The organism is Streptomyces sp. NBC_01497, assembly GCF_036250695.1.
Lineage (GTDB): Bacteria > Actinomycetota > Actinomycetes > Streptomycetales > Streptomycetaceae > Streptomyces.
In genome coordinates, this window is record NZ_CP109427.1 from 7,132,613 (window position 1) to 7,190,283 (window position 57,671).

Consider the following 57,671-nt stretch of genomic DNA (forward strand, 5'->3'; position numbering starts at 1 on the left):
GGCCCGCCACTTCGAGGCGGACCGCGAGGTCCAGCTTCCGGTCGCCGAGGACGAAGATCGGATGCCCCCCGAGACGGGTGTAGTCCACGTCCCACAGCCAGGACGTGTCCGTGCCGTCCGCGCCGCGCGCGTTGACCGAGAGGATGACCGGGGTCGGCGGCGGGTCGATCAGCGAGAAGGTCTCCAGCCAGCCGGCCGGGTTCTTCGCGAGCAGGAGCCGCAGGTCACGGCCCTGGAAGGACACCACGTCGTAGCGTCCGGCGACCGCCTGCACCTGGTACATGCGCTGGAGGGCGACTCCCGGCGGCACGCCGAACGTCGCGGCGACCGCCGCGGACGTCGTGGCGTTGGCCTTGTTGGCCCGGCCGGGCAGCTGGAGGTGGATGGGCCAGGCGGAGCCGTGCGGGTCGAGTACGTGATCGTCGCGCAGGGCCCAGCTGGGGGCGGGGCGGCGGAAGCCGCACTGCGCGCAGAACCAGTCGTCGCCCGGGCGTTGCATCACGCCGCCGCACGACGGACACGACCAGGCGTCGTCCTTCCACTCCTGTCCCGCCGCGACCCAGACCACGTTCGGCGAGGAGGAGGCCGCCCACACGATCAGCGGGTCGTCGGCGTTGGCGATCACGACCGCCTTGGTGCCGGCCAGTCCCTCCCGCCACTTCTCGGCGAGCATCCGGGTCTCGGCCGCGCGGTCGAGCTGGTCGCGGGAGAGGTTCAGCAGGGCGATCGCCTTGGGCGTGGTGTCGCGCGCCACACCGGCCAGGTACTTCTCGTCGACCTCGATCACGCCGAACTGGGCATCCGAGCCCCCCGCGAGCGCCGAGGTGATGCCCGCGGGCATGTTGGCGCCCAGCGCGTTGGAGACCACGGGCCCGGCGGCGCGCAGGGCCTCCGCGATCAGGCGGGTGGTGGTGGTCTTGCCGTTCGTCGCGGACACGAGGATGACGTCCAGGTGCTGCGCGAGCCTGCGCAGCAGGTCGGGGTCGAGCCGGAGCGCTACCTTCCCGCCGATCACCGATCCGCTGCCGCGTCCGGCGGCGCGCGACACCGCTGCTGCGGCCTTCCCCGCCGTCACGGCCAGCTTGGCCCGCGAAGGCAGCGGCTCCGTGTTGCCTGCCATCGTCCCTGATCCTCCTCGCGTCGGTCGTGGGTCAGCCTATCGAGATCCGGCCACGGCCCAGAACCGCGGCACGAAGCCGCCACCGCGCTGAACACGGCGATCATGCGGACCGTACCCTGACGGTCATGCGAAAGCGTCCGATCCCCGGCAGCGGTGGGCGCGTACGAGCCATGCGGACGCTCGGCGATCCCGTGCTGCACGCGCCCTGCGCGCCGGTCACCGGCTTCGGCCCCGGACTCGCGGAACTGGTCGAGGACCTGTTCGCGACGATGTACGCGGCCCGGGGCGTCGGCCTCGCGGCCAATCAGATCGGCGTGGCACGGCAGGTCTTCGTCTACGACTGCCCGGACGATGATGATGTCCGGCATGTCGGCCATCTGGTGAATCCGCGCCTGATCGTGGCCGACGGGATCGTCGTGCGCGGCCCGGAGGGCTGTCTGTCGCTGCCGGGCCTGGAGGCGGGCACCGAGCGCTTCGACCGCGCCGTGGTGGAGGGGCGGAACCAGGTGGGTGAGCCCGTACGCGTCGAGGGGGAGGGCTTCTTCGCCCGCTGCCTGCAGCACGAGACGGACCATCTGGCGGGCGGCGTGTATCCGGACCGGCTGTCCGGGCGCCGCAGGTCGAGGGTGCTGCGGGCGGCCGCCCGCGCGCCCTGGGGCGCCGCTCGGGCGGCAACCGGTCCCGAGCCGTCCGCCCGGTAGGGCATGTACGTGTCCCCCGCGGCGCACGGCGCGGGGGCGCGGCCCTTCGGGGACCGGGGGGTCCGGGATGCGGCGTGCGGGGCGCGTACGCGGCCCGCACGGGGGTTTCGCGGGCCACGGACGCCGCCTGTCGCGCAGGCGCCGCAATCCGCGAAGGCCATCCGCGGGGGCCCGGCGCGACGTGGCCCGGTGGGTGCGAGAGGTGACGGGGAGTGAGCGCGCGAGGGGCCGCGACGAGTCCCGTCCCCGAGGGCTTTCCGCGGCGGGCCCCGGCGTTCCCGCCCGTTCCGTGTGCAGGTCTCGTGCGGGTCCCGGCCGGCTCCGGAGGCTCAGAAGCCCGGACCGCCCGCCTTGTCCGCCACTCCCGCGAGACGGCCCCACAGCAGGTCCGCCATCGTCGTGACGAGTTCCTGCCGGGAGCAGGGCCGCTCGCCCAGCCACCAGTCGCCCGCCGCGTGCATCATGCCGACTATCCCGTGGCCCCAGATCCTGGCCAGTTGCTGGCCGTTCTCGCCCAGGTCGATGCGCTCCTCGATCACGGTCGCCAACTCCTCGCCGAGGCGGCGCAGCAGCGGCGCCGAGTGGCGGCCGACGTCGAAGCCCTGATCGAGCGGCGGAGCGTCCTCGGCCGGGTGCATCAGGAAGCGGTAGACCTGCGGGTTCGCCTCGATCGCCGCCAGATACGTGTCGAGCGTGGCCTCCACCCGTCTGCGGCGTTCGGCCGGCGCGTCGAGCGCCGCCCGCAGGGCGCCCAGCAGAGCGTCCGTGTGGCGTTTGGCGAGTGCCCGGTACAGCCCGCCCTTGTCGCCGAAGTGCCGGTACAGGATCGGCTTCGTGATCCCGGCCTCCGCCGCGATCGCGTTCATCGAGGCCCGGGGGCCGTCCCTGAGCACCACCCGGTCGGCGGCCTCCAGCAGTTGCCGCCGACGCTGTCCGGCAGCCTGACGCTGCTCCGACGGCTGTGGTGTCGTCTCCATCGTTTCTCCCCGCCCTTACCGAATCCTTGACGCCCGCGCAACGTAACACCCCTGGCCGAGAGGGTGCTGATCAGGCGTGATCGGTTGACAGGGACTACTCGTCAGTAACAGACTGTGGTTACCAGCGGTAACCAAGGAGGGAAGATGGCCGAGTTCACACTCGAACCCAGTGACGAACAGAAGCAGGTCCGTGACTGGCTGCACGGATTCGCGGCGGATGTGATCCGCCCGGCGGCCGCCGAGTGGGACGAGCGCGAGGAGACCCCCTGGCCCGTCATCCAGGAGGCGGCCAAACTCGGGATCTACTCCCTCGACTTCTACGCGCAGCAGTACTTCGACCCGTCCGGCCTCGGCATCCCCATCGCGATGGAGGAGCTCTTCTGGGGCGACGCGGGCATCGCCCTGTCCATCGTCGGAACGGGCCTCGCCGCCGTCGGCGTCCTCGCCAACGGCACCGACGAGCAGATCGGCACCTGGATACCCCAGATGTACGGCGAGCCCGACGACGTGAAGCTCGCCGCTTTCTGCTCCTCCGAGCCGGACGCCGGCTCCGACGTCGCCGCGATGCGCACCCGCGCCGTCTACGACGAGGCGAAGGACGAGTGGGTGCTGAACGGCACCAAGACCTGGGCCACCAACGGCGGAATCGCTGGCGTCCACGTCGTGGTCGCTGTCGTCGACCCTGACCTCGGCTCCAAGGGGCATGCCTCGTTCATCGTGCCGCCGGGCACCCCGGGCCTGTCCCAGGGCCAGAAGTTCAAGAAGCACGGCATCCGCGCGTCCCACACCGCCGAGGTCGTCCTCGACGGTGTCCGCGTACCCGGCGCGTGCCTCCTCGGGGGCAAGGACAAGCTCGACGAACGCCTCGCCCGGGCCCGCGAGAGGGCCGCGGGCGGCGGGCAGGGCAGCGTGAAGAACGCGGCGATGGCGACCTTCGAGGCGTCCCGCCCGGCCGTCGGCGCGATGGCGGTGGGGACCGCGCGCGCCGCCTACGAGGTCGCTCTCGACTACGCCACCACCCGGAGCCAGTTCGGCCGCCCCATCATCGACAACCAGGGAATCGCCTTCCAGTTGGCCGACATGCGCACCCGGATCGACGCCGCCCGGCTGCTCGTGTGGCGCGCCTCCTGGATGGCCACGTCGGGCAAGAAGTTCGAGTCGGCCGAGGGCTCCATGTCGAAGCTGTTCGCCAGCGAGACGGCCAAGGAGGTCACGGCGCAGGCCGTCCAGATCCTCGGGGGCAACGGCTTCACCCGGGAGTACCCGGTGGAGCGCATGCACCGGGACGCGGCCATCTACACGATCTTCGAGGGCACGAGCGAGATCCAGCGACTCGTGATCGCGCGCACCCTCTCGGGCGTGCCGATCCGCTGACCCCCCACGGGCGCGGCTCCGCTCCCGCCGGTGCGGGAGCGGAGCCGCTGTGCGTGGTGCCGGGCAGCCGGGCGCCGCGCTCAGACGGGCAGTTGGGCCTCGACCGCGGAGATCACCGCGGGGTCCTCGGGAGCCGTCCTGGTACGGAAGCGGGCCACGGTCTCGCCCGCGGGGGAGATGAGGAACTTCTCGAAGTTCCACCCGACGTCCCCGGCCTCGCCCTGGTCGTCCGCGGTCCGCGTCAGCTCCGCGTAGAGCGGGTGCCGGGCGTCCCCGTTGACGTCGGTCTTCTCCAGCAGCGGGAACGTGACCCCGTAGGTGGTCGTGCAGAACGTCTGGATCTCTTCTGCCGTGCCGGGCTCCTGGCCGGCGAACTGGTTGCACGGCACCCCGACGACGGTGAAGCCGCGGTCGCCGTACGTCTTCTGCAGTTCCTCCAGCGCCGTGTACTGCGGGGTCGCACCGCATTTGGAGGCGACGTTGACGACCAGCACGGCCTTGCCGCGGTAGTCGGCCAGCGACGTGGGCTCACCGGTCAGTGTGCGCAGCGGAATGTCGTAGAGACTCATGAACCAGACCCTCCTCGATCTCCTCGGTGGAGATACGTGCCCGTCCATTGTGGACCCGACGGTTGCCTCGCGGACCGGCGCCCCGCCCCGCCCGGGGAGAGTGGTGGAGCCGGGGCGCACGGCGCACGCGACCCCCGCGGGCCCGCCGCTGCGCGCCGGTGGGCGCCCCGGACGGCGCTCCCGTGCTGCCCGACGGCCCGGACGTCCCCCGTGGCCCTCACGGCGGTCCCCGCCGTCAGCGCGTTCCCACGCCGTCACCGAGCCGGGCGGAACCGGGGCCGCCCGCCTCGAAAGCCCGCCTCGAAATCCCGGGCCGGGCCGTCGCGCGCTGCCGCGGGGCGGGCTCCGCACGTCCCCGCGCCGTCAGAGCTGGCCCACCGACGTCACCCGGATGACGGCCAGCCCCTGCTCGTCCGAGGCGGCGAGGTCGACCTCGGCACTGATGCCCCAGTCGTGGTCGCCGTTCGGGTCCGCGAAGGTCTGCCGCACGCGCCACAGGCCGTGCGGCGCGTCCTCCTCGATCGACAGCAGCTTGGGGCCGCGCGCGTCCGGGCCGGTCCCCAGGTCCTCGTACTCGTCCCAGTACGCGTCCATCGCCTCGCCCCAGGCGTCCTCGTCGAAGCCCGAATCGGCGTCCATCGCGCCGAGTTGGCCGACCTTGTCCAGCGCGGCCAGTTCGACCCTGCGGAACATCGCGTTGCGCACGAGGACCCGGAACGCGCGGGCGTTCGCCGTGACCGGCCGCACCTGGTCGGCCTTCTCCTGGGCCTGCTCGGCCGTCTCCTCCGCCGGGTTGGCGAGTTGTTCCCACTCGTCCAGCAGGCTGGAGTCGACCTGGCGCACCAGCTCACCCAGCCAGGCCGTGAGGTCTTCCAGGTCCTCCGACTTCAGGTGCTCCGGAATGGTGTGCTCCAGCGCCTTGTAGGCGCCCGCCAGGTAGCGCAGCACGATCCCCTCCGTCCGGGCCAGCTCGTAGAACGAAGTGAACTCGGCGAAGGACATGGCCCGTTCGTACATGTCCCGGATCACCGACTTGGGCGAGACCGGGTGGTCGCCGACCCACGGGTGACTCCTGCGGTACACGTCGTATCCGTGCCACAGCAGCTCCTCCAGCGGCTTGGGGTACGAGACCTCCTGCAGGCGCTCCATGCGCTCCTCGTACTCGACGCCGTCCGCCTTCATCTCCGCGACGGCCTCGCCACGCGCCTTGTTCTGCTGCGCGCCGAGGATCTGCCGGGGGTCGTCCAGCGTCGACTCCACCACCGACACCATGTCCAGGGCGTACGACGGTGATTCGGGGTCGAGGAGTTCGAACGCGGCGAGCGCGAACGTCGAAAGCGGCTGGTTCAGCGCGAAGTTCTGCTGGAGGTCCACGGTCAGCCGGACGATCCTGCCCTCCGCGTCCGGCGTCGCGAGCCGCTCCACGACCCCGCCGTCCAGCAGGGAACGGTAGATCGCGATGGCGCGCCGGATGTGCCGCAACTGCTGCTTGCGCGGCTCGTGGTTGTCCTCCAGCAGGTGCCGCATCGCGTCGAACGCGTTGCCCGGCCGGGCGATCACCGAGAGCAGCATCGTGTGCGTCACCCGGAAACGCGAGGTCAGCGGCTCCGGGTCGGCCGCGATCAGCTTCTCGAACGACTGCTCCGACCAGGCGATGAACCCCTCGGGCGCCTTCTTGCGCACCACCTTGCGGCGCTTCTTCGGATCGTCCCCGGCCTTGGCCAGCGCCTTCTCGTTCTCGACCACGTGCTCCGGGGCCTGTGCCACGACGAGGCCCGCGGTGTCGAACCCCGCGCGGCCCGCGCGGCCCGCGATCTGGTGGAACTCCCGCGCGCGCAGGGTCCGCACGCGGGTGCCGTCGTACTTGGTGAGCGCGGTGAACAGCACGGTGCGGATGGGCACGTTGACGCCCACGCCCAGGGTGTCCGTGCCGCAGATCACCTTCAGCAGGCCGGCCTGCGCGAGCTTCTCCACCAGACGCCGGTACTTGGGCAGCATGCCCGCGTGGTGGACGCCGATACCGTGCCTGACGTAGCGCGACAGGTTGCGGCCGAAGGTGGTGGTGAAGCGGAAGTTGCCGATCAGGTCGGCGATCCTGTCCTTCTCCTCGCGGCTGGACATGTTGATGCTCATGAGCGACTGCGCCCGCTCGACGGCGGCCGCCTGGGTGAAGTGCACGATGTAGACGGGCGCCTGGTGCGTCTCCAGCAGCTCCGTCAGCGTCTCCGTGATGGGTGTCGTCCGGTACTCGTACGACAGCGGGACGGGCCGCGTCGCCGAGCGTACGACGGTCGTCTCACGGCCCGTGCGGCGCTTGAGGTCCTCCTCGAAGCGCTGCATGTCGCCGAGCGTCGCCGACATCAGGACGAACTGCGCCTGCGGCAGCTCCAGCAGCGGGATCTGCCAGGCCCAGCCGCGGTCCGGCTCCGCGTAGAAGTGGAACTCGTCCATGACGACCTGGCCGATGTCGGCGTGCTTGCCGTCGCGCAGCGCGATGGCCGCGAGCACCTCGGCCGTGCAGCAGATCACCGGGGCGTCGGCGTTGACGGAGGCGTCGCCGGTCAGCATGCCGACGTTCTCCGTGCCGAAGAGCTTGCACAGGTCGAAGAACTTCTCCGACACCAGCGCCTTGATCGGCGCGGTGTAGAAGGTGACCTCGTCGCGGGCCAGGGCCGCGAAGTGCGCGCCCGCGGCCACCAGGCTCTTGCCGGAGCCGGTCGGTGTGGACAGGATCACGTTGTTCCCGGACACCACCTCGATCAGGGCTTCCTCCTGCGCCGGGTAGAGGGAGATCCCCTGTCCCTCGGCCCAGGTCGAGAAGGCCTCGAAGAGGGCATCGGGGTCGGCGTCCTTTGGCAGCTGATCGATAAGGGTCACGTCACCATCTTGCCTGCTCCCGGTCCCGATCCGGGAACCGGACGGTCCGAGGAAGATCGCGGACGGTACGCTGCGGTCCCGACCGGCATGATCGTCGGCGCCGCGGCAGCGGCACCGCACGGCGCGTCACACCGGTCCGCCATGTCCGGCCCGAGGGCCGGCGACGACCGACGACAACTCCACAGGGAGACGGGTACGACCATGATGGGACCTGCACACTCACTCTCGGGGGCGGCCGCTTGGCTCGGGGTGGGTGCCGCCGCGTCGGCGCTCGGACACGGCATGCCCTGGCCCGTCCTCGTGGTGGGGGCCCTGATCTCCTCGGGGGCGGCGCTCGCCCCCGACCTCGACCACCAGGCCGCCACGATCTCCCGCGCCTTCGGTCCCGTCTCGCGGGGACTGTGCGAGATCGTGGACGTGCTCTCCCATTTCGCCTACCGGCACACCCGGCTCAAGGGCGACCCGAGCAGCCGCAGCGGCGGCCACCGTACGCTCACCCACACCTGGCTGTGGGCCGTCCTGATCGGCGCGGGCGCCTCGGCGCTCGCGGTGTTCGGGGGCCGCTGGGCGGTGCTCGGCATCCTCTTCGTCCACATGGTGCTGGCCGTGGAGGGGCTGCTGTGGCGGGCCGCGCGCGTCTCCAGCGACGTCCTCGTCTGGCTCCTCGGCGCGTTCGCGGCCTGGACGCTGGCCGGGATCCTGGACGAGCCGGGCAACGGCGCCGGATGGCTGTTCACGCAGCCGGGCCACCAGTACATGTGGCTGGGCCTGCCCATCGTCCTCGGCGCGCTCGTCCACGACCTGGGGGACGCGATCACCATCTCGGGCTGCCCGATCCTGTGGCCCATCCCGATCGGCCGCAAGCGCTGGTACGCGGTCGGGACGCCGAAGCCGATGCGGTTCCGTGCGGGCAGCTGGGTGGAGCTGAAGATACTGATGCCGGCGTTCATGATTCTCGGAGGGCTCGGCGGGATCGTGGCGCTCGGCGTCATCTGACCGTCCGAGCGGCTGAGCGGCTGAGCGGCTGAGCGTCGGGCGTCGGGCGCGGGGGTCCTCCGTCCCTCCGTCCCTCCGTCCCTCCGGCGGGACGGACCCCGGCCCTCCGGCTGGACCGGGGGCGCGGTACCTGCGTGTGCTCGCGCCGTGTCCGTGCGTCCCGCGGTGCGGCGCGGGCCGTTCACCGCGCCCGTCGGCTCCGCTCGGCCATCGGCAACGTACATGTCACCGGAAGTTCGGCCCCCGCAGTGGTACGTGCCGTTAACGTCGGTGGCATGGCACCCACCGACAGCGAAGAATGGACCGTGGAACGCCACCTCTGCGCCCGGCCTCCGGCGGTCGTCGCGCTCTACCACCGGTTCGTCGAACTCGCCGAGGACTGCGGCCCCTTCACCTACGCCGTCGCGAGGACGGCGATCACCTTCAAGGGCCCCCGGCGCGGTTTCGCGGGCCTCTCGCCCGGTCCCCGGCACCTGGCCGGCCACCTGGACCTGCGGCACCGGGCCGCCCACGACCGCACCCCGCGGTCCGCGCCGTACCCGAACAGGCTCCGCGTGCACCACTTCAGGATCACCGAACTGGCTCAGCTCGACGACGCGTTCGCCGCTCTCCTGCGTGCGGCGTACGAGGTGGGGAGCGGGGCCCACCTGGGCGCTGCGGGCGGGGCGCCCGCGCGAGGGCCCCTCGGACAGCCCGCTGCGCGGGCTTCGCTCGAGGACTGACCGCTCGGTCCGCACGGGCCGGGACCCGTGCGGACCTCCTCGGGCAGCCCGGCCAGGGCGGGGCCCGTCAGCCGTGCCAGGAGCGCCAGAGCGCCGCGTACGCCCCGCCGGCCGCCACCAGGTCCTCGTGCGGCCCCAGTTCGGTGATCCGGCCGTCCTCCACCACCGCGATCACATCGGCGTCGTGCGCCGTGTGCAGCCGGTGCGCGATCGCGATCACGGTCCTGCCGTCCAGCACCCGGGCCAGTGACCGTTCCAGGTGGCGGGCCGCTCGCGGGTCGAGCAGCGAGGTCGCCTCGTCCAGGACCAGGGTGTGCGGGTCGGCGAGGACCAGGCGGGCCAGCGCGATCTGCTGTGCCTGCGCCGGTGTCAGCGCGGTGGCGCCCGATCCGACCCGGGTGTCCAGGCCCTCGGCCAGGGAACGCGCCCAGGTGTCGGCGTCGACCGCCCCGAGCGCCGCCCACAGCTCCGCGTCCGCGGCGTCCGTCCGCGCGAGCCGGAGGTTGTCACGCAGCGAGCCCACGAAGACGTGGTGCTCCTGGTTGACCAGCGCCACGTGCCGCCGCACCGACTCGGCAGGCATCCGCGACAGTTCGGCGCCGCCGAGGGTGACCGTTCCGCGCCGGGGCCCGTAGATCCCGGCGAGCAGCCGGCCCAGCGTCGACTTGCCGGCCCCTGACGGGCCGACCAGTGCGAGCCGGGTGCCCGGTGCGACGGCCAGCGACACCCGGTGCAGGACGTCGACACCGTCCACATAGCCGAAGTGGACGTCGTCGGCGCCGACATCGCGTCCGACGGGGGACAGGGCCGCGTCCCCGCCGTCCGGCTCGATGTCCCGCACCCCGACGAGACGGGCGATCGAGACCTGGGCCACCTGGAGTTCGTCGTACCAGCGCAGGATCATCCCCACCGGGTCCACCAGCATCTGGGCGAACAGCGCGCCCGTCGTGAGCTGGCCCACGTCCATCCAGCCCCGGAGCACGAACACACCACCGAGCATCAGGGTGGCCAGGAACACGATGGAGGTCGCCGCGTTGATCACCGGGAAGAGCACCGTACGCAGCCACAGCGTGTAGCGCTCCCACGCCGTCCAGCGCGCCACCCGCTGGTCGGAGAGGTCCACGCGGCGCTGACCGAGCCGGTAGGACTCGATCGTGCGTCCGGCGTCCACCGTTTCCGTCAGGGACGCGGCGACCGCCGCGTACCCGGCGGCCTCGGACCGGTACGCGGACGGCGCACGCCGGAAGTACCAGCGGCACCCCACGACGAGCACCGGCACCGCGAGCAGCACCGCGAGCCCGAGGGGTGGCGCGGTCACCGTGATCGCGCCCACCAGCAGCGCCACCCACACGACACCGATGGCCAGTTGAGGCACGGCCTCACGCATCGCGTCGGCCAGCCGGTCGATGTCGGTGGTGATCCGGGACAGCAGGTCGCCGGTGCCCGCCCGTTCCAGAACGCCGGGCGGCAGCCCCACCGACCGCACGAGGAAGTCCTCGCGCAGGTCCGCGAGCATCTCCTCGCCGAGGACGGCCCCGCGCAGCCGCACGGTCCTGGTGAACACGGTCTGCAGGACGAGCGCGCACGCGAACACCGCGGTGATCAGCGGCAGATGGAGCTCGCCTGCGGTCTTCGCACCGTCCGCGAGCCGCTGGACGACGGTGCCCAGCAGGTACGGACCGACCATCGACGCCACCACCGAGCCCGCGTTGACGCAGATCAGCACCGTGAAGGCGCGGCGGTGCGCCCGCAACAGGCCGCTCACGTAGGCGCGTACGGTCGCGGACGAGCCCACGGGCAGGATGGTCGCCGACTCGGGGGCGGCCGGATCGTGCTCCGGCCTGGCCACGCCGATCATGCCGGTTCCTCGCTCTCGTTGATGTGGTGGTGCCCTGCGCCCGCCGCCGCACGTTCGGGCGCGGGACGGTCGCCCCCGGCGCGGGCGGCCGGGGTGTCCGCTGCGGCGTGGTCCGTCGCGGTGACGAGCCCGGATCCGGGTCCGCGTCCGCTCACGGCTCCGGGAAGGCGGCCGGGTCCTGTGCCGGGGTGCGGCCGGGGCGCGGCGTCCGCCTCGCGGGTGACCACGGCGCGGTAGCGGGCGTCCGTGCGGAGCAGGTCGCGGTGCGTCCCCTCGGCGACGGCCTTCCCCTCGTGCACGAAGACCACCCGGTCCGCGCGGTCGAGCAGGAGCGGTGACGACGCGAACACCACGGTCGTACGACCGGCCCGCAGCCGTTGCACCCCGTCCGCGATCCGTGCCTCGGTGTGCGAGTCGACCGCGGACGTCGGCTCGTCGAGCACCAGGACCTCCGGGTCGGCGACCAGCGAACGCGCCAGGGCGAGCCGCTGGCGCTGACCGCCGGACAGCGACCTGCCGCGCTCGGTGATGCGGGCCCCCATCGCGGCGTCACCGCCGGAGGCCGGGCCCGGCACCTGCGAGGACCGCGGGTCCTGTGGCGGCGGGGCCGACCTCACCAGCGCCTCCAGTACGTCCTCGCACTGGGCGGCGGCCAGCGCGCGACGCGGGTCGACGGCGCCGGACGAGGGGACGTCGAGCAGTTCGGCGAGGGTCCCCGACAGCAGCACCGGGTCCTTGTCCTGGACCAGGACGCGGGCGCGGGCCGTCGCGAGCGGTACGTCGTCCAGCGCGAGGCCGCCGAGAAGGACGGACGACACCTCGTCCGTACCCGGCGCGTCCGCACGCCCGTCGGCCTCCCGATCGGCGCGGGAGTCCGCCCGGTCGTGCGCGGAGCCCGGGCCGTGCCCGCCCAGGCGCTCCGCGAGCCGTCCCGCGGCGTCGGGGTCACCGCACACCACGGCGGTCAGCAGCCCGGCGGGCGCGATCAGCGCGCTGACCGGGTCGTACAGGTCGCCGGCGGGCGGCGTGCCCCGCTGCGACCGGACGCCGATATCCCCGGTGTCCGTCCGTACGAGCGCCATGACCCGCGCCGCGCGCTTCGCCGACGGGCGCGAGACCGAGTACGCGACGGCGATCTCCTCGAACCGCTGGAGCGGTACGAGCAGGAGCGTCACCGCGCTGTACACCGTCACCAGTTGACCCGGGGTGATGTGGCCGTCGAGCGCCTGCCGCGCGCCGTACCAGACCACCGAGATCAGCATCAGCCCCGGCAGCAGCACCTGGACGGCCGCGATGAGCGACCACATGCGTGCGCTGCGCACCGCCGCCCGGCGCACCTCCTGGGAGACCTCGCGGTAGCGCCTGAGGAACAGCTCCTCGCCGCCGATGCCCCGCAGCACGCGCAGCCCGGCGACCGTGTCCGAGGCCAGTTCCGTCGCCAGGCCCGCCTTCTCCCGCTGCACGTCCACGCGGCGCGTGGCCGGTGCCAGCAGCGGCAGCACGGCGAGCGCCAGCACGGGCACGCCGATGACGACGAGCATCCCGAGCGACGGCACGTACAGCAGCAGACCCACCGCGATCGCGACCACGGCGAAGGCCGCGGCGAGGAACCGCGACAGTGCCTCGACGAACCACCCGATCTTCTCGATGTCACCGGTCGAAACAGTGACGATTTCCCCTGCGGCGACACGGTGCGACAGGGCGGATCCGAGCTCGACGGCCTTGCGCGCGAGGATCTGCTGGAGGCGCGACGCCGCCGTGATCCAGTTGGTCACGGAGACCCGGTGGAGCATGGTGTCGCCGACGGCGAGCGTGACGGCGCACAGGGCGACGAGCGCGCCCGCCAGCGCGAGGTGGCTGCCCGATCGGTCCACGACGGCCTGCACCGCGATACCGGAACCCACCGGCAGCGCGGCGATGCCCGCCTGCAGGAACAGCCCCCAGCCCAGAGCCTTCGCCTGGCCGCCGAGCTGGCTCCGGAACAGCCACCACAGGAATCTGCCGCCCGAGCTCGCGTCGGGGACACCTGGGTCTGCGTACGGAAGATCGCGAATCTGCATGATGTCCCAGGACTCGTGGGCGGCCAAGGCGTGCAAGCTTGGCTTTCCGGGCGAGTGGGGTGCAATCGCTTTTCCGCTCCCGGGACGACTTCCGGCCGTGCGGTGCGGGACCGCAGGGGCGGGGGTGAGCGCGGGACGAAGGAGCGTTGCCGCCGACCGGACCGGCGCGACCGGATGCGCGATGGGGGCGCAGGCCCGGCCGGGTAGGGCCTTCGCCCGGGTCGGGGAAGCGGGGGACTGTTCGGGCGGACCGTCCTCCGGGCGGGTGATGCGGCGCGGGCGGGTGGTGCGGACGGATCAGGCGGCGCCGCCGGGGCGGGCGGGACGCGCCGGCCCTTCCGTGGGCGCCACGGGATCGACCGCCGGGTCCGCGTGGTGCGGCACATCCCCGGACGGCACATCCCCGGATGGCGCCGCCCCGGACGGCATGTGCCCGGCGTGTGCGGCCGGCGCCGGCCCGCCGCCCGCGTCGGGCGTCCCCATCAGGGCCGACAGCAGTTCGCCGAGCGTCTCGCGCTGCTCACCGCTCAACGGCGCGAGCACTTCCTCGGCCGCCGAACGGCGCGCCGTACGCAGGGCGCGGAGCGTGTCGTGGCCTGAGTCCGTGAGTACGATCCTTCTCACGCGGCGGTTGGCCGGGTCGGGGGCGCGGCGCACCCAGCCGTTCGCCTCCAGGCCGTCGACCAGCGTCGTCACCGCGCGCGGCACCACTTCCAGGCGCGCCGCGAGGTCCGCCATCCGGGGCGGGCCGCCCTGATAGGCCACGCAGTAGGCGACGGTGCGCAGCAGCCGCCCCTGCGCGGGAGTGATCCCGACCGGTCCCAGCTGGTGCTTCTGGATGCGGTGGATGCGGCGGGTGAGCCGCAGCAGCTGCTCGGCGACCTGGCCGTCACGGTCCGCGCCCTCGCCCTCCGCGCCTTCGCCCTCCGCGCCTTCGCGGTCCGTACCGTCGAGGCCCCTGCCCTCGTGGTCCGCTCCGTCACGGCCGGTCCCTCTGCTCGTTCCGTTCGTTCCGTCGGGACCGGTCCCTTCGCGAGCCGTGCCGCCGTGCCCGGCGCCGGGGCCCGTGAGGGAGCCCGGTCCGGTCTCCCGCGCGCCTGCGTCGCCGGGGCCGGGGTTGTCGTGGCGCCGGTCGGCGGGATCGGGGTTGTCCATGCGGGAACAATATCAGGACTATGTTCATTGTGAGCCTAGGTAAGAGTGAGTTACGCTCCCCACGACCCTCCGGGCCGTGACCGCCCTCCGGGCCGCCCGCCCGCCGCCCCCCGAAGGAGCCCATGAACCGCCTTCTCTCCACCAGAACCTCCTCGGCCCGCCGCGACGCGGCCGAGCCGACGGAACGACCCGCACAGATGCGCCGCATCTTCGGCCTCTTCCGTCCCTACCGGGCCAAGCTCTCCGTGGTCGGCCTGCTGGTCGCCGCCTCGTCGCTGGTCTCGGTCGCCTCGCCGTTCCTGCTCCGGCAGATCCTCGACGTGGCGATCCCGCAGGGCCGTACGGGCCTGCTGAGCCTGCTCGCGCTGGGGATGATCCTCACCGCCGTCGTCAACAGCGTCTTCGGCGTGCTCCAGACGCTCATCTCGACCACGGTCGGCCAGCGCGTCATGCACGACCTGCGCACGGGCGTCTACGCGCAGTTGCAGCGGATGCCGCTCGCCTTCTTCACCCGGACGAGGACGGGTGAGGTGCAGTCGAGGATCGCCAACGACATCGGGGGCATGCAGGCCACCGTGACGTCCACGGCCACCTCGCTGGTGTCCAACCTGACCTCTGTGATCGCCACGGTCGTCGCCATGATCGCCCTCGACTGGCGGCTGACGATCGTCTCGATGGTGCTGCTGCCGGTGTTCGTCTGGATCAGCCGCAGGGTCGGCCGGGAGCGCAAGAAGATCACCACGCAGCGGCAGAAGCAGATGGCCACCATGGCCGCCACCGTCACGGAGTCGCTGTCCGTCAGCGGCATCCTGCTCGGCCGCACCATGGGCAGGGCCGACTCGCTCACCAAGGCGTTCTCCGACGAGTCCGAGCAACTGGTCGACCTCGAAGTGCGCTCCAACATGGCCGGCCGCTGGCGCATGTCCGTCATCGGGATCGTGATGGCCGCGATGCCCGCCGTCATCTACTGGGTCGCCGGGCTCGTCCTGCACGGCGGCAGTGTGGTGATCTCCATCGGCACCCTGGTCGCCTTCGTCTCGCTGCAGCAGGGCCTGTTCCGGCCCGCCGTGAGCCTGCTGGCCACGGGCGTGCAGATGCAGACGTCGCTGGCCTTGTTCGCCCGTATCTTCGAATACCTGGACCTCCCGGTGGAGATCACCGATCCGGAGCGGCCCGTGGCGCTCTCCCCGGACGGAGTGCGGGGCGAAGTCCGCTTCGAGAACGTCGACTTCAGCTACGCGGACCCCACGCGTCAGGTGTCCCTCACGAAGGGCGCCGGTGAGCCGGCGCGCACGACGCTCTCCGGGATCGACCTGAGCGTGCCGGCGGGCGGCAGCCTCGCCGTCGTCGGCCCCACGGGATCGGGCAAGTCCACCCTCAGCTACCTGGTGCCCCGGCTGTACGACGTGACCGGCGGACGCGTCACGCTCGACGGCGTGGACGTGCGCGAGCTGAGTTTCGACACCCTGGCCCGCGCGGTCGGCGTGGTCTCCCAGGAGACGTACCTCTTCCACGCGTCGGTCGCGGAGAACCTGCGCTTCGCCAAGCCCGACGCCACCGACGAGGAGATCGAGGCCGCCGCCAGGGCCGCGCAGATCCACGACCACATCGCGTCGCTGCCCGACGGGTACGACACGCTGGTGGGGGAGCGGGGCTACCGCTTCTCCGGCGGCGAGAAGCAGCGCCTGGCCATCGCCCGCACCATCCTGCGCGACCCGCCCGTCCTCATCCTGGACGAGGCGACGAGCGCCCTCGACACCCGTACCGAGCACATGGTGCAGCAGGCCATCGACGGGCTGTCGGCCGGCCGGACCACGATCACCATCGCGCATCGGCTCTCGACGGTCCGGGACGCGGACGAGATCGTCGTCCTGGACGGCGGGCACATCGTGGAACGCGGCACGCACGGCGAACTGGTGGCCCTGGACGGCCGGTACGCGGCGCTCGTACGCCGCGACAGCGGTGCGCCGGGCCCCGAGGGCGACGCCGCGGACACCACGGCGCCCGGCGCCCGCGGTTCCGGGCACGGAGCCGCGGTGGGCACGACGGTGACGACCGCCGCGGCGGCGGCCGGGACCACGGATCACGGCGCTCAGGCGCCGGCGCCGGTCGCGGGCTGACGGACACCGGGCCGGCCCGCACCGCGACCGCCCCGGGCCAGGGGACGGGCCTTCTCCGGAACGCGACGGACCGTCGGGACGGGCGGGCGGCCGGGTCGGTCCCGCCGCCGGGTGGCCGTCCGCCGGGCGAGACGCCGGGGGCGACCCTCCGCCGTGCGAACAGCGAAGGTGCGCCCGTGGCAGCGCGGCCGGGCCTCCCGCCTCCCGTGATCGCACCGCGCGGCACGTTACGGTGCCGATATGACAAACAGGTCATACCGGCCAGGTGGGAGGCCCCGGCGGCCGAGGCCGGGACGTGCGGCGGGACCGCGCCTGACCCGGAGGGGCCGCCTGGCCCTGTTCGCGACGGCCGTTGTGGTGCTGGGCGCGGCCGTGCTCGTACCCGTCCTGCTGCTGATGGGCGGTGGCGGGAAGGGCCCCGGGCCGACCGCCTCGCTCGTCGTGCCGGAGGGGCGGCGGGCCGTGGAGGTCTACGCCTCCATCGACAAGGTGCTCGCCGTGCCGCCCGGCACGACGCGGAGGGCCGCGGCCTCGGCGCATCTCGAACTGGCCGGCCCGGCGCACGGCAACCCCGAGGGATACCTGTTCCCGGCCACGTATCCGGTGGACGGGCACACCACCCCGGCCGGTCTGCTCGCCTTCATGGTCGACACCGCGAACAAGAAGCTCGGTGCCGACCACATCCGGGCGGCCGCCGCACACGGCGGCATGAGCACCTACCAGGCCGTCACGGTGGCCAGTATCGTCCAGGCCGAGGCGGCGACCCCCTCCGACATGGGCAGGGTGGCGCGGGTCGTGCTCAACAGGCTCGCCAGGAACATGCCGTTGCAGATGGACTCGACACTGAACTACGCCCTCCACCGCTCGACCCTGGACACCACCGACGGCGACACGAAGGTGCGCAGCCCGTACAACACATACGCGCACAAGGGCCTGCCGCCCACACCGATCGGCAACCCGGGGGACACGGCGCTGAAGGCCGTGAGCGCGCCACCGCGGGGCAACTGGCTGTACTTCGTGACGGTCAAGGACGGCGACACCCGGTTCGCCACGAGTTATGCCCAACAGCAGGAGAACGTCAAGGAGTTCAACGCCAACCAGCGCGGTTGACGGTCCGAGGCGGCGGGCGCCGTGACGATCCGTACGCGCGGTGTGTCCCGGGTGTCAGGCGGCGAGTTCGCCCTCCGGCGTCCGGCCCGCGCCCAGCAGCTTCCTGATGCCGTTCACGGCCTCGCGGCCGGCTCGGTTCGCGCCGATAGTCGAGGCGGACGGCCCGTACCCGACGAGATGCACCCGCTCGTCACGTACCGCCCGGGTGCCCTCCACCCGGATGCCGCCGCCCGGCTCGCGCAGCCCGAGCGGTGCGAGGTGGGCCACGGCGGGACGGAAGCCCGTCGCCCAGAGGATGACGTCCGCCTCCACACCGCGGCCGTCATCCCATGCCACGCCGGTCGGTGTGACGCGGTCGAACATGGGCTGCCGGTCCAGTACGCCGTCGGCCAGGGCGCGGCGCACGGCGTCGTTGAGCGGCAGACCCGTCACGGACACCACGCTGCGCGGCGGCAGTCCCTGGCGCACCCGCTCCTCGACGAGCGCCACGGCCGCCCTTCCCTGCTCCTGCCCGAATCCCTCGCGAAAGACGGGCGGGGTGCGGGTGACCCAGGTCGTCGACGCGGCGAACGGGGCGATCTCCATCAGGTGCTGCGTACCGGAGGCGCCGCCCCCGACGACGACCACGCGCAGCCCGGCGAACTCCTCAGGGCCGCGATATCGCGCGGTGTGCAACTGCCTCCCGCGAAAGGAGTCCTGGCCGGGGTAGTGGGGCAGGAACGGCCGGTCCCAGGTGCCCGTGGCGTTGATGAGAGCGCGTGTCAGCAGCACCCCGGCCGAGGTCTCCACGCGCAGGCGCCCCGCAGGTCCCTCCCGGACGGCCGGCACGTCCACGGGCCGGTGCACACGGATACCGAAGCGGTGCTCGTAGTCGGCGAAGTAGCCGGACACCACCTCCGAGGACGGCCGTGCCGCGTCGGTGCCCGTCGTCTCCAGCTCCAGCCCCGGCAGCGAGTGCATGCCGTGGACCTTGCCGTACGTCAGCGACGGCCAGCGGAACTGCCAGGCGCCGCCGGGGCCGGGGGCATGGTCCAGGACCACGGTGTCACGCTCCGGCACGAAGCCGGTACGTCCCAGGTGATAGGCGCTCGACAGGCCGGCCTGACCGGCCCCCACCACGACGACGTCCACCGGGCGCCCACCGAATTCGTCCACGCCACGAGAACGTCCCGGGCGGCATCGAACTTCCCCGCGGGGAAAGATGGGCAGCATGGCGGACTCCTTCACGACCAAGACCCTGCACATCTCCAGCGGCGGCGACGAGAGCGTGAGCGATCTCACGGCCGACTGCGAACGGTTCCTGCGCGAGGCGGCCGCGGGCCGCAGCGGCCTGCTCAACGTCTTCGTCCCGCACGCGACGGCGGGCATCGCCCTGATCGAGACGGGCGCCGGCAGCGACACCGACCTCCTGGCGGCCCTGCGCGACCTGCTCCCGGCGGACAGCCGCTGGCAGCACCGCCACGGCTCCCCCGGCCACGGCCGCGACCACGTCCTGCCGGCGTTCGTCCCCCCACACGCGACCCTCCCGGTGATCGACGGCCATCTGGCACTGGGCACCTGGCAGTCGGTCTGCCTCGTCGACACGAACGTCGACAACCCGGACCGCCAGGTGCGGTTGAGCTTCCTGGGCTGAGCCCGGCCCTGCCGGGCACCCTGGAGGGCCGGTCTCAGGTGCCGAGGGTCCTCCAGGGCTTCGGCCGGGGGATCCCGCCCGGGACCAGGGAGGCCGGGCAGTCACATCCCCGGCGGCCGATGAGCGCACGCGTCGGGGCGGTGCACCGCGGGATGATCCTCGGCGAGAGGACGAGGCTGCTCCCGTGACCGCCCCGGGGTCTTCCCACGACCGTGACGTTTCTCCTGAAGGAGACCGCCCGCAGGGCCCGGCGCATCGGCCCCAGGGGTCGCGAAATCCATACGGTCCGTCCCGAGCTCGGCGCCGACGGCTCGGGGTGTTGACGGCTCGGGGCGCCGACGGCACGGGGAATCACGCCTTCATCGACCTGCTCGTCGCCGGAGGACAATCGCCGTCACTCTCGGCAAGGGCGACAACTGCCCCCATTCGACTCCGTGTTGCTTTGCCGACAGACTGCCACGCAATGCAGTGAAACCACACCAAAACAACTTTGCACAGCCATTGCACAGGGGTAGACGGCCGCTTTACCGCCCTGGTTTCATTTTCCCCGTCCAGCATTTCCAACGTTGGAAAGATGGTGGAGGCATGCACCTCTGCCGTTTCTGGACGCTGGGTTCTCCCACGGAGAGGTGTATCCGCAGTGAGATCAGGCAGATTCCGCTCACCTGACCGACGCCGACTGGCAGCCCTGGTGACGCTGCTGCTGGGCGCGGCGCTGCTCGTGCCGTCCACGGCCAGTGCCGTGCAGGCGCCGCCGTCCACCGGGTCCGCGGCCGACACCCCGCAGGGACTGCGCGCGGACTACTACCTCAGTTCCGACGCCACGTCACTGGACTTCGCCCAGTACAGCAGCACCGGCGTCGAGAAGTCCCTGAACGTGCCCGACCTGCTGCCGACGCTGCGCGACAACGCGGGTTCCACCCTGAACGTCGCCGCGCACTTCACAGGCCGGCTCGACGTCCCGGCCGGCGGGACGTACACGTTCTACATCAAGGGCGACAACGGCTTTCGGATGTCGCTCGACGGTGCGAGCGTGATCGACCACTGGACGAGCGACTGGGACGTGCAGACGCAGTCCGAGCCGATCACGCTGACCGCCGGCCCACACACCCTGGCGTACGACTACAACCAGGGCAACGGCGGCGCGTACATCACGACCGAGTGGTCGGGCCCCGGGATCAGCCGGCAGGCGATCCCCGACTCCGCGCTGCACCTGCCGGAGGGCTTCACCCCGCCCGGCGTCGACGCCGCGGTCACCGCGTCGGGCAAGGCCGCGACCGTACAGCTGCCCGGCCAGGTCACCTCGCTGCCGTCCGACATCGGCAAGCACCTGGCGGTCATCGCCGGCAGCAGCCGGTGGACGCCCGACGTCGCGGTCAACCCCGCCGACGCGTCGCAACTCCTGCTGACCGCGGGGAAGTCCGACATCCCGGCCGCGCTGAAGGCCAAGGTGCGGATCAGCTACGACGGGCAGGGCGGCCTGACCACCGCCGCGGGGCCCGTGCCGCTGTTCTCCGGCCTGGCGACCAACAACTCCACCTGGTACTTCGCCACCAAGTGGGCCAAGGACGTCAGTCCCAAGAACGCGCTCCCGGACTACCCCCGGCCGCAGTTGACCCGCGACACGTGGCAGAACCTCAACGGGACCTGGCAGTTCCAGGCCACCGACGAGAAGGCCCCGCTGCCGAAGGGCAAGCTCAGCGGATCGATCCTGGTGCCGTACCCGATGGAGGCGCCGCTGTCCGGCGTCGCCGAGCACCACGACTGGTCGCTGTACCAGCGCGCGTTCAGCGTCCCGCAGAACTGGAAGCTCGGTTCGGGCAACCGGCTGAACCTCAACTTCGGTGCGGTGGACTACGAGACATGGGTCTACGTCAACGGCAAGCAGGTCGCCCACCATGTCGGCGGCTACGAGGCGTTCACCGCCGACGTCACCGACGCGCTGGCCGGCCGCGGGCCGCAGACCCTCACGCTGAAGGTCAAGGACACCATCGACGACGACACGCCGACCGGCAAGCAGTCGAGCGACCCCAGCGGAATCTGGTACACCCCGTCCTCCGGTATCTGGCAGACCGTCTGGATGGAGCCGGTGGCCAAGGCGAGCGTCGACTCGCTGGTCCTGACGCCGAACCTGTCCGACGACACCCTCGCCGTCACCGTGCGCCCGTCGGCCGGCACCCCCGCCTGGTCCCTGGTGAACGCCACCGCGTACGCGGGGAACAAGCCCGTGGGCACGGTGACCGGCACCGTGGGCACCAAGCTCACGCTGCGCGTTCCGCACCCGGAGCTGTGGAGCCCCGACCACCCCTACCTGTACCACCTCAAGGTCAGGCTCACCGACGGCCGTTCGTACGACTCGGTGGGCTCGTACTTCGGTATGCGGTCGGTCTCCGTCGCCAAGGCAGGCGGCGCGAACAAGATCGAGCTGAACGGCAAGCCGACCTACCTGCTGGCCAACCTGGACCAGGGCTTCTGGCCGGACGGCATCTACACCGCGCCGACCGACGCGGCCCTCAGGTCGGACCTGGAGCTGGACAAGCAGCTCGGCTTCAACACGGTGCGCAAGCACATCAAGGTGGAGCCCGCGCGCTGGTACTACTGGGCCGACAAGCTCGGCCTGATGGTCTGGCAGGACATGCCGAGCCGCAACGTCGGGCCCGGCGCGAGCGAGGCCAGCGACAAGGCGTTCACCGACCAGGCCCACGAGATCGTGGACCAGCACCTCAGCAGCCCGTCGATCGTCGTCTGGACGATGATGAACGAGGGCTGGGGCGAGCAGTCCAAGGAAGCCACCGGCGCGCTGGCCGACTCGATCAAGCAGCAGGACCCGAGCCGGCTCGTCGACGCGGCATCCGGTGTCAACTGCTGTGCCTCGCAGGGTGACTCAGGGCAGGGAGACCTCATCGACTACCACCTGTACCACGGTCCCGCGTCACCGTCCCCGGACGCGACCCGGGCAGCCGTGGACGGCGAGCACGGCGGGTACTCGCTGAACATCCCCGGCCACATCCTGGGCGTGGCCGGCGGCCAGAACTACGGTGGTGACGCCTCGACCGTCGCGGAGCTGACCAAGGACTACGTGGACAACACCGGCCAGTTGCTGTCCGGCGCGGCCGGAAGCCTGTCCGGCTCGGTGTACACGCAGATCAGCGACGTCGAGGGCGAGCTGAACGGGTTGATCACCTACGACCGCAAGGTCCTCAAGGTCGAACCCGGTCCGGTCCGTGACATCAACCGCAAGCTCATCGCGGCCGGCTCCACGGCGGGCGGGGCGTAGCCCCTTGCGGCAGCCGACGCCGACCGGCCACCCGGGACGGCGCCGGCCGGGCCCGGCGGCACGTGACGTGCCGCCGGGCCCGGCGCACGCTCGGGCACCGCACGCCCACCGTCGGTGCCTCTTCGTGTCGTCACCGACGTTCACCACTCCCCATCACGTGACGCGTGAGCCGGGCAGGTCCGGCATCGCCGGGATCGTCGTCGGCGTCGGTGAACGCCGTCGGGCGACGGCCGGTGTCCATGGGGCGCGCGCGGGACCCGGGCGTCCGGCGGTGCGCCGGACGGGCGGTGCGGGCGTACGGGAGTGCTCCGGACGGGCCCTCCCGTACTGCCTCATCCCCGCTCGGGAACCCACCGCACCGTCAGGATCTGGAACGGGCGCAGCCGCAGCCGCACCCCGTCATCCGTGAGTTCGCAGCTCGACTCGTCGGCGACGCGCGGACGCTCCAGCAGGTCGGTGGCGATGGCCGGCGCGATGCGGAAGCCCGGGGTGAGCAGCGCCGTGGCGCTCGCCCGGGACCTGCCGGACGTCCACGTCGAGCTGCACGGACACGGCGTGGACGGCGGGCCTGTTGCGTTCGTCGAGTACGTGCCGCAGGCGCCGCTCGACGATGTCGCGGTCGCCACGCACAGAGCACCTTCCTCAGGACGTACGTGAACAGCAAGAGTACGTCGGTGAGTTCACCCCTTCAGGGCGCCGCCGAGCGCGAACCCGCCGCCCAGCTTGCGGGTGAGCAGGAGGTAGAGCATCACGACGGGCAGTGTGTAGACGAGGGAGAACGCGGCCAGCTGCCCGTACTGCGTCTGGTCGTGGGCGCTGAGGAAGGTGAACACACTCACCGACGCCGGCAGCTTCTCCGGCGACAGCAGCAGCACGAAGGGGACGAAGAAGTTTCCCCACATGCTGATGAAGGTGAACACGGTGACGACGATGACTCCGGGCCACATCAGGGGCAGCACCACCCGTGCCAGGCACTGCATGGCGTTGGCGCCGTCGATCCTGGCCGCCTCCTCCAGGACGATGGGCACACCGTCCATGAAGTTCTTCATCAGCCAGATCGCGATCGGCAGTGCGGACGCCGTGAGGAACAGCATGGTCGCGGCCATCGAGTCGATCAGATCGACCTGGACGAACATGCTGTAGACGGGGATCATCACCGCGGTGATGGGCAGCCCGGTGGTGAACAGGACGGTGTACAGGAAGGGGCGGCGCAGCCGGGAGCGGTAGCGCGACAGCGGGTAGGCCGCCAGGATCGAGACGATCACGCACAGCAGGGTCGCGCCGCCGCACAGCAACAGGCCGTTGAGCAGCGGCCGGAAGGTGGTGTCGGTGTTGAGGATCGCGTGGAAGTTGTCCCACGTCGGCGGCGAGGGCAGGCTCAGTTCGAAACTGGCCGTGGAGCTGACGGACGCGAGCACCATCCACACCAGTGGCAGCACGAACAGCAGGCAGATCACCAGCAGGACGAGGTTGACCGCGATGCGCGCGGGCCGGATGCGGCGCGCGGTTCCCGCGGCGGGCGCGGGGCGGGCGCCCCGGCCGTCGCGGCCCGCCGTGGCCGCCGGCCTCAGGTCGGTGGTGGCCATCAGTCCTCCTCCACCTTGAGCAGCTTGAGGTACACAACGGAGAACAGGGCGCCCACGACCAGCAGGACGAGCGCGATCGCCGTGCCGTAGCCGATCAGGCTGTTCTGGAACGCCTGCTGGTACATGAAGACCGGCAGCGTCTGGCTCTTGTTGCCGGGGCCGCCGCGTGTCATGGCGTAGATCAGTCCGAAGACGGAGAGCGTCTGCAGGGTGATCAGCATCAGATTGGTCATGATGGAGCGTCGGATGACCGGGAGTGTGACGTGCCACAGCCTGTGCCACACGCCCGCGCCGTCCATCTCGGCGGCCTCCACCAGTTCGCGCGGCACCTCGGCGAGCGCGGCGGAGTAGACCATCATCGAGAACGCGGTGCCGCGCCACACGTTGGCCAGGCACACGGCGAGGATCGGCAAGGTGTACAGCCAGTTCTGCCGCGGCAGGCCGAGCACGCCGAGCACCTCGTTGAGCGCACCCTGCTGGTAGAAGAACGCGTACATCAGGTACCCGGCGACGATCTCGGGCAGCACCCAGGCGGCGATGACCACGGCGTTGGTGAGCGAGCGCACCGGACGGGTGGCCTTCTCGGCGAGGACCGCCAGGCTCAGGCCGAGAGTGTTCTGCCCGACGACGGCGGAGCCGACGACGAACACCAGCGTCAACCAGAGCGCGTTGAGGAAGTCCGGATCGGCGAACGCGCGCGTGAAGTTGGCCAGCCCCACGAAGTGCGTCTCTGCCGCGCCGGTCAACTGGGCGTCGGTGAAGGCGTCGTAGACGCAGTAGAGGATCGGCCCGGCCAGGAACACGGCCAGCAGGACGAGGGACGGCACCAGCGGGAGACCACGCAGGAACGACGAGCCGGCCACGCGGCCGCCTGCCGCACGGCCCGGGGGGCCTGCGCCGTCGGCGGGTGCGGCGGCGGATTTCACCGGGTGCCCTTGGCAGTGCTGTCGGAGCCGACGGCCGTGGCCAGGTCCTGGTCGTACGTCTTCGCGGCATCCGAAACCGAACTCTGGCCGGTGGTCACGGACTCCATGGCCTTGGTGATGGCGTTGGAGACCTGCGGGTACTTCGGCAGCGCCGGACGGAAGTGGGTGTACTTGACCAGGCCGGTGAAGAACTTGTTGGTCGGCGTGGCGTCGAGGTACTTCGGGTCGGCGGCGACGTCCGTGCGCACAGCGGTGGTCGACTCGATGATGTTCCAGTTCGTCGAGTTGGCCTTGTCCTTGATCGCCTTCGTGAACTGCCATGCCAGATCAGGGTTCTTGGCCTTGGCCGGGATGGACCAGGCCCAGCCTCCCGACATGCTGACCTGGCCGGGTGCCTGACCGTGCTGGGTCGGCATGGCGGCGGAGGCCATCGTCCTGCTCCACCCGGGCCACGGACGCGGCCCTGTCGTGAGCCAGTTGTTCGCCATCCATGAGCCGTCGATGTTGATGGCGAGCTTGTTCTCGGGGAGCAGCTTCGTGCCGACCTCGGTGCCCGCGTTCGGACCGAGCGCGGTGGACTTGGACAGGCCCAGGTTCTCGCTGTACACGTCGTGGACGAACGTCAGCGCGTCCTTGAAGCCCTGGGAGCCGACGATCCACTTCTTGGTCTTGGCGTCGTACAGGGAGTCGCCGGCGGCGCCGGTCCCGTACAGCAGCATCTCGAAGCCCTGCATGGTGGACTGCTCGCCGCCGGCCTGCCCGGTGTAGAGGTTCATCGGCGTCACACCCGGCAGTTTCTTCTTGATCGTCCGAGCGACGTCAAGGATGTCCTGCCATGTTTTGGGCTGCCAGGGGGTGGCGATCCCGGCCTTCTTGAGCAGGTTCTGGTTGTACCAGATGCCTCGGGTGTCGGTGTCGTCCGGAACGCCGTACGTCTTGCCGTCGGCGGGCGAGGAGACGGCGCCCTTGGCGGCGTCGGCGAAGGAGTCCCAGTCCGCCCACTTGGCCACGTACGCGTCGATCGGTTTGAGGTATCCGCTGGCTATGTCGGAGTTGATCAGCGCGGTGTCCTCGTAGACCAGGTCGGGAGCGGTCGAAGGCGAGCGCATCATCAGCTGGATCTTCGTGTAGTAGTCGTTCTCGGACGCCGTGACCGGAATGATGTCGATCTTCTTGCCCGGGTGGGCCTTCTCGAAGGACCGCTTCATGGTGGTGAGGAACGTCTGCTGCTTGTGGTCGTTCTGATCAAGGTGCTGCCAGTAGACGACCTTGATCGAGTTGCCGCCGCTACCGGAGGCGGAGCCGCCGCAGCCTGCGGCGGACAACGTTGTTGCGACCGTGATCGCGAAGGCGGCGAGAAGTTTCTTGCGCAAGGGATCCTCCGAAGGGTGCGGCGCGTGCGCCTTACTCCGGCGCGCGACTGCGGGTGGCACGGGTCGTAGCTGTGGGGAGATACGGGACGTACGGGAGGGATGTGCTGCTCGCGAACACGGACAGGCGCGGACGGTGCCGGGACGCGGCAGGTGCTGGTGGGGTGCGTGCTGCGCCTGGCGCATTACCTAAATCCAATGGATGGACTAAGTCAACGTCTCTTGCATAATCAGGGTGCCCAAGTTCCGCGGGCAGGAGTCGCGTTCGTGGCCGCCGGCCGCACGCACCCGCACGAGGGAGGAGCGCCCCACCATGCGAAGCGGTACCAACCTGCCCCGGGTGGGTGGTTACAACCAGGCCGTCGTCCTGGACGCCATCCGCACGAGAGGTCCCGTCAGCCGCGTCGAGTTGGGGCCGCTCACCGGGCTCACCAATCAGACGGTGTCCAATGTCGTGCGACGGCTGCTCGACGCGGGCCTGATCACCGAATCGGGGCACGCCCCCTCCAGCGGCGGCAAACGCCGCACCCTGCTGATGCCACGCGCCGACGGCGCCTACGCCCTCGGTGTGCACCTCGACCCCGACGCGGCCGTGATCGTCCTCGTCGACCTCGCGGGATCGGTACTGCGCAGCCGCCGGTTCGCGCTGCCTCGGCCCAGTGTCCCCGAGGAGGTGGTCGACGCGGTGGCGCGCGCCGCACTGCGGCTGCCCGAGCACGCCGCCATCGACCGCGGTCGCCTGCTCGGCCTCGGCATCGCCGCGCCCGGACCCCTCGACGGTGAGACCGGGACGGTGGTGGAGCCGCCCAACTTCGACGGCTGGAGACGGGTTCCGCTGCTCGACATGTTCGCGAAGGCGACCGGCATGCCGGTCGCGCTGGACAACGACGCGACGGCCGCGGCGATCGGTGAGCGCTGGATCGGCGGAAAGCAGCGCGCAGACGGCTTCCTGTTCCTGTACATGGGCGCGGGTATCGGCGCCGGCATCATGCTCAACAACCAGGTCCTGCGCGGCGGCACGGGCAACGCGGGCGAGATCGGGCATGCCCGGATCGACGCCGGGAACCGCCTCTGCGATTGCGGGAGCAACGCTTGCCTCGGCCCCCACTGCAACCCTGCCGCACTGGTCGACGACCTGTTCACCCGGCACGGCCGGAGCGCCGCGGAGCGCATCGGGCTCAGCGGCGAGCCCGACGCGGTGCGCGCCGACTGGAAGCTGCTGCGGCGTGCGACGCGCGCCGGTGATCCGGCGGCCCGCGAGGTGGTGCGCCTGGCGGGCCGCCGCATGGGGCAAGCGGTGCACGGGGCCGTGGCACTGCTCGACGTGAGCCGGGTGGTGCTGGGCGGCGAGGCACTCGCAGGCGTCGAGCACGTCCTGGGCGAGGAGATCGACGCCGCCGTCAACACCACCTCGGTGACCCGCGTCCTGGGCGGCGTCACGGTGGAACCCAGCCTGATCGGCGAGACGGCAGGAGCGGTGGGCGCCGCGTCGCTGGTCCTCCATGGGCACTACGCGCCAGGCTGGCGCATGCTGACGGAGGCGTCGGGGTGAGGCGCCCGGCCGGGGTGAGGGGTGGAAGAGGCCGGCTCGCCGGCGCCACCCGGGCGAGCCGCGAGCCGGCCACGAGGTGATCCGGGGGCAGCGGCCGGAGCCGAGCGGTTTCCTGTCCGCGGGCGCCCCGCCGCCCCCCAGCTGATCATGAACGTGGCGGGCGGCACGGCCCGCTGCCGTTGAACGCCGCGCCCACCGGATCCGGTGCTTCCGCAGGAGGACCCGCCGGCAGGCCACGCCGACCTCCGTGAGACCGGGGGAGTGATGAGGGACGGCTCCCGGTGGTCCCGAGCCGAGCGCGACGCCGCTGGGGAGCGCGTCGCCGTCCGGCCCGGCTCGTACGGCGGCGGCCCGCGTACAGGAGGGACTCGTACACGGGTGCGGACGTTGCGGCGATCGAGCGGCCGGGGACCGACGCCCACGCCGTCCACGATCGGCGTTGCCCGCAGGATCGTGGGGCGGGGGCCCGGAGGAGCACACCCGCTGGGCGGCCGGCGGTGCGAGCCCCATGAGCCGGCGGCGATCAGGCCCGGGTACTGTCGACGGGTGCTGCGAACGTTGCTGACCCGCCGGTGGGTGATCCTGACCCTGGTGCTGGCTGCCCTTGTCCCGACCTTCTACCGGTTGGGTCTGTGGCAGTACCACAGGTACCAGCAGGCCAACGAGCTCAATCAGATGATCGACCGCAATCAGAGCGCCAAGCCCGTGCCGGTCACCTCGCTGTCCGAGCCCGGCGGCACGGTGCCGTTCTCCCGGACGTACCGCACCGTGTCGGCGACCGGCCACTACGACGCCGCGCACCAGTTCGTCGTCCGCCAGCGCACCAACGCCTCCGGCGACGTCGGCTTCCAGGTCGTCACACCGCTGGTCACGTCCACCGGCGAGGCGGTTCTCGTCAACCGGGGCTGGGTGGCGCCCGCGTCACAGAGCGGTACGGCCTTCCCGCACGTTCCCGGGGTTCCCACGGGCACCGTCACGGTGACCGGCCGGCTGCGCCCGGACGAGACCTACGCCTCCACCGGCATCCACAAGCGTCCCAGCCTGCCGCCGCGCCAGTCCGTGATCATCAACAGCGCGGAGCAGGCGGGGGACGTCTCCGTACCGCTGGTGTCGGGGTACATGGAACTGACCGCCACCACCCCGGCGCTCCCCGCCGCGGACGAGGCCGAACTCACGCCCGGCCCGCAGGAGGACTCCAACTCGATGGCCGTCATCGGCCAGGGCGTGCACCTGCCGTACGCGATCCAGTGGTGGATCTTCGCCGCCGCCGTGCCGGTGGGGTGGTGGATCCTGCTCCGCCGCGACACCGAGATCGACGAGGAGGCACGGGCCGCGGAAGGCACCGCCGGGGAGCCTCCCCGTCCGGGAGCGGAGAACGCCGATCCGGTGGACGGGACGCCCGGGGAGGACGCGCCCTCGCAGGCGGGTGACGCGGATCAGCCCGCCGCAACCCCGGCGCCCGTACCGGCCGTCGGCACCGGCGTCTCGCCCGCCGCCGACCTGTACGCCCTCATCGGCCGGGACCAGCGGCGCCGCTACCCGCGGGGCTGAACCGGACCGGACCACGCCGCGCCTTCGCCGCGAGAGCCCTGCTTCACGAGTTCCGCCGCGCGTTCCGCGATGGCGTACGTCGTCGCGTTGGTGTTCGCGGAGACGATGGCAGGCATCACCGAGGCGTCGGCCACGCGCAGTCCGGCCAGGCCCCGTACCCGCAGTCCGGTGTCGACCACGGCCATGGCGTCGTCGCCGATCGCGCATGTGCCGCAGTAGTGGAAGTAGCACATGAGGCTCTGCCGCAGGTACGCACGGACGGCTTGCCCGTCCCGGACGTCCGGGCCCGGGAGAGCTTCCTCGCCCCGCCAGCCTGCCAGTGCCCCGGCCTGCCCGATCTCCCGGGCCACGCGCAGTCCGGCGCCCATCGTGGCGATGTCGCGTTCGTCGCCGAGGTAGTCAGGATCGACCAGCGGTGTGTCCCGTACGTCAGGCCCGGCGAGGCGCACGGTGCCGCTGCTGTACGGGTTCATCGCCGAGAAGGCGATCGCGTAACCGTCGTCGGGCCCGGGCAGCGTGGGCGCCCTCAAGGGCATGCTCGCGAAGAGGATCTGGAGGTCGGGTGCGTCGGCGGTGCCGTCCGTCCGCACCAGACCGAGCGCTTCCCCAGGCGGGTTGCCCGGCGTGACGGGCACGGGGCGTCGGGACGCGTAGGTGAGCGTCGACAGGGGATGGTCCTGGAGGTTGGCTCCCACACCCGGCAGGTCCAGCGCGGTCTCCACTCCCGCCTCCCGCAGGTGCTCCGGCGGCCCGACACCGGACACCATCAGCAACTGCGGCGAACCGATCGCGCCGGCACAGAGTACGACCTCCCGGTCGCACTCCACCGGGACCGACCGGTCGCCCGCCGTGTACACGACCCCGACGCAGCGGCCGTCGACGATGCGCAGCCGCCGTACCAGTACGTCGGAGAGCACCCGCAGGTTGGGCCGGTCGAGGACCGGGCGCAGGTAGGCGTCCGCGGCACTCTGCCGGACGCCACTGACGATGTTGTTGTCACACCAGCCGAAACCGACTTCCAGCCCGGCGCTGACGTCCGTCGCCCGGTGGTGCCCGGCCTCCAGGGCGGCCCCGACGCATGCTTCCACCACGGGGTTGGGTTCCGTGGCGGGAGCCACCGTCAGCGGCCCGCCCACCCCGCGCGCGGAACTGCCGTGCCCCGGAGCGTTCTCGCTGCGCCTGAAGAACGGCAGGAGGTCGTCGTACCCCCAGCCGGCGGCCCCCCGCCCCGGCCAGCTGTCGTAGCTCGACCGGTGACCCCTCAGGAAGTTCATGCCGTTGATGCTCGACGACCCCCCGAGCCCCCGTCCGCGCGGTAGGGGTATCTCCGTACCGGTGAACGCCTGCTCGGTGGTCGTGCCGCCCCAGTCGGCGCTGCCTCCCACCAGGGCGGGCCACGCCCGCGGCACCGCCATCATGTCCAGCGGGCGTTCGGCGCCCGCCTCAAGGAGCAGGACCCGCACACTCGCATCCTCGGAGAGCCGCGACGCCAGCACACATCCCGCCGTGCCCGCGCCGACGACAACGTAGTCGTAGTTCGCAGATTCCATGATGACGTCCTTCGCGGTGACGACCCGTGGGAGGCGCCGGAACGCGGTCCGTCGTGGTGACCCGCGCCGTGTTCGCGGCCCCCGACGCGGCCGCCCGCCCGGCACAACGGCGCCCCGGTGAGCGGAACACGGCTTGCGCGAGAGGCGGGGCGCGCCCGCGCGCCGTCCACCGGGAAGGGCAGCCGTCCTTGGCGGGCGGCCGGCGGCCGGCGCTCGCTCAGGGCCGGGGCGTGAGCAGATCCGAGAGCCGGATGCGTTCGTAGAAGTCCTCGCGGACGTGGTCCGCGACGTCGCTCGCCTCTTCGGAGCCGTCGTGCGCGGGGTCCACGGTGACACGGAACGGCCGCCGGCCCTTGGGTGTGTCGACGACCCGCACGATGGTCCTGGCCACCTCGGTGGGATCGGCGTCCGGCGGCGCGAGTTCGGCCAGCCGCTCGGCGACGTCGTCCATGAGCCCCGGGTAGAGCTCGTCGTAAACCTGCGCGGTCTCCTTGTCGTCCGGGGACATGGCGTGGGCGAAGTGGTTCGTCCCGGAGGTGAAGGAGCCGGGAATGACCATCGCCGAGTCGATGCCGAACCGGGAGAGTTCGACCGCGTAGCTCTTGGCCACGTGGTCCTCCGCCGCCTTGGAGGCGAAGTACGGGCTCAGATAGGGCGGCGTCCCTCCGTAGGTGCTGGAGGACCCCACCCACAGCAGCAGACCGTCGTGGCGCTCGCGCATCTGCGGCAGGACCGCCCGGTTGATGCGCTGGGTCGAGATGACGTTGGTGTCGTAGATCTCCTCCAGCTGTTCCGGTGTGAACGCCTCGGTCGGACCCAGCACCATGTGGCCGGCGTTGTGTACGACGACGTCGACGCCGTCGCCCTCCTCGGTGACCGTACGGACGGCGGTGTCCACGGAAGCCTGGTCGGAGACGTCGAGTTCGACCGTGCGCAGGTCCACCGAGTTCTCCTCGGCGTACTGGGCCGCGTCGGCCGCCGCGTGAGCGTTGTGGCCTGCGACGTCGCGCATACCGGCGTACACGGTGTGCCCGTCGTCGGCCAGGGCCTGCGCTGTCATGGCGCCGAATCCGCTCGACGCTCCGCTGATGAGAATGGTCTGGGACATCCTGTGCTCCTGCGCTGTGGAGAGGGTGGAGTGGCCTGGTGTGATCGGTGTGCCCGTCGTCGGCCGCGGGACAAGCCGTGGCCGACGGGCGATGGTGGGACCTCGCCCATCCCGCCCCGGACGGCGCCCGGTTCCGCGGGTGTTACCTGTGGCGGGACGCGGCGCCGAAAGGAGCGGCCACGCGTGGCGCGAGACGGTCGCGGGTGCACCGGGAGGGTGCGGGTGCGCGTTTGCGGACGCCCCGGCCGGTCGTGGTGGCCGGGGCGTCCCAGGCGCCCTGTGCGGGCGGGCCACGCCCCCTCGTCAGCAGAGTCCGTCGTGCACCGGTCGCGCCCGCGGCACGCGTCACGTCTCCTGGCGGAGTCCAGCGCCCCGCCGCACCCGGCCCGCTCTCACGAGCCCTCGGCCCACGCCCGCGGTCCCCTGTGCCGGAAGCCCGCTGACGCGTGCCATCCGGTCCCGACGATTCGCGTCATCGATAGCAGATGAGGCGAAACGGAGCAATATGTGTTTTTCAGTCTGGTGGGTACGAGCTGCCGGCGCAACCCGGTCGGCGCCAACGTTCAGGGGGCAGTTGCCCGGTCGTCGGGGCCTCGCCGCTCCCCGGCGAGTTTGTACGTGAGCGGTACGTGCGTGTCGAAGCGGCGGACGAGCAGATGGTGGACGGAAGCGCCGAGCGCGGCGCCGAGGACGGGTGCGAGGAGGTAGACCCACAGGTCGGTGGTGTGCCCGGAGATCACGGCCGGGCCGAACTGGCGGACGGGATTGATCGCGCCTCCGCTGTACGGGCCGAGCGAGGCGACCACACCGGCGACGAACGCGCCCACGGCGTAGGGCACGTAGCGGGCGAATGCCGGGTGGGCCAGGGAGAATCCGATGACCAGCGTGAGAGCGATGAGACAACCGGTCTCGGCCTGGAAGACCTCGTCGGGATGCCAGGAGGGCGAGGGCCGGATCACGCCGTAGGACACGACAGGCAGGCCCACTTCGGCCCCCCACACCGCCCGCGCCAGGGCGGCCCCGGCGACGGAACCGCCGAGCTGCGCGAGGACGTAGGGCGGGACGCTGCGCCCGGGGAAGACGTCCATCAGCCACAGGGCGGCGGTCACCGCGGGATTCATGTGTCCCCCGCTGCGGCGGCCCGGCGGGGAGAGGATCAGTGCGGTCAGGACCCCTCCGGCCAGCACTCCGACGACGGCGATCGCCACGTGGATCCTGGCAATGAAGAGGGGTGAGGACGGATCCAGCACCCAGCGCACGACACTCACCCCCACGAACAGCAGGACGGTGGTGAGGACGAACTCGTCGGCGGCCCGTGCCAGCGGGAGCGGCGCCGGGCGGTTCGGTGCCTTGTCGCTCATCACGCTCTCCAGGAAGGGGCCTGCTCGGCACGGCCGTCCGCCCGTTCACGGCGGGGCGATCCGCGCCATTATGACCAGTTCGTGCCCTGAAGGGACGGCCCGGCGCCCCCTCGGTGAGTCGCCGCGTTCCTGCGGCGGTGCCCCGCACGGCATGGCCGACGTCTGCCGCCCGGCCGCGCCGCCGCCCTGCGCCCGGCGCCCGCGAGCTGACCGTGACCCCATGGACGCTGAGACCAGGCGGCCTGCCTGACCCGGGCGTCACACTGGTGCCGCGTGGCCCGTCCGGAGCAGCAGGAGCGCGATGTCGTCGCTCTTCTCCTGCGTCATCGTCGCCTCGGCGCCGCTGATGAGCCGGTCGCACAGGGCGCTCAACGGGCCCGGCGGCGCCTCACCGACGCGACGGGCGAGGTCGTCGATGGCGTCACCCAGGTCGGTACCCGAGCGTTCGACGAGGCCGTCGGTGTAGAGCGCGAGGACACTGCCGGGCGCCAGCGGGATCTCGGTCGTGGGGAACGAGGCCTCGGGTTCCACGCCGAGGAGCAGCCCGGGCGGCACGTCCAGCACCTCCGCCCTGCCGTCCGGCCCGCGCAGGACCGGTGGCAGGTGACCCGCGCTCGCCAGCAGGGCCCTCCGGCGCCGGAGGTCCAGATGGGCGTAGAGACAACTGGCGAACAGTTCCGTGTTGAGGTCCTCCAGCAGGCGGTTGGTGCGCGCGAGGACTTCACCGGGCGGGGCGCCGACCTGGGCGTGGGTGTGCACGGCGGTTCGGACCTGTCCCATCAGGGCCGCCGCCTGGACGCTGTGCCCCTGCACGTCACCGACGACGGCGACGGCGACGGCGTCGTCGAGCGCGATCAGGTCGTAGAAGTCGCCCCCCACATCCAGGGCGCTCATGGCGGGCCGGTAGCGGGCCGCCGTTTGCAGGCCGTCGATTCGCGGGAGACGGCTGGGCAGCAGGCCCTCCTGCAGGCCGCGGGCCGCCTGGGCATTGAGGTCGTACAGGCGTGCCCGCTCCAGTGCCTGCGCGATCAGCCCGGCCAGGGATACGAGTTCGGCACGCTCGTTGGGTACGAACGGCTGGGGGCGCTCGTAGCCGAGGACGCAGCAGCCGATCGTCCGGCCGGAAACGGTCAACGGCAGGTACGCGAAGGCGGTGACACGCCCGTAGCGTTCGATGGCCGGTTCGGTGTCCGGCAGTCGGGAGGCGTCGGAATGGAACGAGGGGACCCCGCTCTCCACGGCGCGCACCCCCTCGACGGGGGAGGTCAGCAGGATGCCGTCGAAGAACTCGGCCATCTCCGCGGGGAATCCCTCGCAGGTCACGACCCGCAGCCGGCCGTCCTCCGCCGTGAGCAACGCGAACGCCTGGACCGCGAGGACGGGCATCATCTGCTCGGTGAGCGCGTTGTCGATCTCCTGCACGGTCTTGGCCTCGGCGAGCGCCGACGCCAGATGCAGCAGGTGGAACAGGGTTCCCGCATGGGCAGGGGTGTCGGAGGGCGAAGCCGTCACGCCCCGGGCACGGTCGGCGGGAAGGCCGGCCTGCTCCACCGAGAACGTGACCCCGAAGTCGTCGGCGTACAGGGTGAACGAGAGCCAGTGGCCGCTCGGATGGCGGACCCGCAAAGCGGAGGGGAGACGGCTGAAGACCGCCGCTAGGTAGGCGTTCTCGAAGGCCGGATCGTGCAGCCAGGGAATCACCTCGAAAGGATCGTGGTGCAGCAGTTCACCGCGATCCCGGTCGAGGAGTTCCAACGCCCGGGCATTGATGAACGTCAGCCGCCCGTCCAGGTCGAGTTCGCACATGCCGCCGGGAAGACGGTCGGTGAGGCGGGCCCGGGGTTCGGCGCTTTCCGGTGGGGGATCGAGTGCGAGCGGGTCGGGCCGGGGGAGCACCGGGTCTCCCGCCTCCGCGGCCATCCGCAGCGCCTTCGCGGCGCGACGGCAGGCCGCGCCCACCTCGCGTTCCTCCGCGAGGGAGAGCTCCGGGGAGCGCGTGCCCGGCCACAGGAGCAGCAGGGCGCCCCAGGACACGCCCGCGTCGACCAGCGGTGCCACATACATGGCGACCCGGTACGGGAAGGACAGGGCGGTGCGGGGGAAGCGGCGCGCCAGTTCCTGCTGGCCGGACAGCCACACCGGCCGGCCGGAGCGTACCGCCTGGGCCACGGGCACCTGCGCCACGCGCGCCACCCGGGACCAGGACCGGGCGAGCCGCGCGGGCACGCCCCGCACGACGGTCATACGGACCAGCCGCTCCTCCGGGACGTCCAGGTACCCCGCCACGATGTGCGCGCCGGTCGAGCGGCCGACCCGGCCCACCTCCGCGTCGAGGACGCGACGCGCGTCCTCCTGCGGCAGGTCGACCTGATCGTCGCGCACCGGCCCACTGCCTTCCATCGCGGGAACGTCTCGCCCACCCGCCCGCCCGCCGCAACCGGCTTCTCGCCCGGACGTGCCCGGCTCGGCGTGAGCGAACGACCACAAGGCGAAGTGAACGGCGCGCGCCCGGTGACCGGGGGACCGTTCCGCCTCCTTTTCGAGGATGCCACGTGGCTCCCCGCGGCGCAGGCCGCCCCGGGTCGTCGGGCGCCGGGAGCGCCGTCCGCGGCGGGAACGCCCCGCGGCACCCGTCCCGTCCTCGCTCGCGAACGCCGACTCGGTGCCAACGGTCGGGTACAGCACGTGACGATCGACGGCCGGTGCCACCCGGGCGGCTCGGTGCGGGACGGCCGCCGGGCGACGGCGCCGCCGGGGCCCTGACGCGTGTACGCCGGGTCCCGCGCGGCGCGCACGGCTACGCAGGGGGCCCCTCGGCCGGTTCCGTACGGTAGATGTCGGCCGCGTCGGGCACCGTGGACACACCCAGTTCCGCCGCGACGGCGCGCACCGCGGCGGCCGCGACGGACGGATCGTGGCGGCCGTCGGTGGTGAAGTACGGCGCGACGTAGCGCTCGTAGTGCCGACGGGCCTCCGCCTCGGTGAGGCTCGGGATGAGCTCGCGCACGTACCGGGCCGCGAGGTCCGGCTCGTCGTGGAGCGTGCTCAAGGCGTGGCGGTTGGCCCGTACGACGGCCAGTACCGCAGGATCGTCCGGCGCGACGTAGGTGGGATCCACCGCGACGCCCACCGTCGGGACGCTGAAGTGGTCCCCGACGAAGGCCAGTACCCGCAGGCCGTTCTCCTCGGCCGTGACCTCGGGCGCCAGAGTGCTGCCGACGAACGCGGCGTCCAGCGAGCCGTCCGCGAGGAGGCGCAGGTGGCGGCCGTAGTCCCCGGGCGTCATGACGACCGGCTCGATGTCGTGGTCCGGGTCGAGTCCGTGCTTGCGCAGCACGATGCGGGAGAAGCACCCGGGCGCGGTCCCCGCCCCGTGCAGGGCGACACGGCGGCCCTTGAGCTCCTCGACCGACGTGAAGGAATCGCGGGCCAGCAGCCAGAACATCGGCCGATGGGTGTTGACGGACAGAACCGTCCACGGGATGCCGTCGGTCACCCGCGAGAGCACCGCGCGGCCCAGGCCGATCGTCGCGGTCCGCCGGACCCGTTCGGTCTCCCAGGCGCATCCGTCGCGCAGGGCGACGTGGACCCCCTCCTGCTCGTAGTAGTTCTGCTGGTCGGCGACGTAGGCGACCAGTTCCTCGTGGATTCCAAGACCGACATGGGTCAGGTCGATGGTGTGCACTGCGAGAGCTCCTTGTCCGGACGCGTCAGTCCATGGCCATTCCGCCGTTGACCGGCGCGATCGTGCCCGTGATGAATGCGCTGTCGTCACCCGCGTAGAAGGCGACGGCCCGGGCCACGTCGTCGGGTGAGGCCATGCGGCCCAGCACGGTCTGCGCCGCCTGGCGCTGCTTGTGTTCCTGGCCGAAGACGTCGGCGAGGCTGGTCTCGTCCACCGGTCCCGGGGAGACCACGTTGGCGGTGATCCCGCGAGGCCCCATCTCCTGGGCGACGTAGCGGGCGAACTGGTTCAGGGCCGCTTTGGAGGTGCCGAGCGCGATCATGCGCTCACGCGGCTGCCGGCTCAGTCCGGTCCCCAGGTAGACGATCCGTCCGTAGCCGCGCGCGGTCATGCCGGGGATGACGGCCTTCGTCACGAGGAAGGCGGATCGCATCTCCTCTTCGAGCTTGCCGCCGAGCTCCTCCCACGACATCTCGTCGAACGACTTGATGGCGTACGGGATCAGGGCGTTGTGGACCAGCACCTCCACCTCTCCCATGGTGGTCCTGACCTGCTCGACCATGGCGGACACGGCGGACTCGTCGCGCACGTCGGCCTGGACGGCGATCGCGTGGCCGCCGGCGGACTTGATGGACGCGACCACGGCGTCCGCCTCGTCGCTGCTGCTGCGGTAGTTGACGACGACGCGCATGCCCCGGGACGCCAGCAGCCGGGCGACAGCCGCGCCGATGCCCCTGCTCGCGCCCGTGATGATGGCGAGCCTGCCGCTCTGCTGACCGTCCGTCATGCCGACCTCCGGGGAGTGGTGGATGTGTCCGGTGTGGACGACCTGCCACCCGGTCTGGAGGTCCCGCCGTCGGGGACCAGCGCCCCGCGCAGCACCACGTCGACGGTCTCGCGCAGGAGGTCGGCCGCGCTCCGGCCGAGTGACTGCGGCAGCTGCGAGGTGAGGAGTTGCTCCAGGGCGCCGCGCGTGATGACACTGAGCAGTTCGGGCGGTGTGCTGAGCACACCGAGCCGGTGGCCGGTGCGGAAGAGCTCGTCGATCCGCCGGTACACCACCGCTTCGACGCGTTGCTCCACATACGGGCTGAGCATCGGATCGCCGCGCCCCCAGAGCAGTTGGGGGGCGCCGATCCGCGACAGCTCACTCCCCGCCGCGATCAGGAATTCCTCGACCTGGTGCTCGAACGGCTTGCCTTCGGAGGATGCGACGGCCTCGGCGAGAGCCTTCTCGATCCGGGCGAACTGCCGGTCCAGCACGGCCGCGAGAACACTGCGTTTCCCTGGGAAGTGCCGGTAGATGGTCTTTTTGCTGATATGGAGTTGGTGTGCGATGTCGTCCATGCTGGTGCGGCTGAAGCCGGTGGTGAAGAAGAGCCGCTCGGCGGCGTCCAGGACCAACTCGGTCACATCCGGGTTGACCAGCTTGGAAACTTCGGAACCTGTTTGGGTTTCCACGGTGTAGACCGTACACGCCGCGACGCGGGGATGTCACTGGTTCCGGCCACGCCAGGAAGACGCGCCCGCCCGTGCCCGCCGGTCCGGTGCTCGCCCCGGACCCACGGAAGGCCGCTCCGGGGAGGAGGGTTGGGGGTCATGCCCGAACAGGCCGGTGGGGGCGCGTGCTCGAACGGGCCCTTGGGAGCGGCGGCTTGAACGCGCCGGGCCGGCGGGTGCGAGGGCTGTCCGTGGTGGGGCGGACGAGCCGCGGGCCGTGTTCACGAAGGGGCGGTCGCGGGGCGAGTCCTGTGGCGGCCTCTCGCGGCTCGGCGGAAAGGTGCGATGGTGACGGAGAAGCGGCAGGTCGGGGGCGCCCTGTGGGGGCGCGCCCTGCGGGAGGGCGTGCAGGGCGGGGCTTTGTGGCTGCCGAGCCCGGTCCCGGGCTTCGCCGTCAGGGACCGGTCGTGACCGGCGCTGTGCTACGCGGGGCCTGCGGGGTCAGGGGTGGTGCAACGCCTGCGAGAGCGCGCTCACGCTGATGTCGATGATCGTGTGGAGCTGCTTGTCACTCGCCCCGGCCCTGCTCATCACGGCGAGCGACTGGTTGACCGCCGCGATGTGCACGGCGAAGTCCTCGGCGTCGCCTCCCGTCAACTTCGAGGCGGTCAGGGCGGTCCGCAGCCGAGCACGCTGGAGGCCCAGGGCTTCGACCGCGCGCGCGGCGATGCCGGGGCTCAGGGTCGGTATCACCATCGCGGTCTGGGCGATCAGGCATCCGTCCGGCAGGCCGGGGTCGGCGATGCGCTTCAGTGTGACGTCGAAGAACGCCCGCACCGCCCGCAGCGGGTCTTCGGAGGCGCCGGAAAGGGCCTGTTCGTACCGGTCTCCGTACCGGGTGGTGTAGCGGTCCAGGCAGCGCAGATAGAGCGCGTCCTTGTCGCCCAGTGAGGAGTAGATGGAGCTGCGGTTCAGCCCCGTCGCCCTGGAGAGGTCGTCGAGGGAGGTGCCGGCGTACCCGGCCCGCCAGAACTGGACCATCGCCGCCTCCAGCGCGTCGTCCACGTCGAACTGCTTCTTCCCGGCCATCGCGCGTGCACCTCGTTGGTGAGTCTGAGTCTGAGCCGAGCCGTCGCGGCCCGGCCCAGCATATCTTGAACTGAATGGTTCAAGATGCGTTACGCTCCCGGCATGACAGATGCCGCGGCCGTCGCGAACCGCTCCTTTGGCCAGAACCCGGTCCCCGGGCTGCCCCTGCACGACCTCACTGGCTTCACCCACCACTGGGTCGAGGCGGAAGGCATCCGGCTTCACGCCGTGGAAGGCGGGCGGCCGAGCGGCCCCGCCGTCGTCCTGCTCGCCGGATTCCCGCAGACGTGGTGGGCTTGGCGCGCGGTGATGCCGGGCCTCGCCGAGCGATTCCACGTGATCGCGGTCGACCTGCCAGGACAAGGCCACTCCGAGCGCCCTCGGGACGGGTACGACACGCACACCGTCGCGTCCCGCGTCCAGGCCGCGTTGACCGCCCTCAACGTGCCGAAGTACTGGCTCATCGGCCACGACATCGGAGCCTGGGTCGCCTTCTCGCTGGCTCTGAGGTACGAAGAGCGCCTGCACGGCGTCGCCCTGCTCGACGCCGGCATTCCGGGCATCAGCCTCCCGGACGCCGTCCCCACGGATCCCGACCGGGCCTGGAAGACCTGGCACTTCGCGTTCCACCTGGTGCCCGAGCTTCCCGAGACCCTGCTCGCCGGCCGCGAGCGCGACTACGTCGGGTGGTTCCTGAAGGCCAAAGCGCTGGCCCCGAACACGTTCGACAGCGCCGAGATCGACCATTACGCCGCCGCCGTCGCCGCGGAGGGCGGGCTTCGGGCGTCCCTCGCCTACTATCGCGACGCCGCCCAATCAGCGCGCGGGAACCATGACGCCCTGGCCCGAGCGCACCTGAGCGTCCCGGTCCTCGGAATCTCCAGCTCCCACGGCTCGATCCCCGACATGGCCGCTTCCCTCAGCCCCTGGGCGGACACCGTGAGCGGTGCTGTCATCCCGGGAGCGGGACACTTCATTCCTGACGAGCAGCCCGACGCGGTGGCGGACGCGTTGACCGCGTTCATCGATCGCGAGCGTGTCCGGTAGTACGGACGTCAACGGCCTGCGGGGCGGGGAGCCAGGGGGCGAGGGACGCCCGGAGTGCTCCGCCCGCGGCTGACGATTCCTCGTGCCAAGGTCAGCCGGTGCCGGTGCCGGTGCCGGTGCCGGTGCCGGTGCGATGTGTTGTGCTGAACCGCCGCTGATAGGCGGCTGGGCTCATCGACACCTGTCTCGTGAAGACGCGCCGCATGCTCTCGTAACTCGGGAAGCCGGCGAGCTCCGCGGCCTGCGTCGTGGCATGCCCCTGGTCGAGCAGCGCCTTCGCCATGTCGAAACGAATCATCTCCACGTACCGGGCGGGCGTGGTGGACAGTTCCTCACGAAAAAGCCGCGTGAGATGCCGGGGGCTCACACTGAGGTGCCTGGCAAGTTCGGTGAGTGAGTACGTGCCTTGCGGATTCCCCGTCACCATGTCGGTGATTCTGCGCAGGGAGGGAGAGCGGGGCGGCGGCCCCTGCAGCGGGGCGGAGAACTGCGACTGGCCGCCCGCACGCTGCAGATAGACCACCAGGGACCGGGCGACATCGCGCGCGAGCGCCGGTCCGTGGTCCTCCTCGACGAGCGCCAGCGCCACGTCGATGCCGGCGGTCACCCCCGCTGACGTGTACGTGGAGCCGTCGCGGACGTAGATGGCGTCGGAGTCGACGCTGCTCGCCCGGGACGCGGCGGCGAGCTCGTGCGCCGCCTTCCAGTGGGTGGTCGCCCGCTTGCCCTCCAGGAGCCCGGCGGCGGCCAGGACGAAGGCACCGGTGCAGACGGCCACGATCCTGTCGGCGTCCGCCGCCATCACGCTCGCGGCCTCGATCACATCCCGGGCGACGGGACCGCGCGGGTGGAGGTCCGTGCCGGCCACCAGGAACGTGTGGGCGGCGGACGGGGCCGCGGCACCGTCGACCCCGATCCGGATGCCGAGGGAGGAGGTGACGTCGGCCCCGGTCGGCGACAGCAGCACCGCGCGGTAGTCGGCGCCGAACCGGTTCGCCTCCGCGAACACCTCGGCGGGCCCCGCGACATCCAGCAGGGTGACGCCGTCGTAGACCAGCATCGCGACCTTGTGCGGGGACGGGGTCATCAAACCCTTGCCTCCTGTCCTGATTCGAGTGGTTCATGGCCGGAGCGGGGCGGCGGCGAACGCCGGGCGGTGGGATTCTGGAAAAGAAGGCCCATTCATTCCTAGCACACCGAAAGAACGCAGATTATGACCGAGTTGATCGCAGGAATAGAGATCCCTGAAACAGAGGCCGTCGCCGAGGCCACCCGGCTTGTCCAGGTGACAACAAGCCCCCTCATTTATCATCACTCCCGGCGCGTCTTCCTGTTCGGGGTGATGCATGCCCGCAGACTCGGCCTGGAGCCCGACCCGGAGTTGCTCTACCTCGCCGCGATGTTCCACGACACCGGTCTCCTGCGGCCTTTCTCCGAAGCGGAGCAGCGTTTCGAGGTCGATGGAGCCGACCACGCGCGCAGCTTCCTGCTGGAGCACGGCTTCACGGCCCCCGCCGCCGACGCGGTCTGGTCGGCGATCGCCCTCCACACCACGCCCGGAATTCCGGGCCGTATGGGTCCTGAGATCGCCGTCACGCATTTCGGTGTGCTGACCGACGCGGTCGGTTTCGCACTGGGCGAACTGGATCGTGGCCAGGTCGAGGAGGTCACCGCGACGCATCCCCGGGGCGATTTCAAGCACGAGTTCCTGCAAGCCTTCCTCGAAGGACTCAAGTACCGCCCCGACACCACGAACGGCACCGTGAATTCGGACGTGCTGGAGCACTTCGTCCCCGGATTCCAGCGCACCACGATGATCGAACGCGTCACCGAATCGCCGTGGCTGACCTGAGCTGACCTGAGCTGACCGACGGTGGCCGCGCGTGTGCGCGCGGGCACCGGTCAGGTGTACGCCGGTGGCATCGCCGCCTCGGGCGGTCCCTGCCGCTGCTGCTGGATGGCCAGCCGGGTCAGCTCCACCCGCGTGTTGATGCCCAGCTTGGTGAAGACGTGCTTGAGATGGGTGTTGACCGTGTGGACGGACAGGCAGAGCCGGTCGGCGACAGCGCGGTTGGTCAGGCCGTCCGCGACGAGCGGGACGACCTTCAGCTCCGACTCCGTCAGGCTCTCCCAGCCCGAGGTCGCGGCGGGACGGCGCAGGACGGCGGTCGAGCGCACGCCCGCCTCCCGCAGGCGGTGCCGGATCCTTTCCTGATCGCGGACGGCCGCGGCGGGCGTCAGGTGGACCGCCTCCTCCAGGCAGGGTGCCGCGGCGCCGGTGTCGCCCGAGGCGATCATCGAGGCTCCGAGATCCTCGCAGGCCGTGGCGAGCGCCAGACGCCGGCTGCCCTGCCGGTAGCCCGCGACGGCCCTCGACAGGTCGGCTTGTCCGCCGTGCAGTAGGCCGTCGACGTGGGCGCAGACGCTACGGATGACGTGCTGGCTGTCGTCCCGCGCGACGAGCGTGCGTACGGCGGTGGCCACCAGCTCGGCTGTCGACGGGTCGTCGCCCCGCTGGGCCACGCGGACGAGGTGCGGCCACTGGGTGGGGGTCAGCACGAGGAGCCGCGCGGGGTCGTCGGACCCGAGGACGTCCCTGATCGCGGCGGCGGCCCCGTCGTGGTGGCCCTCGGCCTCGGCCAGCCGGGCGCGGGCGAGCGCCACCCACGGACCGTAGGGTGATCCGCCCGGGCTGAAGTCCCCCTCTGCGGCGCGGAGATGCTCCTGCGCTCTGGCGAGCTCCCCCCGGTGGACGCTGATGTGCGCGAGCAACGAGCGCGCCAGCGGGATGGCCCGGGTGATCTCCAGCGCGTCCGAGACCGTGAGACAGGCCTCCGCCTCCACCGCGGCGTCATCCAGTGCTCCGCGTTCGAGCAGGACCGTGGAACGGCAGGCGTGCCAGTAGGGCAGCGACCACCCGAGACCGAGTGCCTCGGCCTCGCGCTGCCCCTCGCGCAGTACGTGTTCGGCGTCCTGAAGCCGGTCGGTGGAGGCGAGCACGGTGGCGAGCCACAGCGCGGGGATGCGTGGGGGGCGCAGCCGCAGGGCGTGCGGCTCGGCGTCGGCGCGGCCCGCGGCCCGCTCCGCGAGGTCCAGGGCTTCGGCCAGCCGGCCGCGGTAGAACAGGGTCTGCGACTGGAAGACCATGGCGCTGACCACGAGGGACGGGTCCCCGCTGCGGTAGGAGGCGTCGATCAGGTCGGTGTGCTGCTCCGCCGCGGCGATGTCACCGAGGTAGACGTGCCCTGTCGCCTTGGTCTTCAGCAGCCGGGTCCACAGCTGCGACGGCAGGTCCGGCAGGTCCAGGGCGCGGCTGAGGTGTGTCATCGCGGCCGCGTCGTCGCCCGCCGCCTGATGGATCTCGGCGGCCACCAGCCGCAGTGCGGCCTCCTGCGCCGTCCGCAGGCCGCCCGAGATCGTGGCGTCGACCAGTTCGAGGGCTTCGTGGACACGCCGGGTCCAGCCGAGCTGTTCGGCGGCCTCCGTGAGCAGTTCGACGCGGCGCGCGTCGTGCCGGGGCAGCAGTTCCGCCGCCTTCTGGGCCAGGTCCGCGGCGGCCTCGGGGGCGGCCGGGGCCAGTTCGCGCACCGTGTCCTGCAACGTACGCACGGAGGCGTCGTCGACGGGGCCTCCGGCCAGGACGACGTGCCAGGCCACATCGGCCGCGCGTCCCCCGGCCTCCCGCAGGATGTCCCCGGCCTCGCGGTGGAGGGCGGAGCGGACCGCCGGCGGCAGGTCGTCGTAGACGGCCTGCCGCATGAGGTCGTGCCGGAAGGCGAGCCGGCCGCCGGCCGACAGGAGGTCCGCCGCGAGCAGGCTCTCGACTGCGGACAGGAGGGCGCCGACCGGTCTGCCGAGCATCCGCGCGGCGGTGGCGAGGTCGAATTCGCGGCCCAGCGCGGATCCGACCTGCAGCAGCCGGGTGGCTTCCTCGGGGAGGCGGCCAAGGCGCCCTTCGACGCTGCGCCGGAACCCGGCGGGTATGTCCTCGCGCACGGGGCTCGCCGTCCCCGCCTCCATCCGGACGGCGTCGGTGTCCACGAGGGCCCGCAGCAGCTCGATCGCCAGGAAGGGGTTGCCCCCCGCGCCCCGCAGCAGACGGGTCAGGGCGGGCGCGGGTGCCATCCCGAGCACGTCCGTCGCGATCCGGTGCAGTTCGTGCGGCGGCAGCGGGCCGAGCGTGAGGCGGAGCGCTCCCTGCCGTTCCAGGGTCTCGCGGGTGCGTTCCGCGATCGGCCGTTCGCCCTCGGGCCGTACGGCGAGCACCCACAGCACCCGGGAGGCAGACAGCCGCGACGGCAGCATGCGCAGGGCGAACAGGGTGGCGGGATCGGCCCACTGCGCGTCGTCCACGAGGACCGCGACCGAGGCGTGCTGGGCCCGCTCCTCCAGGGCGTCGGCGATGTCGTCGAGGAGCCGCAGCCGTTGGTCGTCGGTGACCGTGGCCCGGCCGGAGGCGGAGCCGCGTACCGCCGAGTGGAGCGCGGCCAGTGGCGCGTACTGGTCGAGTTCGGCGGAGCGTACCCACATCACGTCGAAACCGGCGCCTCGTGCGAGTTCGTCCACGTAGGACAGGAGCCGGCTCTTGCCGACACCGGGGGCACCCTCCACGAGGGCGCACCTGCTGTGTCCTGCGCGTACTTCCCGCACGACGTCGCGCAGCGCCGCGATCTCCCGCTCCCGCCCCCGGACCGGAAGCGTTCGTCTCGCGGGCGCCGCGGCCGTCCACGGATCCGCACCGTCGGTGTTGCGCATGGCGCAAGCATGCCTCACCGCCCAAACCCCCTCAACGGCGCGTCGCGCCGCTTCCGGGCTTTCACCTCGGGTGATTGACGGCGCCACCGGCCCACGTCACCCCTTTGCGACGGATGCTGCGGACCTTCCCGCTCTCCCGTACGAGCAAAGGAGCACGACGTGCGTACAGGCAAGGAATACCTGGCGGCGCTCAACGACGGCCGGAAGGTGTGGGTGGGCGACGAACTCGTCGAGAACGTGGCCACCCACCCGATGACGCGCGCCTACGCGCACCGCATCGCGGAGTTCTACGACCTGCACCACCGCCCGGACCTGGAAGAGGTGATGACCTTCGTCGACGACGACGGCGTCCGCCGGTCCATGACGTGGTTCCAGCACCGGTCCAAGGAGGAACTGCAGCGCAAGCGCCGCTACATGGAGACGGTGCTGCGCGAGCTCGGCGGCGGTGCGACCCCCCGCACGCCGGATGTCAACAACTACCCGCTCCTGACGTACGTCGACGACCCCGCCCCGTGGAGCAGCCAGTCGGTCGGCACGGGTGGCAGGGACCTCACCGAGGGGATCCTCGACTTCTTCCACGTCGTGCGGGAGGGAGACCTCAACGCAACGCCCGCGTTCGTGGACCCCCAGACCGACCGCTCGCGCGAGTCCGCGCAGGCGGAGTCACCCGCGCTGCGGATCGTCGCCACCACCGACGAGGGCATCACCGTCCGGGGGGTGAAGTCGATCAGCACCGGGGCCGCCTTCGGCGACTGGATCCACATCGGTGTGTTCTACCGCCCCGGCATCGTGGCGGAGCAGATCATCTTCGGTGCCGTGCCGGTGAACGCTCCCGGGGTCACCGTGGTGTGCAGGGAGAGCAACGTCCGCGACGGCGAGGACGTCGAGCACCCGCTCGCCTCGACGGGGGACGAACTGGACAGCGTCATCGTGTTCGAGGACGTGTTCATCCCCTGGAACCGTGTGTTCCATGTCGGTAACCCCCAGCACGCGTCGCTCTACCCGCAGCGGGTCTTCGACTGGCTGCACTACCAGGCGCTGGTCCGCCAGATGGTCCGCGCGGAGCTCATGCTCGGTCTGACACTCCTGATCACCGAGCACATCGGCACCTACCAACTGCCGCCGGTCCAGACCCGGATCGCGCAGTTCGCCGGCTTCCACCAGACGCTGAAGGCGCATGTGATCGCCTCCGAGGACGAAGGGTTCACCACCCCCGGCGGCCTGTACAAACCGAACGTCCTGATGTTCGACTTCGGCCGCGCCTACTACCTGGAGAACGTCGGCCGCATGGTCAACGAGGTCGTCGACCTGGCCGGCCGCTCCTCGCTCATCTTCCCGACGGAGGGGCAGTGGGAGCGGCCCGAACTGCGGCCCTGGCTGGAGGCGTTGCAGACGGGCCCGGTGGGCAGGCCGCACGACCGGCTCAAGATCAGCCGGGTGATCCGCGACCTGTTCCTGTCCGACTGGGGCGACCGCATCAGCACCTTCGAGAACTTCAACGGCACCCCGCTGCTGGCCATCCGCACCCTCACCATGAAACGCGCCGAACTCTCCCCGGGCGGTCCTGTCGCCGACCTGGCCCGCAAGGTCTGCGGCATCGGCGGTGCCGAGACCGAGGACGAGACGGCGTACACCACGCAGGCGGACTACGCCCGCCGGCAGGACGCCTCGTAGGCCGTGCAGGGCCCGGGCGGGAGGACTCCGCACTCCCGGGCCCGCGCGACCGCGCCGCCGCGGGTGTGCGCGCCGAGCTTGCGGAACACCGAACGCACCTGTGTCTTCACGGTGTTGTGCGAGACGTAGAGCTCGGCGGCGATCTCCCGCAACGTCAGGGGGCCGCACAGGGCCCGCAGGATCCGCCGCTCCCCGGCGGACAACTCCTGCGGGCCCGGCGGGACGGCCGGGGTGTCCGTTGCCCCGGAGCGCTCCTCGGGCCGGGTGAGCGGTTGCGCGGACGACAGGGAGAGAGGCCGCGCGAGCAGGTCCCGCAGGACGCCGGGCGACGCGCAGGACCCCGCTGCACGCACGGCGGCGCCACGCGCCTCGCGCGCCGCGCCGTCGTCGTGCCGGGCCTCTTCGAGCTGCTCCCGCAGCAGGTGGCACAGGACGCGCGCGTGGGGATCGCCGCCGCTGGGCGCCGTTCGCGCCAGGGCCTCCTCGGCGTGGACGAGGGACGCCGCGCACTCCTCGACGGTGGCCGTCCCCAGGAGCAGCCGGGCGCGGCCGAGATGGGCGAGAGCCGTGACGAAGTGGCCGCCGAGCCCCTCCGCCGTCGCCCTGTCGAGGGCCTCGTCGCTCAGTGCCCGGGCCTGCTCGCGCCGCCCGGACAGATGGGCGCACACCGCACGGGCACCGAGGGCGCGTACGAGGACGAGCCAGTGCTGCGCGGCGTGTGCGTCGCGGACCGACTCGCCCAGCCAGTGGTCGGCCTCGTCGTACCTGCCCTGCCACAACAGGGCGGTGCCCCGCGCCACACAGGCCAGGGCCCGCCAGGCCGTCAAGGGGGCCGCGGCCGGGGCGGCGGTACCGCTGAGCCGGTCGGCGGAGAGGATCTCGCCCCGCAGACAGCAGGCGATGGCGCGCGCGACGGCCGCCGCACCGGCCACCGTGCCGTCCTCTCCCAGTCCCTGCGTGCCCGCCCGCCCCGGTTCCGCCGCGCCCGCCTGCCTGGCCTGTGCCACGTCCAGCCACCGCTGGGCCAGGTCCGCGTTGCCGCCGGCCAGCTCGGTCATGGCCGCCACCACGCACAGCCGTGCGTCGGCGGCGATCGTGCGGGCGGGAAGGAGCCGCAGCCACTGTGCGACGACCGCGCTCCGGCCCGAGGCGATGGTCTCCTCCCAGACGTCGAGCACCGCCTCGATCGCCAGGGACGGATCGCCGGCCAGGACGGAATACCGTACGGCCGGTGTGGTGTCCCGCCGCGCCCGGTACCAGCGCGCGGCGGCCAGGCCCAAGGAGGCCGCCGCGGTGGGCTGTTCGGCCGCCAGCATCGCGCGGAGCGCCGAACGCAGCGCGGGGTGGTGCCGGTACGCCCCAGCGCCGGCGCCCACGGGCACCAGGAGCTGCACGGTCCGGGCCACTTCGCGCAGTGTCACCCCCGCCTGGTCCGTCCCGGTTACCACCTGGCACGACGCGGCGCTCAGTTCGTCGAGGACACTGCCGCGGAGCAGGAAGTCGCGCTGTGCGGTGGTGAGCCGGTCGAGCACTTCGGTGGCAAGGTACTCGCCCACGGCCCGCTCGGCCCGCTCGGCCCGCTCGGGCTCGCCCGCGGGGGAGCCATCGGCGCCGGCGAGGGCGCGCCCCGTGAGGCACAGTCCCGCCGCCCAGCCCGCGGTGGCCGCGTACACCTCGTCGAGGACGTCGGCGCCGGGCGCGTGCCCGAACAGGCCGGTGAGCAGCACGCGCGTCTCCTCCCGGGTGAAGGCCAGGTCGGCAGGGCCGAGTTCGGCCACCAGGCCGTGCGCGCGCAGGGCGGGAACGGGAGCACCCGGGACGTGCCGCGTCGCGAGTACCACCCGGACTCCGCCCGGCAGCCGGGTCAGGAAGTCCCCCAGGGTGCGGCATGATTCGGGGTCCGTCACGGCCTCCAGCCCGTCCAGGACCAGCGTGAGCGGAGCCCTGCCGGCCGACACGGCCAGTTCGGCGACCAGAGTGGGCAGCAGCTCCTCGATCCAGCCGTCGAGTGTCCACCGCTGCGCGCTGGTCGCCGCGGTGAGATCCGGCCGGATCCGACGCAGCGCGTGCAGGACGGCGCCCCACAGCCGGCCGGGCGGGTTCTCGTGCGCGTCGAGACCGAGCCACGCGCAGTCGCCCCGGGCGATCAGGTCGCGTGTCCACTCGGTGAGGAGAGCGGTCTTGCCCGCGCCGGGCGGTCCTGACACCACGATCAGCGCTTCCGTGGCGGCGCCCAGCCGTCGCAGCAGGCGTGGGCGCGGCAGCACGTGCGGCGGCTGCGTCGGGGGACGCAGCTTGAAGTCGGGAACGACGGGCCTCATGGCGCCTCCAGCCAGGTTGCCGGAACAGGGAAAGCCCCCGCCGCCGGGCGGTCCAAGGGTGAACACCGGGCAGCGGGGGGCGAGCGTGGCGGGTGCGGGCGAACCCTCCAGGGGGTACGGGCGGACCATCCGCGGGGGTACGGGTGGACGTCAGGTCATGACGCGTGGCCGCCGAATCCGCCCGCGAAGTACACGAGTGGCCGGCCCTGCGTCTTGTGCTCGAAGTGCCGGGCGTCGCCCACGAAGATGGTGTGGTCGCCTCCGGGCAGCGCCGCGGAGACATCGCAGACGACGGTGGCGATGGCGTCCTTGAGCACTGGCACACCGTGGTCCTCGTGTGTCTCCACACCGGCGAACTTGTCGGGCTTCGAGGCGGCGAAGTGCCGCGCCAGCTCCTCGCCGTCGTGCCCGAGGACGTTGACGGCGAAGCGCCCGTGCTCCGCGATCGCCGTCCGCGTGTACAGGTGGTTGCTGATGCACACGATCAGCTGCAGCGGGTCCAGGGACAGCGCGGACACGGCGCTCGCCGTCATACCGATGCGGTCGCTTCCGGCCCGGGTGGTGATCACGCTGACGCCGCTGGCGAGCCGGCCCATGGTGGCCCGGAATGCCGCCGTCCGGTCGAGGGGTGCGGGAGTTTCGATCATCGGGGACCTCCGTGAAGGGTGAGCGTGCTCTGGGGCTGTCCGGGGCCCGGGTGCGGCCGGCCGGTGACGGGGGGACCGCCGGGGCGGACCCCGGCCCCCGGTCCGCCGACGCGAGGCCGCGGACGCTCTCGGACGCGGCTGTCCTGCGGTGTATTCGGCTGGGCCGGCGGGTTCAGTTGGACGGGTTGGACCGGGGGCGCCGCGGGGCCCGCACACGGCACGGCCCCCGGGCGGCGCCGGCACGCACGCGTACCGGAGCCTTGGAGCACCCGCTCCCCTGGGGGCACCGCCGCGCGGCCGCCGGCAAGGCGCACCGGTTCAGCCCTCCGGTACGGGTTCGAGCACGAAGGTGTGGCGCACCACGGTGTAGCGCTCGTCGGTCAGCTCGCGGCACGGGCCCGTACCGGCTTCGTAGGTGTCGTACGCCGTGATCAGCGACTGCCTGACACCGAAGACCGGATCCCCGCCGAGGTGGGAATCGTCTGCGGGGAACAGCATCGTGGTCACCCGCTGGAAGCCGGACGCCTCGATCAGCACGTGCACATGGGCCGGGCGCATCAGGGACCGGCCGGTCGAGCGCATCAGCTCCCCGACCGTGCCGTCGCCGGGGATCGGATAACTGGCGGGACGGATCGACCGGAAGGTGAAACGGCCGGCCTCGTCGGTGACGAACAGCGCGCGCATGGCCGGATCGGTGCGTCCGGGCAGTTCGACGTCGTAGGCGCCGTCGCCGTCGCTGTGCCAGACATCGACCCCCGCTCCGGCGACCGGTGTGCCCCGGTGGTCCACCACCTGGCCCTCGAAGTAGAGCGGTGTGCCCGGCAGGCCTTCGGAGATGTCGGCTCCGTCGGGCCGCCGGGGCCGGTCATCCCGGAAGTACGGGCCGAGCACGCTGTTCTCCGTCGCGTCGCCCCGGCGCTCGTGGCTTACCGCGTCAACCAGCATGGTCACGCCCAGGACATCGGACAGGAGGATGAACTCCTGCCGCGTCGCCGTGCACAACTGCCCGGTCCCGGTGAGGAATTCGATCCCCTTGGCCCATTCCTCCTCCGTCAGGCGGACCTCGCGGACGAAGCTGTGAACGTGTTGGACCAGCGATTCGAGGATCTCGCCGAGGCGGGCGTCCTTGGTCCCATGCAGGGTGGAGAGCACCGCGTCGGTGATCGTGTCGCTGGTGAGGTCGGACAGGGCCGTGTCAGACATGGGTGGCTCCTGAGGTGCTGGGGGCGACGGATTCGGATGCGGGGGACGCCACGGGCCGATCCCCGGCCCAGGCCGTCGTGAGCAGGGCGCGGACCGCTGACTTCTCGACCGGCCGGGGGTTCCAGTAGCCGTCCCGCACGACGAGTTCGGCGGCCTCCTCGATCCCCGACTCGGGCATGCCCAGCTCCCGCAGGGACGTGGGGGCGCCGAGCCGCCCGGCGAACTCGAAGAGGGACGTCGCGGCGTCGGGCCCTGGCAGCGCCCGGGTGATCCGGGCCATGGCCTCCGGTGCGGCGGGCGCGTTGTGACCGACGGCGTGCGGCAGCACCACCGCGTGGGTCTCGGCGTGCGGAAGCCCGAACGTACCGCCCAGGACGTGGCACACCTTGTGGTGCAGTGCCATGCCCACCATGCCCAGGCAGGAGCCGGCGAGCCATGCCCCGTACAGCGCTCCGGCACGCGCCGGGAGATCGTCCGGACGCTCGGCGATCACCGGGAGGGAAGCGGCCAGGGCATCGAGGGACTCGCCGGCCATGAGGAAGGCCACCGGGTCCTGGTGCTGCGCGTAGAGCGCCTCGACGGCGTGCGCCATCGCGTTCAGACCGCTCACACCCGAGGCCGCCGGGGGGTACGTCAGGGTCAACTCGACGTCGTACACCACCGTCTTGAGCAGGACTTCCGGCAGCCGCCGTGTCGTCTTCCCGCGGCCCTCGGTCTCGCCGAGGATCGGGGTCATCTCCGACCCCGCGTACGTCGTGGGCAGTCCCAGTTGGGGAAGCCCGGTCCGCGCGGCGATCGCCTTGCCGAGGCCGATCGTCGAGCCCCCGCCCACGGCGATCAGGCAGTCGGCCCGCAGCGAACGGGCGTACTCGACTGCCTTCTCGCTGACCTCCACGGGCGTGTGGGGGGCCGCCTCGGCGAAGACGGCCACCGCCCGTGTGCCGAGCAGATCGAACACCTCGGCGGCCTGTGCCACCTGTCCGGGCGCGCACAGGACGAGTGCGCGCCGGCACCCCAGAGCATCCACCTCATCGGCGAGGCGACTTCGCGTGCCGCTGCCGAAGACCACTTTCGTGATCTGTCCCTGACTCACGAACGCTTTCATGGGAATTCCTCACGTGCGTCATTCTGTGACGTCTTGGAGTCTGGGGCCGCGTTGAATTGGACGTCAACAGGAAAGGAGTACGGCGACGGGCGGTGCACCGGATTTACCGTGAATAGGTGATGCCGGGTGTGCCGTTGTCCGCGCCGGGAACCGTCCGCGCGCACCCGGGCACCCGCACCGGGATCACTCGTATGAGCGATGCGGGGGCGCGGCCGGTGCCGGAGCCTGAGCAGGCAGACGGAAAACGGCCCGCACGGCCGGCCCCGGCGGACGGCGCACAGAGGCGCCCCGCCGACGAACGGAGAGGGAGCACATGCCCGTACATCCCCTCGGCACACCGGTGTCCGACGGCCGTCCCGCTGCCGCGGGCACGGACCGGCACGTCCTCGCGAGGGACGCCCGCAGCGCAGAGATCAGCGAGGGAGAGAGCTTTCTCCGGTACGTCCGTGAATTTCTTCTGGGAAATGGCGCGGCCGAATAGGGGCCCGCGCAGACTCTGAACGCGAACGCGAACGCGAACGCGGCTACGGGCGAGGGCGGGGGCCGCCCGGCCGCCCCACACAGACGATTGACCGAAGTCCGCCCAGGCGAACAGTCCGAGGGCGGGCAGAACAGGCGGACCCATGGACAAGGTGGTCGCCACCGCCGCACAGGCAGTGGCAGACGTCCACGACGGTGCCTCGTTCGCGGTCGGTGGCTTCGGCCTCGGCGGCGTACCGGACACACTGATCCAGGCCGTCCGCGACAGGGGCGTCTGCGGGCTGAGCGTGGTCTCCAACAACTGCGGAGCGATGGGCTCCGGCCTGGCCGTACTGCTGGCCGCGGGCCGCGTCGCCCGCGTCACCGGCAGCTACATCGGCGCCAACAAGGAGTTCGCCCGCCAGTACCTCACCGGCGAGCTGGAGGTCGAACTGATTCCGCAGGGCACCCTCGCCGAGCGGCTGCGCGCCGGCGGCTGCGGCATCCCCGCCTTCTACACCCCAGCCGGCGTCGGTACGCAGGTCGCCGACGGCGGACTGCCGTGGCGCTACGACGGCGACGGGGGCGTGGCGCTCGCCTCCCCGGCCAAGGAGACCCGCGAGTTCGACGGCGTCGAGTACGCCCTGGAGCGGGGCATCACCACCGACTTCGCCCTGGTCCGCGCGGCCCGCGGCGACCGGCACGGCAACCTGGTCTTCAACAAGTCCGCCCGCAACTTCAACCCGCTGGCCGCGATGGCGGGCCGGATCACCGTCGCCGAGGTCGAGGAACTGGTCGAGCCGGGCGGGATCGACCCCGACCACGTGCATCTACCGGGCATCTTCGTGCAGCGCGTGGTGGTACTCAGCCCGGAACAGGCCGCTGACAAGAGGATCGAGAAGCGGACGGTCACGGCCCGGGGGGTGTCGGCCTGATGGCCTGGACACGGGACGCGATGGCCGCACGCGCGGCAGCCGAACTGCGCGACGGTGAGTACGTCAACCTCGGTATCGGGCTGCCCACGCTGATCCCCAACCACCTGCCCAAGAGCATCGAGGTCGTCCTGGAGTCGGAGAACGGCATCCTCGGTACCGGCCCCTACCCCTATGAGGACGAGGTCGACCCGGACCTGATCAACGCCGGAAAGGAGACCGTCACGGTCCTGCCCGGCGCGGCCTTCTTCGACTCCGCGCTCTCCTTCGGGATGATCCGCGGCGGCCACATCGACACCGCCGTGCTCGGGGCCATGCAGGTCTCCGCCCGCGGTGACCTGGCCAACTGGGCGGTCCCCGGGAAGCTGATCACCGGCATCGGCGGTGCCATGGACCTCGTGCACGGCGCCCGCCGGGTGATCGTGACGATGACGCACACGGCCAAGGACGGCTCACCGAAGCTCGTCGAGGAGTGTGACCTGCCACTGACCGGCCGGGCCTGCGTCGACCGGATCATCACCGACCTCGGCGTGCTCGACGTCACCGAGCGGGGTCTGCTCCTGGTGGAGAGGGCCCCGGGCGTCACCACCCGGGAGATCCTTGAGCGGACGGCCGCCACCGTGCGCGTCGCCCGATCGCCGGGAGGAGCCCCGGGCTGAGGCCGCGGCCCGCTCGGCGTCCGGCGGTCCTGCGGCACGGTGCCTCCTCCCGCCCGGTCGAGCAGGCCCGGCGAAGGATCAATCGTGGCGTGAGCCCGCGGACTTGTCCTCCTCGATGTCGCTGTCCTGGCTGGCCGCCCAGGACGCGAGGAGGGACAGACTGTCGTGCGAGGCCGTACCCGGTTCAGCGGTGTAGGTGATCATCGTCAGGCCGGGTTCCGCGGTCAGTCGCATGAGGTCGTAGCGCAGTTCGAGCGCGCCCACGACGGGATGCCGGAATCGTTTGACGCCCCGCCCGAGGGCCCGCACGTCGTGGCGCGCCCACAGGTCGCCGAAGGTGTCGCTGCGGGTGGACAGTTCGCCCACGAGGTCGGTCAGGGAGCGGTCCAGCGGGTTGGCGCCCGCGGCGGCGCGCAGCTGGGCGGTGAGGTCGTCCGCGACCTGGTCCCAGTCGCGCCAGAACTGGCGGGCCTGGGGGTCGAGGAAGGTGAACCGGGCCAGGCTCGGCGAAGGCCGCGGTCCGGTGCGGGGTCCGGTGCTCGGACCGGTGTAGAGCACGCTGTACAGCGCGCGGCCGAGGGAGTTGGTGGCGATCATGTCGAGGGTGGGGCTGCGCACCAGCGCGGGGACACCGACGAGGGCGTCGAGGACGGCCTGCAGCTGCGGTGCGATGGTCGTGGGCGGGGTACGGTGGGAACGGGACGCGGCGGACGGCCTGGCGGCGCGGGCCAGGTCGATCAGATGGGCCTGCTCGGCGGCGTCGAGCCGCAGCGCGCGGGCGATGGACGCGAGGACGCTGTCGGAGGCGTTGGTGAGCGCCCCGCGCTCCAGCCGGATGTAGTAGTCGACGCTGAGCCCGGCCAGGGCGGCGACCTCCTCGCGGCGCAGGCCCGGCACCCGCCGCTTGCGCCCTGCCACGGGCAGCCCGACCGAATGGGGGCTGATCCGCGCACGGCGGGAGGCAAGGAACTCCTGTATCTGCCGGCGATCGTCCATGCCTTCCACGATAGGCACAGGTGAGGCGGTTATGGAGGACCTGCCAGTACCCCTGTGACACGTCCTGTCGCACGCCCGGTGATGCGGGTTGTCTTGGCTCCATGACCAGTACGACCCGGCTGACGGCACGTAGCCCCGTCCGCACATCGCGTGACCGCTCAGATGGTTCGCCGCAGGAACCGCTGATCGACGCGGATGTCCGCGGTGGCCGCGTACCGCCGGCTCAGGGGCGTGCGCCATCTCGGCCCCGGGGAACGCCAGGCCGCTGGATGGACGACGTGGCTTCCCACCCCACCGAAGAAAGGACCGTCATGGCCCTCGGAACCGCAGTGATCGTCGGTGTCGGACCCGGCCTCGGCCTCGCGCTCGCCCGCGTGTTCGCCGACGCAGGACACCCGGTCGCCATGCTCGCCCGCGACAAGGCGAGGCTGGACACCTACGCCGCCGAACTCGCCTCCACCGGCCGGGAGATCCGGGGCTACGCCGCGGACGCCGCGGACCCCGACGACCTGCGCGCCGCGCTCCACCGCGCGATCGGCGAGCTCGGAGCTCCCGACGTACTCGTCTACAACGTCGGCGTGCTCCGCAAGGACTCGCCCCTCGGCGGCGACGACCGGGACTGGGCGGACGTGACCGCCATCAACGTCCTGGGCGCCAGGGTGGCGGCCGACGCCGTCCTGCCCGAGCTGCGTGGCGGCCGCGGCAGCCTCCTGTTCACGGGCGGCGGCTACGCACTCCACCCCTCGCGGACCTTCGCCTCCTTGTCCGTCGGCAAGGCCGCACTGCGCGCCTACGTGTCGGTACTCCACGACCAGCTGGCGGGAACGGGCGTGCACGCGACCAGCGTCACGATCACGGACGAGATCGGCGGCGCCGACGAGCGTTTCGAGGCGGCGGTGCTCGCCCGGGCGTACCTCGATCTGCACCAGCAGCCCGAGACCGCGTGGCAGCACGAACTGCTGCGCTACTGAACCCTCGCGGAGTCCGCTCCCGGGCCGCAGGGCTCCACGTGGTGGCGTGGAGCCCTGCGGCGTCGCCGTTCAGGACCGCCCCAGGCGGACCGCGAGGCCCCTCCGATCCATGTCACAGGCGCCCACGGCGAGTTCATCGGGGCCTCCAGCGGGGAGGACCTGGCCACAGGCTGGTACCACGTGGTCGGCCGACCCGACGGGCGGAGGGGCGGGCGGGATGCGGGGGAGGCCGCGGACGGTCGCCTGCCGCACCGCGGAAACACGTCCGCTGTCCCCGTCCCACGGCCGGCCGCCGCCCCGGTCCCCGGGTGGGCGCCGTCAGATACCCGTGCCGGAACCGGGGTGGGGGAGCGTCATCGAGCGGTTCTCCTCGACGGTGAGGTAACCCGTGCTGGTGTACAGGTTCATGGCGACGGTGTTGCCTCCCCACACGGTGAACATGAGCGCCGAGTCGCCTGCCGCGAGCGTGGCGTGTTCGCCGGCGGCCATCGCGGTCCGCCCGTATCCCCGGCCGCGGTGCCGTTCGTTCACGTGCAGCGAGTAGCCGTAGGTGACACCCGGCAGGAAGCCGTGCTTCAGCCAGCCGGTCCCAACGGGTTCGCCCGCCGCTTCGAGCACCAGGAAGGTGTTGTCGGGGGTGCTCAGCCCCTCGGGGATCAGTTCAGCGAAGTCGTGGTCCGACGTGCGTGCCGCCTCCTCGGGGCTGACGGAGCCCGCCCGGACCATGCCGTGGACGTAGGAGGCCTTCGCGGCGAGGAGCCAGTCGGGATATTCGGTCGGCGTCATCGGGCGGGCCGTGATGCCGTCCAGGGGTTCGGGCGCCGGGCCGATGACGCGCACCCTGGTCTGCGCGCGGACGGCGTAGCCCTCGAACGCGGCGCCCGCGGGGCCGGTGATCCGGGCATCCACCCGTCGCGCCCCGCGCCGTACACACCACTGCTCGGCCCAGGCGCGCGCCGTATGTCCGGGCCCCGCCCCGGATTTCACGGCGTCGGCGTCGGTCTCGGCGTCGACCGAGAGGTCCGTGATCCGGCCCGCGGGCGTTCCGTTGTCGTCCCTCATGGTGACCGCGACGTACCCGACCGCGGCCCGCCCCTCCAGGATCCCGGCCACGGTCCAGTCCCCGACCGTTTCG

Annotated in this window: 44 protein-coding genes and 1 pseudogene (2 of these 45 running past the window's edge); 17 read left to right on the forward strand and 28 right to left on the reverse strand. The window is 71.8% G+C overall.

All coding sequences use genetic code 11. The features are described 5' to 3' along the window. A protein-coding gene (locus OG310_RS30255) for a Mur ligase family protein (RefSeq protein ID WP_329459006.1) crosses the window boundary here: on the reverse strand, positions 1 to 1,120 show its 5' portion. Its footprint begins 119 nt before the window's first position; only the first 1,120 of its 1,239 coding nucleotides appear in the window; its start codon is at positions 1,118 to 1,120; its stop codon lies beyond the left edge, outside the window. Positions 1,121 to 1,245: 125 nt separating this feature from the next. Here OG310_RS30255 and def point away from each other — a divergent pair, with 125 nt between their 5' ends. After that, positions 1,246 to 1,821 carry a peptide deformylase gene (gene def, locus OG310_RS30260; protein ID WP_329459007.1) on the forward strand — a complete coding sequence of 192 codons (576 nt, stop codon included), beginning with the start codon at positions 1,246 to 1,248 and terminating at the stop codon, positions 1,819 to 1,821. A gap of 329 nt (positions 1,822 to 2,150) precedes the next feature. Here the strand turns inward: def and OG310_RS30265 are convergent, their stop codons facing one another. Then, entirely contained in the window at positions 2,151 to 2,798 is a 648-nt protein-coding gene (locus OG310_RS30265) for a TetR family transcriptional regulator (protein WP_329459008.1), read from the reverse strand. A 144-nt stretch (positions 2,799 to 2,942) separates the two neighbouring features. Between OG310_RS30265 and OG310_RS30270 the strand changes: the two genes are divergently transcribed. Beyond that, positions 2,943 to 4,172 carry an acyl-CoA dehydrogenase family protein gene (locus OG310_RS30270; protein ID WP_329459009.1) on the forward strand — a complete coding sequence of 410 codons (1,230 nt, stop codon included), beginning with the start codon at positions 2,943 to 2,945 and terminating at the stop codon, positions 4,170 to 4,172. An 80-nt stretch (positions 4,173 to 4,252) separates the two neighbouring features. Here OG310_RS30270 and OG310_RS30275 read toward each other — a convergent pair whose 3' ends face one another. Both OG310_RS30275 and OG310_RS30280 read right to left on the reverse strand, forming a co-directional pair. Further along, positions 4,253 to 4,741 (reverse strand): glutathione peroxidase, encoded by a 489-nt coding sequence (locus tag OG310_RS30275; protein ID WP_329459010.1) that lies wholly within the window; start codon positions 4,739 to 4,741, stop codon positions 4,253 to 4,255. A gap of 363 nt (positions 4,742 to 5,104) precedes the next feature. Continuing rightward, on the reverse strand, positions 5,105 to 7,618 hold the full coding sequence (locus OG310_RS30280) for a DEAD/DEAH box helicase (RefSeq protein WP_329459011.1): 2,514 nt from the start codon (positions 7,616 to 7,618) through the stop codon (positions 5,105 to 5,107). A 201-nt stretch (positions 7,619 to 7,819) separates the two neighbouring features. On the opposite strand from OG310_RS30280, the gene OG310_RS30285 reads away from it, so the two are divergent. Together OG310_RS30285 and OG310_RS30290 are read left to right on the forward strand one after the other, a co-directional pair. Next, complete coding sequence (locus tag OG310_RS30285; RefSeq protein WP_329459012.1) at positions 7,820 to 8,614, forward strand: metal-dependent hydrolase; 795 nt, start codon at positions 7,820 to 7,822, stop codon at positions 8,612 to 8,614. A gap of 275 nt (positions 8,615 to 8,889) precedes the next feature. Beyond that, positions 8,890 to 9,336: a DUF5655 domain-containing protein gene (locus tag OG310_RS30290; RefSeq protein WP_329459013.1), complete on the forward strand. Its 447-nt coding sequence runs from the start codon at positions 8,890 to 8,892 to the stop codon at positions 9,334 to 9,336. Between the two features lie 67 nt (positions 9,337 to 9,403). Here the strand turns inward: OG310_RS30290 and OG310_RS30295 are convergent, their stop codons facing one another. The 3 genes and pseudogenes from OG310_RS30295 to OG310_RS30305 all read right to left on the reverse strand — a co-directional run. Continuing rightward, entirely contained in the window at positions 9,404 to 11,194 is a 1,791-nt protein-coding gene (locus OG310_RS30295) for an ABC transporter ATP-binding protein (protein ID WP_329459014.1), read from the reverse strand. Next, positions 11,191 to 13,254, reverse strand: coding sequence for an ABC transporter ATP-binding protein (locus tag OG310_RS30300; RefSeq protein ID WP_329460467.1), 2,064 nt, complete (start codon positions 13,252 to 13,254; stop codon positions 11,191 to 11,193). Before OG310_RS30300 ends, OG310_RS30295 begins: the two co-directional genes overlap by 4 nt. 462 nt (positions 13,255 to 13,716) lie before the next feature. Next, positions 13,717 to 14,124: pseudogene (locus OG310_RS30305) on the reverse strand (MarR family winged helix-turn-helix transcriptional regulator); the annotation flags it as partial. A gap of 407 nt (positions 14,125 to 14,531) precedes the next feature. Between OG310_RS30305 and OG310_RS30310 the strand changes: the two are divergent. Then, positions 14,532 to 16,529 carry an ABC transporter ATP-binding protein gene (locus OG310_RS30310; RefSeq protein WP_443078766.1) on the forward strand — a complete coding sequence of 666 codons (1,998 nt, stop codon included), beginning with the start codon at positions 14,532 to 14,534 and terminating at the stop codon, positions 16,527 to 16,529. 240 nt (positions 16,530 to 16,769) lie between these two features. Further along, the gene (gene mltG / locus OG310_RS30315; protein WP_329459015.1) at positions 16,770 to 17,639 is read left to right on the forward strand and encodes an endolytic transglycosylase MltG; all 870 of its coding nucleotides are present in this window, start codon (positions 16,770 to 16,772) and stop codon (positions 17,637 to 17,639) included. A gap of 54 nt (positions 17,640 to 17,693) precedes the next feature. On the opposite strand, the gene OG310_RS30320 is transcribed toward mltG, so the two are convergent. Beyond that, the gene (locus OG310_RS30320) at positions 17,694 to 18,794 is read right to left on the reverse strand and encodes an NAD(P)-binding domain-containing protein (RefSeq protein ID WP_329459016.1); all 1,101 of its coding nucleotides are present in this window, start codon (positions 18,792 to 18,794) and stop codon (positions 17,694 to 17,696) included. 55 nt (positions 18,795 to 18,849) lie between these two features. On the opposite strand from OG310_RS30320, the gene OG310_RS30325 reads away from it, so the two are divergent. Together OG310_RS30325 and OG310_RS30330 are read left to right on the forward strand one after the other, a co-directional pair. Then, positions 18,850 to 19,272: a YjbQ family protein gene (locus OG310_RS30325; RefSeq protein ID WP_329459017.1), complete on the forward strand. Its 423-nt coding sequence runs from the start codon at positions 18,850 to 18,852 to the stop codon at positions 19,270 to 19,272. Positions 19,273 to 19,912: 640 nt separating this feature from the next. Beyond that, entirely contained in the window at positions 19,913 to 22,549 is a 2,637-nt protein-coding gene (locus OG310_RS30330; protein ID WP_329459018.1) for a PA14 domain-containing protein, read from the forward strand. A gap of 332 nt (positions 22,550 to 22,881) precedes the next feature. On the opposite strand, the gene OG310_RS30335 is transcribed toward OG310_RS30330, so the two are convergent. Genes OG310_RS30335 through OG310_RS30350 form a run of 4 tightly spaced genes read right to left on the reverse strand, consistent with a single transcriptional unit; the run spans position 22,882 to position 26,434 of the window. Next, on the reverse strand, positions 22,882 to 23,175 hold the full coding sequence (locus OG310_RS30335) for a hypothetical protein (RefSeq protein ID WP_329459019.1): 294 nt from the start codon (positions 23,173 to 23,175) through the stop codon (positions 22,882 to 22,884). Positions 23,176 to 23,229: 54 nt separating this feature from the next. Beyond that, positions 23,230 to 24,135 (reverse strand): carbohydrate ABC transporter permease, encoded by a 906-nt coding sequence (locus tag OG310_RS30340; protein WP_329459020.1) that lies wholly within the window; start codon positions 24,133 to 24,135, stop codon positions 23,230 to 23,232. Then, on the reverse strand, positions 24,135 to 24,998 hold the full coding sequence (locus OG310_RS30345) for a carbohydrate ABC transporter permease (RefSeq protein ID WP_329459021.1): 864 nt from the start codon (positions 24,996 to 24,998) through the stop codon (positions 24,135 to 24,137). The genes OG310_RS30340 and OG310_RS30345 overlap by 1 nt, the downstream gene beginning before the upstream one ends. A 59-nt stretch (positions 24,999 to 25,057) precedes the next feature. Further along, positions 25,058 to 26,434: an extracellular solute-binding protein gene (locus tag OG310_RS30350; protein ID WP_329459022.1), complete on the reverse strand. Its 1,377-nt coding sequence runs from the start codon at positions 26,432 to 26,434 to the stop codon at positions 25,058 to 25,060. A 310-nt stretch (positions 26,435 to 26,744) separates the two neighbouring features. On the opposite strand from OG310_RS30350, the gene OG310_RS30355 reads away from it, so the two are divergent. Further along, the gene (locus tag OG310_RS30355; RefSeq protein ID WP_329459023.1) at positions 26,745 to 27,983 is read left to right on the forward strand and encodes an ROK family transcriptional regulator; all 1,239 of its coding nucleotides are present in this window, start codon (positions 26,745 to 26,747) and stop codon (positions 27,981 to 27,983) included. A 546-nt stretch (positions 27,984 to 28,529) separates the two neighbouring features. Then, entirely contained in the window at positions 28,530 to 29,534 is a 1,005-nt protein-coding gene (locus OG310_RS30360; protein ID WP_329459024.1) for an SURF1 family cytochrome oxidase biogenesis protein, read from the forward strand. Here the strand turns inward: OG310_RS30360 and OG310_RS30365 are convergent. The 7 genes from OG310_RS30365 to OG310_RS30395 all read right to left on the reverse strand — a co-directional run bounded on the left by OG310_RS30365 (position 29,519) and on the right by OG310_RS30395 (position 38,699). Continuing rightward, entirely contained in the window at positions 29,519 to 31,084 is a 1,566-nt protein-coding gene (locus OG310_RS30365) for a GMC family oxidoreductase (RefSeq protein ID WP_329459025.1), read from the reverse strand. The two genes, OG310_RS30360 and OG310_RS30365, sit on opposite strands and share 16 nt — an antisense overlap. A gap of 217 nt (positions 31,085 to 31,301) precedes the next feature. Further along, the gene (locus OG310_RS30370; RefSeq protein WP_329459026.1) at positions 31,302 to 32,192 is read right to left on the reverse strand and encodes an SDR family oxidoreductase; all 891 of its coding nucleotides are present in this window, start codon (positions 32,190 to 32,192) and stop codon (positions 31,302 to 31,304) included. Between the two features lie 563 nt (positions 32,193 to 32,755). Beyond that, positions 32,756 to 33,553: an MIP/aquaporin family protein gene (locus OG310_RS30375; RefSeq protein WP_329459027.1), complete on the reverse strand. Its 798-nt coding sequence runs from the start codon at positions 33,551 to 33,553 to the stop codon at positions 32,756 to 32,758. A gap of 258 nt (positions 33,554 to 33,811) precedes the next feature. Further along, the gene (locus OG310_RS30380) at positions 33,812 to 35,953 is read right to left on the reverse strand and encodes a SpoIIE family protein phosphatase (protein WP_329459028.1); all 2,142 of its coding nucleotides are present in this window, start codon (positions 35,951 to 35,953) and stop codon (positions 33,812 to 33,814) included. Positions 35,954 to 36,350: 397 nt separating this feature from the next. Further along, positions 36,351 to 37,238, reverse strand: coding sequence for an ABC transporter substrate-binding protein (locus OG310_RS30385; protein WP_329459029.1), 888 nt, complete (start codon positions 37,236 to 37,238; stop codon positions 36,351 to 36,353). Between the two features lie 25 nt (positions 37,239 to 37,263). After that, positions 37,264 to 38,025 (reverse strand): SDR family NAD(P)-dependent oxidoreductase, encoded by a 762-nt coding sequence (locus OG310_RS30390; protein WP_329459030.1) that lies wholly within the window; start codon positions 38,023 to 38,025, stop codon positions 37,264 to 37,266. Next, a complete protein-coding gene (locus OG310_RS30395) occupies positions 38,022 to 38,699 on the reverse strand; it encodes a TetR/AcrR family transcriptional regulator (protein WP_329459031.1) in 678 nt (225 codons plus the stop codon). Before OG310_RS30395 ends, OG310_RS30390 begins: the two co-directional genes overlap by 4 nt. Positions 38,700 to 39,023: 324 nt before the next feature. Here OG310_RS30395 and OG310_RS30400 point away from each other — a divergent pair, with 324 nt between their 5' ends. Then, positions 39,024 to 39,149 (forward strand): hypothetical protein, encoded by a 126-nt coding sequence (locus tag OG310_RS30400; protein WP_329459032.1) that lies wholly within the window; start codon positions 39,024 to 39,026, stop codon positions 39,147 to 39,149. 30 nt (positions 39,150 to 39,179) lie between these two features. Here OG310_RS30400 and OG310_RS30405 read toward each other — a convergent pair whose 3' ends face one another. Further along, a complete protein-coding gene (locus OG310_RS30405) occupies positions 39,180 to 39,767 on the reverse strand; it encodes a TetR/AcrR family transcriptional regulator (RefSeq protein WP_329459033.1) in 588 nt (195 codons plus the stop codon). Between the two features lie 102 nt (positions 39,768 to 39,869). Between OG310_RS30405 and OG310_RS30410 the strand changes: the two genes are divergently transcribed. Continuing rightward, complete coding sequence (locus OG310_RS30410) at positions 39,870 to 40,814, forward strand: alpha/beta fold hydrolase (RefSeq protein WP_329459034.1); 945 nt, start codon at positions 39,870 to 39,872, stop codon at positions 40,812 to 40,814. 91 nt (positions 40,815 to 40,905) lie between these two features. On the opposite strand, the gene OG310_RS30415 is transcribed toward OG310_RS30410, so the two are convergent. Then, positions 40,906 to 41,901, reverse strand: coding sequence for a GlxA family transcriptional regulator (locus OG310_RS30415; protein ID WP_329459035.1), 996 nt, complete (start codon positions 41,899 to 41,901; stop codon positions 40,906 to 40,908). A 126-nt stretch (positions 41,902 to 42,027) separates the two neighbouring features. Between OG310_RS30415 and OG310_RS30420 the strand changes: the two genes are divergently transcribed. After that, positions 42,028 to 42,666 carry an HD domain-containing protein gene (locus OG310_RS30420; protein ID WP_329459036.1) on the forward strand — a complete coding sequence of 213 codons (639 nt, stop codon included), beginning with the start codon at positions 42,028 to 42,030 and terminating at the stop codon, positions 42,664 to 42,666. Between the two features lie 50 nt (positions 42,667 to 42,716). Here the strand turns inward: OG310_RS30420 and OG310_RS30425 are convergent, their stop codons facing one another. Beyond that, on the reverse strand, positions 42,717 to 45,569 hold the full coding sequence (locus OG310_RS30425) for a helix-turn-helix transcriptional regulator (RefSeq protein ID WP_329459037.1): 2,853 nt from the start codon (positions 45,567 to 45,569) through the stop codon (positions 42,717 to 42,719). Between the two features lie 159 nt (positions 45,570 to 45,728). Here OG310_RS30425 and OG310_RS30430 point away from each other — a divergent pair, with 159 nt between their 5' ends. Continuing rightward, positions 45,729 to 47,243 carry a 4-hydroxyphenylacetate 3-hydroxylase family protein gene (locus OG310_RS30430; protein WP_329459038.1) on the forward strand — a complete coding sequence of 505 codons (1,515 nt, stop codon included), beginning with the start codon at positions 45,729 to 45,731 and terminating at the stop codon, positions 47,241 to 47,243. Here the strand turns inward: OG310_RS30430 and OG310_RS30435 are convergent. From OG310_RS30435 to OG310_RS30450, 4 genes are all read right to left on the reverse strand, one after another. Then, positions 47,216 to 49,564: an AAA family ATPase gene (locus OG310_RS30435; protein ID WP_329459039.1), complete on the reverse strand. Its 2,349-nt coding sequence runs from the start codon at positions 49,562 to 49,564 to the stop codon at positions 47,216 to 47,218. The two genes, OG310_RS30430 and OG310_RS30435, sit on opposite strands and share 28 nt — an antisense overlap. Before the next feature lie 155 nt (positions 49,565 to 49,719). Then, on the reverse strand, positions 49,720 to 50,211 hold the full coding sequence (locus OG310_RS30440; RefSeq protein ID WP_329459040.1) for a flavin reductase family protein: 492 nt from the start codon (positions 50,209 to 50,211) through the stop codon (positions 49,720 to 49,722). A 318-nt stretch (positions 50,212 to 50,529) separates the two neighbouring features. Next, positions 50,530 to 51,414 carry a dioxygenase family protein gene (locus OG310_RS30445; RefSeq protein WP_329459041.1) on the reverse strand — a complete coding sequence of 295 codons (885 nt, stop codon included), beginning with the start codon at positions 51,412 to 51,414 and terminating at the stop codon, positions 50,530 to 50,532. Continuing rightward, positions 51,407 to 52,519, reverse strand: a complete 1,113-nt coding sequence (locus OG310_RS30450; RefSeq protein ID WP_329459042.1) for a maleylacetate reductase — start codon at positions 52,517 to 52,519, stop codon at positions 51,407 to 51,409. Before OG310_RS30450 ends, OG310_RS30445 begins: the two co-directional genes overlap by 8 nt. Positions 52,520 to 53,142: 623 nt before the next feature. Between OG310_RS30450 and OG310_RS30455 the strand changes: the two genes are divergently transcribed. Both OG310_RS30455 and OG310_RS30460 read left to right on the forward strand, forming a co-directional pair. Continuing rightward, on the forward strand, positions 53,143 to 53,913 hold the full coding sequence (locus OG310_RS30455; RefSeq protein WP_329459043.1) for a CoA transferase subunit A: 771 nt from the start codon (positions 53,143 to 53,145) through the stop codon (positions 53,911 to 53,913). Continuing rightward, the gene (locus OG310_RS30460) at positions 53,913 to 54,569 is read left to right on the forward strand and encodes a 3-oxoacid CoA-transferase subunit B (RefSeq protein WP_329459044.1); all 657 of its coding nucleotides are present in this window, start codon (positions 53,913 to 53,915) and stop codon (positions 54,567 to 54,569) included. The genes OG310_RS30455 and OG310_RS30460 overlap by 1 nt, the downstream gene beginning before the upstream one ends. Positions 54,570 to 54,647: 78 nt before the next feature. On the opposite strand, the gene OG310_RS30465 is transcribed toward OG310_RS30460, so the two are convergent. Further along, on the reverse strand, positions 54,648 to 55,565 hold the full coding sequence (locus tag OG310_RS30465; RefSeq protein WP_329459045.1) for a helix-turn-helix domain-containing protein: 918 nt from the start codon (positions 55,563 to 55,565) through the stop codon (positions 54,648 to 54,650). Between the two features lie 311 nt (positions 55,566 to 55,876). Between OG310_RS30465 and OG310_RS30470 the strand changes: the two genes are divergently transcribed. Further along, positions 55,877 to 56,536, forward strand: a complete 660-nt coding sequence (locus OG310_RS30470; RefSeq protein WP_329459046.1) for an SDR family NAD(P)-dependent oxidoreductase — start codon at positions 55,877 to 55,879, stop codon at positions 56,534 to 56,536. Positions 56,537 to 56,854: 318 nt separating this feature from the next. On the opposite strand, the gene OG310_RS30475 is transcribed toward OG310_RS30470, so the two are convergent. Beyond that, positions 56,855 to 57,671 carry the 3' portion of a GNAT family N-acetyltransferase gene (locus OG310_RS30475; RefSeq protein WP_329459047.1) on the reverse strand. It continues 128 nt past the right edge of the window, so 817 of the gene's 945 nt are visible here — the last part of the coding sequence; the start codon falls outside the window, past its right edge; the stop codon is at positions 56,855 to 56,857.

Excerpts from the sequence above, each read along its gene's own strand:
- OG310_RS30355 (WP_329459023.1), top strand. The coding sequence starts at position 26,745 with ATGCGAAGCGGTACCAACCTGCCCCGGGTGGGTGGTTACAACCAGGCC.
- OG310_RS30420 (WP_329459036.1), top strand. The coding sequence starts at position 42,028 with ATGACCGAGTTGATCGCAGGAATAGAGATCCCTGAAACAGAGGCCGTC.
- OG310_RS30275 (WP_329459010.1), bottom strand. The coding sequence starts at position 4,741 with ATGAGTCTCTACGACATTCCGCTGCGCACACTGACCGGTGAGCCCACG.
- OG310_RS30370 (WP_329459026.1), bottom strand. The coding sequence starts at position 32,192 with ATGTCCCAGACCATTCTCATCAGCGGAGCGTCGAGCGGATTCGGCGCC.
- OG310_RS30400 (WP_329459032.1), top strand. The coding sequence starts at position 39,024 with ATGGTGACGGAGAAGCGGCAGGTCGGGGGCGCCCTGTGGGGGCGCGCC.
- OG310_RS30390 (WP_329459030.1), bottom strand. The coding sequence starts at position 38,025 with ATGACGGACGGTCAGCAGAGCGGCAGGCTCGCCATCATCACGGGCGCG.
- OG310_RS30415 (WP_329459035.1), bottom strand. The coding sequence starts at position 41,901 with ATGACCCCGTCCCCGCACAAGGTCGCGATGCTGGTCTACGACGGCGTC.
- OG310_RS30435 (WP_329459039.1), bottom strand. The coding sequence starts at position 49,564 with ATGAGGCCCGTCGTTCCCGACTTCAAGCTGCGTCCCCCGACGCAGCCG.
- OG310_RS30300 (WP_329460467.1), bottom strand. The coding sequence starts at position 13,254 with ATGCAGATTCGCGATCTTCCGTACGCAGACCCAGGTGTCCCCGACGCG.
- OG310_RS30325 (WP_329459017.1), top strand. The coding sequence starts at position 18,850 with ATGGCGGACTCCTTCACGACCAAGACCCTGCACATCTCCAGCGGCGGC.
- OG310_RS30445 (WP_329459041.1), bottom strand. The coding sequence starts at position 51,414 with ATGTCTGACACGGCCCTGTCCGACCTCACCAGCGACACGATCACCGAC.
- OG310_RS30460 (WP_329459044.1), top strand. The coding sequence starts at position 53,913 with ATGGCCTGGACACGGGACGCGATGGCCGCACGCGCGGCAGCCGAACTG.
- OG310_RS30285 (WP_329459012.1), top strand. The coding sequence starts at position 7,820 with ATGATGGGACCTGCACACTCACTCTCGGGGGCGGCCGCTTGGCTCGGG.
- OG310_RS30375 (WP_329459027.1), bottom strand. The coding sequence starts at position 33,553 with ATGAGCGACAAGGCACCGAACCGCCCGGCGCCGCTCCCGCTGGCACGG.
- OG310_RS30405 (WP_329459033.1), bottom strand. The coding sequence starts at position 39,767 with ATGGCCGGGAAGAAGCAGTTCGACGTGGACGACGCGCTGGAGGCGGCG.
- OG310_RS30470 (WP_329459046.1), top strand. The coding sequence starts at position 55,877 with ATGGCCCTCGGAACCGCAGTGATCGTCGGTGTCGGACCCGGCCTCGGC.
- OG310_RS30380 (WP_329459028.1), bottom strand. The coding sequence starts at position 35,953 with ATGGAAGGCAGTGGGCCGGTGCGCGACGATCAGGTCGACCTGCCGCAG.
- OG310_RS30440 (WP_329459040.1), bottom strand. The coding sequence starts at position 50,211 with ATGATCGAAACTCCCGCACCCCTCGACCGGACGGCGGCATTCCGGGCC.
- OG310_RS30270 (WP_329459009.1), top strand. The coding sequence starts at position 2,943 with ATGGCCGAGTTCACACTCGAACCCAGTGACGAACAGAAGCAGGTCCGT.
- OG310_RS30310 (WP_443078766.1), top strand. The coding sequence starts at position 14,532 with ATGAACCGCCTTCTCTCCACCAGAACCTCCTCGGCCCGCCGCGACGCG.
- OG310_RS30410 (WP_329459034.1), top strand. The coding sequence starts at position 39,870 with ATGACAGATGCCGCGGCCGTCGCGAACCGCTCCTTTGGCCAGAACCCG.
- OG310_RS30290 (WP_329459013.1), top strand. The coding sequence starts at position 8,890 with ATGGCACCCACCGACAGCGAAGAATGGACCGTGGAACGCCACCTCTGC.
- def (WP_329459007.1), top strand. The coding sequence starts at position 1,246 with ATGCGAAAGCGTCCGATCCCCGGCAGCGGTGGGCGCGTACGAGCCATG.
- OG310_RS30340 (WP_329459020.1), bottom strand. The coding sequence starts at position 24,135 with ATGGCCACCACCGACCTGAGGCCGGCGGCCACGGCGGGCCGCGACGGC.
- OG310_RS30450 (WP_329459042.1), bottom strand. The coding sequence starts at position 52,519 with ATGAAAGCGTTCGTGAGTCAGGGACAGATCACGAAAGTGGTCTTCGGC.
- OG310_RS30265 (WP_329459008.1), bottom strand. The coding sequence starts at position 2,798 with ATGGAGACGACACCACAGCCGTCGGAGCAGCGTCAGGCTGCCGGACAG.
- mltG (WP_329459015.1), top strand. The coding sequence starts at position 16,770 with ATGACAAACAGGTCATACCGGCCAGGTGGGAGGCCCCGGCGGCCGAGG.
- OG310_RS30425 (WP_329459037.1), bottom strand. The coding sequence starts at position 45,569 with ATGCGCAACACCGACGGTGCGGATCCGTGGACGGCCGCGGCGCCCGCG.
- OG310_RS30365 (WP_329459025.1), bottom strand. The coding sequence starts at position 31,084 with ATGGAATCTGCGAACTACGACTACGTTGTCGTCGGCGCGGGCACGGCG.
- OG310_RS30455 (WP_329459043.1), top strand. The coding sequence starts at position 53,143 with ATGGACAAGGTGGTCGCCACCGCCGCACAGGCAGTGGCAGACGTCCAC.
- OG310_RS30295 (WP_329459014.1), bottom strand. The coding sequence starts at position 11,194 with ATGATCGGCGTGGCCAGGCCGGAGCACGATCCGGCCGCCCCCGAGTCG.
- OG310_RS30465 (WP_329459045.1), bottom strand. The coding sequence starts at position 55,565 with ATGGACGATCGCCGGCAGATACAGGAGTTCCTTGCCTCCCGCCGTGCG.